This window comes from Paenibacillus solanacearum (assembly GCF_910593845.1).
Lineage (GTDB): Bacteria > Bacillota > Bacilli > Paenibacillales > NBRC-103111 > Paenibacillus_G > Paenibacillus_G solanacearum.
On sequence record NZ_CAJVAS010000031.1, the window covers coordinates 1 to 57483 of the forward strand.

The window sequence follows — 57483 nt, forward strand, 5'->3', positions numbered from 1 at the left end:
ATGAACATTTGGAGCAGATGGCCTTCCAAGAGACGCAATACTTTAAGGAAAAGTCCAAGGAGCGGTACAAAATTGAAGCAAAGAACAGCGAACTTAAACATGGACACGGGTATGATGTCGCCACATCCTCGGGTCTGCTTGGCATGGAAATGCAAGGTGCAACGACAATATTCGCTGTAAATCTTAAGCGAATATTGAAGCTGATAGATTAAAAGACACTGCGAGTAGACCGATTTAGAGACTCCAAAAAAAGACATCCGCCCCTAAAAAATGGAGGTAGATGTCTTTTTGCAACTTATGAGGGACGCTAGTAGAAAAAACGGAAGTTCTTCAGTGGCCTCCTAATGGCCGGCCTCATCTTATTTTGCGGTGCCGCCGCGCCCTTCCTGGTGCATACCTCCCCTGTAACGCGATTTCTGGGAGCTGTGTTTCTGTTGTTCAGCTTCATCGGTCTGCTCGACGATATGAAGAAAGCGGTGTTCCAGAATCCGTCCGGAATATCCGCCCGCACGAAGCTCGTCTTCCAGTTCCTGTTCACCGGCGTGCTGCTGTATGCGCTGTATTCGTATTTCGAGCGGGGCACGGCCATCCCGGTAACTGCATCGACGGAGCTGGTGCTGCCGGTCGTTGTATATTACGCGATTGCGGCCCTGTTCATCGTCGGCTCTGCCAACGCCATCAACTTTACGGACGGAATGGACGGGCTGCTGATCGTCGTATCGCTGCCAACGTACTTGTTCTTTTTTGCCATAAGCGAGCGGCCGGAGGTGCAGTTGTTTTGCCTCACGATGATCGCCAGCCTGATCGGGCTGCTGCTGTACAACCTTTATCCGGCCAAAGCGTTCATGGGCGACACCGGGTCGCTGGCCATCGGCGGCTCGCTTGCGTTCCTGTGCGTGCTCGAACGAACGGAAGTGCTGGCACCGCTATTGTTTTTCATATACTTCGCGGAGCAAGGGTCCGTCATTCTACAGGTATGGTATTACAAAAAAACGAAGCTGCGTATATTCAAAATGGCGCCGATTCATTACCATTTCCGGTTAAAATACGGATGGAGCGAAAACAAGATCGTGCTCGTCTTCGGCTCCGTGTCGTGGGGCTGCGCGCTGCTGTGCTACATCCTGTGGCGGCTTGTTTTGAACCCGTGAGCGATATTATACATAAGGAGGGAACGCCGATGAACATTCAGGATGCCATACAGGACCGGTTCAAATGCGTCAAGTGCAGCGGCACTCAGTGCCGGATCAAGGAGGTCGCGATGACGGGGACCGGACTGAGCAAGCTGCTGGATATTCAGCACAATCATTTTCTGTTCGTATCATGCGAGAACTGCGGGTATGTGGAAGTGTACAATCCGAATATTTTGGAAGGCAAGACGCGCGGTCAACTGGGGACTGTCCTCGATATTTTGTTCGGATAAAACGCGAAAAGCTCACTCCGGTGGGCTTTGTTCCATTATGATGATCGTTGCATTGCAAGCACATCCCGCATGGGCGCCATCGGCTACCCCTCATGCTCCATTTCACTTGCAAGACCATCCCAGCCGTAGGCGATTTGCGTCAGCAGGACTCCTCTTTCGATCGTCTGCCTCATCACTTCCTTGCCGCCCATGGACCGGTAAAACATGGTTGCCGGATTGTCTTCCAGCACCCAGATCAACATGGAGTGCAGCCCTTCATGAGACAGCGTCTTCATGACTTCCCGGACAAGCAAGGAGCCGATGCCTTGCCGCTGGTACGCCTTCAAAATATACAGGGCATACAGCTCGCCGGTATACAGCGGATGACTGGAACGTTCCTTGCCTCCGTTCGCAAATCCGACGACCGCGCCTTCCTCGTTCTCGGCCACAACAACAAGCTGACCCGACTTCAAAGCCGTCTCCCATTGGTTCAGCCGGTCGTCGAACGACAGCTTGTCAATATAAGCATCCGGCACGATGCCCCGGTACGTCGTTTTCCAGCTGTCGATGTGAACCTTGGCAATGTCCGCCGCATCCGAGTAAACCGCTCTTCGAATCCGCATAGGCAATCCGCTCCCTTGGCAACGATTTTACTTCCAACGATCATACCATAGGAATCCTTTCCTTACGAGGTATAACATAGAACCCGATTATACGCATTGAACGCGCCAGGAAACATTTCGCGGCACAAACAATATTGCTTATCAACTTTCGGGATGCCGCCGGCCGACGCCAGACTTACGGTTCTTCCGCAAAATAAAAAATAGCGGAGATTCGGCCTCTAGCCGAACATCCGCTGTATAGGTGCTGCTTTACTGAATGACGCCGCAAGCGATGCGCGCGCCGGAGTTGCCGCTCGGGTCTGTCTTGTAGTCGTCGGCGTTCTCATGAATGACGAGCGCAGTTCCGCCCGGCTTCAGCAGCGAGTTCGGCTTGTCCTTCTCGAGTGTCACCAGCTTGCTGATGAAACTCGCCTGCGCTTTGCCGTCGGCTGCAACCATCAAATTCGGAAGATCGCCTGCATGCGGTCCTTCCGGGTTCAATTCACCGTGCTTTTTGTGCTGCGGATTGAAATGCGCCCCGGCCGATTCGAATTTCGGCGCCTCGCATTTGCCGTTCTCATGCACGTGGAAGCCATGTTCTCCGCGCGGCAAGTAGGCTGCTTCGATATCGAATTGCACGCCGCCGTCAACCGGCGTCAGCTTGGCCTTCCCAATGGACGTCCCTTTCGATCCGATCAGATCGACGGTGACCGGAGATGCTTGGCCCTCGGAAGCTGCCGCTGTGTGGCCTTCCGGATGCGCCGATACCGCATGGGCGTCTTGTCCAGGCGGCTTCGCTTGTTTATTCGCGCCGGATCCGAACCAGGAAAAGGGCTGACCCTGGCATGCGCCGAGCACAAGCACGAACGCCGCAACCAACGCTGCTTTCATAAGTCGCATCTTCATGTTAACCCTCCATTACCCCTGCAATCAGGGCAAGTTGTCAATGTACAGTAGACCATTGTTGCCATAATGGGGAAGGTTAAACATGCGTATGCAACTTTTTTAGCCGTGTCGTCCCGGCTCGGACGGACTGCCGAGGAACGGGTTGCGCCACTCCATCAGCATCGCGTAGTGATGCGATTCTTCGTCATCCAAATAATTCGGCACAAGCTTCACCGGCGTACGACCGCAGCGAAGCAGAAACGTCATGACCGGATCGTTCAATTCGCCAGCAAGCACCGCTTCTACATATGCGTCCGCCGACATCTCGCCGGCAACCCGGTGATATCCGGGAAGGCGTCCTCCGCCGAGCAGGCGTTCCAGCCGGAGCTGGACAACCACCTCGTACATGGAGAGCAGCAGCCATTTCCCAAGGCCGAGCTTCCGGTAAGCAGGGCGTGCGCTAATATCGACGATGTACAGCGAATTGCCGCGCGGATTATGGTTGCGGATGTAGCCGGCATCCGTCACTTCTTCCCATGTATGCTCGGCATGTGCCGGGTCGAAGTCGACGATCAGTCCCGTAATCGAAGCGGCTGGTTCCCCGTCGATCTCCACACACAGCGCCCCCTCCGGAAAGAGCCGGACATGATTGGCGAGCTGCTCCTTGTTCCACCACAGCTCCGAAGGAAACGGAGGAGGGAAGCTTTCCTGCTGAATCCGGATCAAGCCGTCGAAATCTTGTTCCGTATAGTTTCGGATAACCGTGTGCACGTTCCGGTCCCGCCCGCGATCATGAACGTACAGCTCCTTGCGATACGAAGCCATCAGCCAGCCGCCCCCTTCTTTAGCTCCAATCCGTGTAAAGATCTGTCCGGCGGTCGCGCCATGTCGTGACGGAGCCTTTCTCCCGCACCTGATGCAGCAGCGACAAATCCAGATCGCCCGTAATGACCATATCCCCGTTAATTTCCCCAACGGTCATCAAGCCGCCCGGCGGAAACGGCACGTCGTTCGGCGTAATAATCGCCGCCTGCCCGTAGTTGCCGCGCATGAAATCGACCGTAGGCAGCGACCCGACTGTCCCCGTTGTCACCACGTACACCTGATTCTCGATCGTCCGCGCATGGCATGTGTAGCGTACCCGATGAAAGCCGTGCCGGTCGTCGGTGCAGGATGGACAGAACAACACATCCGCCCCTCTCGCCCTCGCCATCCGTACAATTTCCGGAAACTCCATGTCATAGCAGATGAGGATCGCAATCCGGCCTTTGTCCGTATCGAAGACGTGCAGCCCGTCGCCGGCGGCCATGTTCCATTCCTTCACTTCCGTCGGCGTAATGTGCAGCTTTCGCTGCTGGCCGATTCGGCCGTCCGGATAAAATAAATAGGCGGTATTGTACAAGCGGCCCTTCTCTTCAATGATATGCGTACCCCCGATGAGATGCATGCCGGTTTGCCGGGCCAGCGTGCCGAACAGCTCCATGTAGCGGTCCGTGAACTGCGGGAGTTCATTGATGGACAACGCTGTCCCGCTCCCATCCCCTTGGCCGATCGACATCAGCTGCGTCGTGAACAATTCGGGAAACAAGACGAAATCCGATTCAAACTCCTCCGCCGTCTTCACGTAATGCGTTACCTGCTGAGCGAACTGCTCGAATGAGGAAATGGTGTGCAAATGATATTGTACCGCAGAAACTCTAAGCTTCATGATGATTCCTCCGTCTTCCTTGTTCTTTATAAATTCCAGCTTCGTTTATGAAGTTTTTGTGTGTCATTATATCACCTTGTGCCAAAGAACACCATTTGCATGGGATAGCCCTCGGTTGCGTCGTTGCGCTTCTGTTCCGTCCTCCGGGCAGCTGCCGTCCCCAGTTCGGGACCTCCATGCAAGTGTTTCCGTTACCTGCTCTCGCCGCGATTTTCAATGCACCGGTTTAAAAGAGAAGGCCAACAACCTATCGTTCCGTTGACGAATTGCCGCCGCTGCCTTCGGTTCCGCGCTTCGCTCCGCATCCGTACGCTTCATAGAGCCCGATCGCCATGGTCCGAATATAATCAACCATCTCCTGCGGTTCCTGCACAACCGCGTCGGCGCCCAAATTTATGAAATAGCCGCTGAAAAATTCGACTTCGTCCGGTTGAATATAAAGCGTCAATATCCCTTCACCCGACGGCTCTTCCTTCAACTCATCGGGAAACCAGGCTTCCCAGCGGCAGCGGCGCACACCTTCGGCAGTCAGCCGCACTCTCACTTGCAGCTTCCGTACCGTTTCCTTCCCGCGTTCGGTCTCCTTGGGCGGCTGGAACCAGTCCGAAATTGTAATCTCCCCTGCCTCGGCCTTCGGCTGCACCGATTCCGTCCAATCCGCCTGCAGCACGCGGTCTACGCGAAACGACAAGTGCGTCTCCTTCAAAAAGCAATACGACGGGCAATACCAGAATCCGTTGTAAGAATACACACCGATCGGTTGAATCGTTCGTTCCTTTACTCCGTTTTTGGAATCGTACACAATGCGCAGCAGCCGCTGCTGCAACGCCGCATCGAGCAGCAGCTTCAGATGAGGAACCGCGGCCGAACGTTTCGGCGTCCAAAAGACAACGCGCTGCTTCATCTTATCAATCTTGAGCTTCGTGTCGTCAGGGAGATAATAGTAAAACTTGTTCAGCGCCGAGACGGACTCCTCGTTAAACGGGAGCGCGCCGTAATGCTGAAGGGACTGGTACGCGAAAAACATCGCCACCGCCTCCTGCTCCGAGAACATAATCGGCGGCAGCATCCGTTCGTTCAATACGCGGTACCCGCCGTGAGGCCCGTATTCCGCATACAGCGGAAGGCCGAGATCGCCCAGCACCTGCAAGTCCCGCATGATCGTTCGGGCGGACACATGGAATTCTTCCGCCAGCTCCCGCACGGTAAACCGCCTCCGTTTATTGACGGCAATCATCAATTCCATAAGACGCTTTGACTTGGACATGAATGCTTCCTCTCCATCTCATTAGCAGTTGCCATCAGTATATCATAAGACTATGTCACTTATTGTCATAGTTACTCTTTATTCATCACCTTGCCGCCAAACATAAAAGCACCTCCCGCCGCATCTTGTTTATGCAGCGGGAAGTGCTTAGCTCGTGGCTATTGCAATTTAAGGGAATCGGTACTCTTCCTGTCTTACTCCGTCATCCTGGTCAGCGAAGCGGAATTACTCCACGTGCTCCAGCCAGTTCAGCTCGTCGCGTGTGAGCACGATTTCCGCCCCTTGACGGCATGATTCCAGCTCCTCCGGCGATTGCGCGCCGATCAGCGCGCACGTCGGGAACGGCTGGTTCAGCACGTACGCAAGTGCAATCTGGATCGTGCTGACGCCTTTCTCCTTGCCCAGCTGTTCCGCGCGGCGCAGCCGCTCCCAGTTCGCATCGCTGTAGAAGACGCGCACCATGTCGGCGTTGTCCTGCACCTCCGGCGAGAAACGGCCGGTGAAAAACCCGCGCGCCTGCGAAGACCACGACAGCAGAGGGAATTGCTGCTGCTCATGCCAAGCGCAATCTGCGGCGTCGACCGAGACGCATCCGGCCCAGAATGCTTCCTTCGCTTTAGCCAAGCTCAAGTTCGGGCTGCTGAATGTAAACCCGACCTGCCCGCTTGCGGCAGCGTAATCGTTGGCTTCCTGCAGCCGCTGCACGGTCCAGTTCGATCCGCCGATCGCCTTGATCCGGCCGGCGCGAATGTGCTCGTTCAGCGCGTCGACAATGATGCTTACCGGCACATTCGGATCGTCGCGGTGCAGCGCATACAGATCGATATAGTCCGTCCCGAGCCGCTCCAGGCTGATCCCTAGATCGTGGGCGATCGCCTCGGGGTTGACGCGCGGGCCGTTCTTGTCATGATGCGCGCCCTTGGTCAAAATGACGACATCCGACCGGTTGCCGCGGTCTTTCATCCATTGGCCGATCGCCTGCTCGCTCTCGCCGCCGCAGTATCCGTAAGCGGTATCGATCGTGTTCCCGCCGATGGCAAAATACGAATCGAGCACCGAGCATACTTTATCATACACGCTGGGCCGGAAGTAGTCCGAGCCTTGAATCAAGCACGCTACCGGTTTGTCCAAACCTTCAATTTGAATCGTTCTCATGGAGTCTGTTCTCCTTTGTATTTGGAATGTATACGTTCAACTGTCGCCCTGCGTCTTATATGCGCCGCGAAGGACGCTTCAGCCAGCTGCGATTACAGTTCTACACGCCGGCGCTCTCTTGCAGAGGTAAGGCATGCATCGACGACGCGCATGCCCGCGATCGCGTCCGCCGGCGAGTATGGCAGCGGCTCTCCATTCAACACGCAGCGGGCGAATGCGTCCGCTTGCAGCGCGTATTGATTGACGCGCGGCACTTCCACTTCGCGGCGGCCGCTCTTCGTCGTTACGAAGAAATTGTCTCCCGCATCCTGCCCGGCAGTATATGCGCGCGGCAGCTCGATGCGACCGTCCGTGCCGAGAATCTCCAGGTTGTTGCGGCCGAATGCCCACATGCCGCAATCGAACGTAAGCGCCACGCCGCCGGAAAACTCGACCAAACCCGATGCCATCATATCGACGTTGTCATGCTGCGGCGAGAACAGCGCGTGCATCGTCGCGGCTTCCGGCTCGCAATCCAAGATCATGCGCGCGGCGGTAAGCGGATACACGCCGACGTCATATAGCGAGCCGCCGCCCATGGACTGCTTGAAGCGCACGTTGTTTGAATTGCCGGCGCTGTTGAACGTAAACGTGCCGTGAAAGCCGCGAAGCTCCCCGATTTCCCCGGAGGCGATAATTTCCTTAATCATGGCGTAACGCGGGTGATAGCGGTACATGAACGCTTCGGCGAACGTCACGCCGGCCCGTTCGCAAGCAGCCGCCATCTCCTCCATCTCCGCCGCTGTCAGCGCAGCCGGCTTCTCACAAAGCACATGCTTGCCTGCTTCCGCGGCGCGGATCGTCCATTCCTTGTGCAGATGATTCGGCAGCGGTATGTACACGGCGTCGATCTCGCCGTCTGCAAGCAGCTCTTCGTAGCTCCCGTACGCTTTCGGAATGTCCAGCTTGGCGGCGGTTTCCTGCGCCTTCTCGATGCCGCGGCTTGCAATCGCCGCTACTTCCCCCGTTTCGGACAGCTTCGTTCCCGGAATCACCGCGCGAATCGCGATGCCCGCACAGCCAAGTACACCCCAGCGCAGCTTGTTGGCGCTCATGTCAGCAGCACTCCTTTAAGTCTTTATAATGAATGATTTGATACTATATTGTCATTATATTGAACGAGCCTTAAAATGAAAATAAAAGCTTCTTGCAATCGGATAACACAATATTGCACTTGCCGGGAGGAATCGTATGCGGCGCCAGGTCCAGCTGCCTACATTTACGGAAAACGAATACATCATCTTGCCGGAGTCGGTCGGCTGGTACAAGCGTTGGCCCGATCATTCGGTCATCCGGAAGGCCGGCTCGCTCAATAATTTCAGCATTCATCTGGTGCTGGACGGCAAAGGGTATGTTCAAACCGAGAAGCAGCTGTATACGCTGCAGCGCGGGGACGCCTTTTTATATTTTCCGCTGCAGGAGCAGCGGTACTTCGCCGATCCGGACGATCCGTGGGACGTCCGCTGGTTTCATTTTTACGGCGACACGCTTGAGGATTATTTGCTTAATAAAGGTTTCCACCGTTCCCCCGTCTGGACGATGCGCCAATGGAAGCCGCTCGAGGAGGCCATTCTCGCGCTGCTGGAGGAAGCGGAGGCGCATGGATTTTTACGGATGACGCGGCTGTCCACCTTGACTTATGCGGCGCTGACCGAGTTTACGGCGCATGCCGCTTCACGTTCGACCGCCAATAGCCCGGAGACGGAAAACCGGATCCGCGTCCTGCTGCGGAAAATGCAAAGCGAGGCCGCGCAGCCGTTCGATCTCGATTACTGGGCGGGGGTCGCCGGAGTCAGCACGTATTACTTTTGCAGGCTGTTCCGGAAGACGACGCAAATGACGCCGATGACGTTCATTACGTTATGCCGCCTCCAGCTCAGCAAACGGCTGCTCCTCGAGAAGGAGGAGCTGACGGTGCGGGAAATCGCCCAGCAGACAGGCTATCCGAACGTCAGTTATTTCAACAAACGGTTTCTGGAGCAGGAAGGCATGACGCCTACGGAGTACCGGGAGCTTTATCACAAGCGCAGGTAACGCGCTAGGAACGCCTCCGTCCGGAGCGTCCCGCGGGGAAACATTCGCCTCGCCGCCCGTCTATGTTACAATAGCAGGTGGAAATCATTTGCACGATGCTGCTCGCATAGGAAAGGAGTCCTTATGAAATCGCTCGTATTGGCAGAAAAGCCGAGTGTGGCCAAAGAAATCGCCCGCGTGCTCGGCTGCCATCAGAAACATAAATCGTACATCGAGGGGCCGGAATACGTCGTCACTTGGGCGCTCGGTCATCTCGTCACCCTCGCCGAGCCGGAAGATTACGATCCGAAGTTCAAGACCTGGAATATCGAGGATCTTCCGCTGGTGCCCTCCAAGATGAAGCTGAAGCTCATCCGGGAGACAACGCCACAGTTCAAGGCCATCGCTCAGCTTGCGCAGCGCAGCGATCTCGACCAGTTGATTATCGCGACCGACGCGGGGCGGGAAGGAGAGCTTGTCGCCCGCTGGATTATGGAAATGACCCGCTGGCGGAAGCCGTTCAAGCGGCTGTGGATCTCCTCACAGACCGATAAGGCGATCCGGGAAGGGTTCGCGCAGCTCAAGCCGGGGCAAGCGTACGATAACTTGTACCGTTCCGCCGTATGCCGGGCCGAAGCCGACTGGCTGATCGGCCTGAACATCACGAGGGCACTGACCTGCAAGCATCAGGCGCAGCTCGCCGCCGGCCGCGTGCAGACGCCCACGCTGGCGGCGCTGATGGAACGCGAGCGCCAGATCAAGTCGTTCCAGTCCAAAGATTACTGGATGCTGCGGGCACAGCTCGGCTCGTTTCAAGCGGTATGGCGAAGCGCAGCCCAGCCGGACGGCAGACTGTTCGACCGCGAAGCGGCGGAAGCGCTGCTCGCCCGGCTGAATCAGGCGCGCACCGCCAAGATCGCGCAGCTCAAAACAACGGAGAAGAGCGAGCCGCACCCGCTCGCGTACGATTTGACGGAGCTGCAGCGCGACGCGAACCGGCGATTCGGCTTCTCCGCGAAGCAGACCTCGAACGTGCTGCAGCGGCTGTACGAGCAGCACAAGCTTGTGACTTATCCGCGCACCGATTCGCGCTACTTGTCCTCCGACATGGCCGCTACGCTGCCGGGCCGTCTGGAGGCGCTCAACGTCCAGCCTTACGCCGCGCTGGTCAAGCCGCTGCTGCGCAAGCCACTGCCGCTCACCAAACGGATTATCGACGACAGCAAAGTGTCGGATCACCATGCGATCATCCCGACCGACGAACGCCCGCAGCTTGCCTCGCTCAGCGCGGACGAACGGAAGCTGTACGATCTGATCGTCAAACGGTTTATTACGCTGTTCTACCCCGCCTTCCGCTTCAATGAAACGGCGGCGGCCATCGACATCGGCGGAGAGACGTTCCACGCCAAGGGGCGTATCACGGTCGATGCCGGCTGGAAGGCGGTCACCGGCCAGCACGATACGGACGCAGACGACGAGGAAGAAGGAGCTGCCGGCGATGAGCCGTCCAGCGTGCAATCGCTCCCTCCGCTGCAGCAAGGCGAGGAGCTGAAGGGCTTCCGCCTGCAGCTCCATAAGCAGGCGACCAAGCCGCCGGCGCGCTATACCGAAGCCGGGCTGCTCACCGTCATGGAGAAACAGCATCTGGGCACGCCGGCGACCCGCGCCGACATTATCGAGAAGCTGCTGCAAACCGACACGATCGAGCGGAAGATGAACACACTGCAGCCGACCGGCAAGGGCGCGCAGCTGATCGAGCTTGTCGTCCCCGAGCTTCGTTCTTCGGAGCTCACAGCGGCGTGGGAGCAGGAGCTCGAGCGGATTGCCAAAGGAAACGGCGACGCCGCAGACTTCATGCGGCGCATCCGGGAGCAGACCGCCGTCATCGTACGGGAGGTCAAATCCAGCGAGGCGGAATACAAGCCGCATAATTTGACCCACTCCCGCTGCCCCGAATGCAGCAATCCGCTGCAGGAGATCAAGAGCAAGCGGGGCAAGCGGCTCGTATGCAGCAGCCGCGAGTGCAGCTACTCGCGCGCGGCGGAGCCGGCGCTGTCGGGCAGACGATGCCCGCAATGCCACAAAAAGATGGAACTGCATACCGGCAAAGCTGGAAAATACGTGCAGTGCCGCTCATGCAACGTCGTGGAGACGCTGAATGAGGGCGGCGGCGGACGCGCCTCCAAGCGGCAGCAGTCGCATATGGCCAAGCAATTCAGCGACAATGTACAGCTGTCGTCCAGCCTCGGCGATGCGCTCAAGGCTGCGCTCGGACAGAAGGATGAATAATCGCTTCCTAAGTCCAGGCTAAAGTTGTTCGAGGAATGACATAAGGGTACGGTCCACCGGCACAACTGCTTCAGCCCCGGCGGACGAATCGATGTTCGTCCGCGAGCCGCCCTTATCCTATATTCGAGACACCCGAATTCTACGTCCTTGCTTGAGTTTACAAAACAAACGAGCACCTCCGCCATCATATGGCGCAAGGTGCTCGTTGTTTTATCATTTTCCCCCGTTACCGCTTACCGGTTTTCTCTCCTGCAAGAGCCTTCCCGTCAGTGTAGCGAGGCGCTCATTCGAGCGTGTCCTCCACTACCGTAACAGCTCGGCGAGCCTCGGCAGCACGCCGCGTTCATAGAATGAACGCAGCTGCTCCTTCTCCAGCTCCGTGAACTGGAATTCGCAATCTCTGCCTTCATCCTGCGGGACGATCTGCACGACGGCTCCCTCCTGCGTGCAGATGAGCAGCGCCGTCAGTTCCTCCAGCTGCTCGGGCAGTTCGCTGTCCTCGATTAGGTCAAAGCGGATTTCGACATCGAGCCATTGGCCTCTGCGTTCCGCCGTCGCCCGCATATGGGCAAAGCGAAGCTCATGCAGCTCGCTCGAACCGTATTGTATCATTTGCGTACCACCTTGTTCCCCCCGACCAAATCTCTCAGCGCAAGGTCGATGCTCGGAAATCGATACTGAAACTGGTTGTTGATCGCCACCAGCGGGATGACCCGCTGCCCTTTGAGCAGCAGCTCGGACAATTCGCCGAACATCAGCTTCATAACAAAGGCCGGCACCGGGAACAAGTACGGCCGGCGCATTGCTTTGGCCAGCGCCCGCCCGAACTCATCATTGGTCACCGCGTGCGGGGCCGTCGCATTGACCGGACCTTCGATGTCTTCATTCTCGATGCACCAATCGATCAGGCGGCATATGTCGTTAATATGAATCCATGACAGCACCTGCTTGCCGCTGCCGACGCGGCCGCCGACCCCCAGCTTGAATGGCAGCGCCATCTTCGGAAAGGCGCCGCCGTCGTTGCCGAGCACGATACCTACGCGCAGCAGGACGACCCGCGTATCGGGGATATGCTCGGCCGCCATCTCCCATTGGTCCACAACCTTGGACAAGAAGTCGTTAACCTGCAGCTCGCTTTCTTCGGTAAATATGTCTGCTTCCGACGTGCCGTATATCGAAATGCCGGAGGCGTTAATGAGCACCGGCTTTTTTTCCAGCCGTTCGATGATGCTGCTTACGCGCTCGACCGCGTCGAGACGCGATTTCAATATTCGTTCCTTCGCCTCGTCCGTCCACCGCTGATTGATCGATTCGCCCGCCAAATTGATGATCGCATCCACGCCGACGAGCGGCAAAATATTCGTCTCGAGCTCCGACCACGTCGTGTGCCGGATCAACGGATTATCCGAACGTTTTTTTTGGCGGGAGATCACAACGATCGACGCCTTTTTCTTCAAATAATAGTCTGTCAAATGCTTGCCGACAAAGCCGGTGCCGCCAGCAATGGCCACTTTCATGCGCTGTCCTCCACTTGTCGAATGCCGTCACCGCCTGAGCGCGTGCCGGACGCAACCTGTAATATATAAGTGCCTTACCCGTTATTATATAACAAAATCGGTTTTATACAAAAAATGAAACCCATTTTTATTATGACCGTAAATGAAAATGATTTACAACCTCATTTGCAACCGATTATAATCTAGTTGATTTCTATGTGCAAACCGCGCTTTTCCCAATGAAAGTAATATAGATTGCCGGACGCCTTGACAGTCGATTCCCCGCTCAACACGTTACGACAGCTTATCCAAGCGCGCACCGTCTTCCAATTGTCATTGTGTTGAGTCGCACGATATAATAGGGGTCATGGAGGTTTTTTTATGGAAACAAGAGAAATGCTGGAGCATTTTGTGACCTATTTGCAAACGATTAACCGTCACATGCGATCGAAAGCTTTCGATCAGCAGGAAAGTCCGCTAACCCGGGTACAGTGGCTTCTCCTCCGGCATCTTTACCGCAAAGGCCCTTGCACGATCGGCCAGCTCGCCGTCCATCTGGACGTTCGTTCCAGCACGATGACGCAAATGATCGACAGGCTCGAGAAGGCGAATTTCGTATACCGCGTCAGCAGCCAGCCCGATGCGCGCGTGCGGATGGTAGGACTTACGGAAGAAGGCAACTCCATCATCCACCGGACGGAATCGGAATGGGCGGAGACGCTTTCCGATGCGTTCGACCAATTCGATGCCGAGGAACGGCAGCAATTTTTGCAATATATGCAGCGCCTGTCCGAAGGACTGCCGAAGAGAGGTTCATAAGGAAGCACGCCGCTGACTCCGCAAGGGGTCTTTTTTCATTTAATGCAGCTGCTTTCCAGTACTGGAACACTTTTCAAAATATTAGGTTGCCTCCACCCCCCTGAGAAAGTACAATAAGTGGACAACGACGCGTACGGAGGACATTCCCTTGAACTGGAACTTAGAAACAGGGTTTATGGAGCGAATTCACGAACATGCTCAATCCATCATTTACCGTGTGCCGCAGCATGATACGGGGAACGTGCATATCATCAAACAAAGCAAAGCTCCCGCTTACGATGCGCTTCTTGAGCTGGAATATGCGAACAGCCGGCTGTTCAAGCATGAAGAACTGTTGGTTCCCGCAAGACGGCTGACGTTTAACGGCCGCCCGGCGCTGGATCTGGGCGATACGATTGCCGTACCGCTGCCTGTTTATTTGCCGGCGAAGCCGCTGGACCTTACCGAGCTACTGCAGCTGGCCATGGCCGCAACCCGCGCGATCGGCAAGCTGCACCGGCTGAAATATGTGCATCAAGCGATTTCGCCCGCCGCTTTCTTCATTGAACCGGGGCGAAACAAGCTGCTGCTGACGCAGCTCCATCACGTCAGCTCCCTCGTATCGTTCGGCGACGCCCTTCTCGCCCGCGAGGAAAGCGCCAGCGCTCGCGGCGAATACGCGATGTGCGAAGAACATTTGCCTTATATGGCGCCGGAGCGATGGAGCCGCGCCGGATTTTCCCTCGACGAACGGGCGGATGTGTATTCGCTCGGTGCGTTCATGTACCGGATGGCGACGGGCAAGCCGCCCTTCCCCGCTGCAAGTGCGACGGACCGGCTTCAGGCCGCTGTCATGCAGCTTGAAGCGGACGGCCGCCTGCCGCAGGCGCTGGCCGACATCCTCACGCGCTGCATGGCTGTTCAGCCGGAGCACCGCTACCAAAGCGCGCAGGCGCTGGAGCGCGATCTGGAGCTTTGCTTTTTGCGCTCGCGCGCCGGTCAGGACAGCCGCGACCTTCCGGCCGCTTCGGCCAAATCGACGATGGAGCTGCGCATCTCGGAATTGATATACGGCCGCGAAGCGGAGATGCACACGCTGCTTCAAGCGTATCAGCGCGCGCTGCTGGGCGGCATCGAGACCGTCTTCGTGAGCGGCTTGTCCGGCATCGGCAAATCGTTCCTGATTCACGAATTCCGGCAAACGCTGCTACGCGGTAAAGGACTGTTCGTCCACGGCAAATTCGATCAGTACAAGAAGGAAATCCCATACCACGCCGTGAGTCAGATCGGCCGGCAGCTGTTCCATCACCTGCTTGCGCTGGACAAAACCCAGTATGAGGAGAAAAAGCGGCAAATTCTCGAAGCGGTCGGACCGAACGGTCAAGTGCTGATTGACATGATTCCGGACATGGAGCGCATTCTCGGCAAGCAGCCGCCGCTGGCCAAGCTGCCGCCGACGGAAATGTACAACCGTTTTTTGATGACGCTTCATCAATACATATCTGTATTTGCTACGAAGGATCAGCCGCTCGTTTGCTTTTTGGATGATTTGCAATGGGCCGATCCCGCTTCCATTCAGGTGATAACCGACTTGCTGCACAGCTTCGAAGGCAAATACTTGATGTTTATCGGCGCTTACCGCTGCCAGGAAATTGCCGACAATCATCCGCTGCAGCGAATGCTCGCCAAGCTGTCGCGCATCCGGCGCATCCAGATGTCGCACATCGCGCTCGAGCCGATGAACGTCGAGCATATGAGCAAGCTGCTCGCCGATTCGCTGCATCCGGCCAGACAGCCGATCGATTCGCTCGCTGCGCTGCTGATGCGCAAAACGAAAGGGAACGCTTTTTTTGCAAAGCAGTTTTTCCGGTCGCTCTACGACCTCCGGCTGCTCCGGTTCAATGTATCGGACTACTGCTGGGAATGGGATAATGAGCAGATTGACGAGCTGTACATTACGGACAATGTCGTCGACTTCATGATGACGAAAATTCGCCGTTTGCCGGAGCCGGTGCAGCGTATTCTTATGGATGCCGCCTGCATCGGAAACGAATTTTCGCCGGAAACGCTCTCGCTTATAACCCGCCTTCCCGACGAAGAAGCTGCCGCGCTGCTCACGAAGGCGATTGACGAAGGGATGCTGCTGCGCATCGCGCATGCCCGTTCCCCTGCCCGTTCTTCCCCCATGCTGTATAAGTTTATGCATGATCGCGTTCATCAAGCGGTGTATTCCCTCGTGACGCATGCGGATAAGAAGCGGATTCATCTTCGAATCGGACAAGCGCTGCAGCGGGAGCTGAACGGTGAACAGCAGGAAGAGCGTCTATTCGATATCGTCAACCAGCTGAATCTCGGCGCGGAGCTGCTGGATTCGTCCGAAGAGAAGAATCAGCTGCTGCTGCTTAATTTGAAGGCATGCCGCAAAGCGAAATCCAGCTCGGCTTACGATATCGCGTTTCATTACGCTTCCCATGCCATGAACTTGCTGCAGCCGGCCGAGGCGTGGGATACGGCGTATGCTACGGCATTCGGGGTCCATATGGAGCTGGCGGAGCTGAATTATTTGTGTGGACATTTCGACGAGGCGAAGCGGATCTTCGCTACGCTGATGCAGCATGTGAGGACGAAGCTGGAAAAAGCCGAAATTTATACTTTGATGATGGTGTTATACACAAACCTCGGACAGCATGATGAAGCGCTCCGGGTCGGACTGGACGGGCTGCGCCTGTTCGGTATCAAATTTCCTTCCCGGGTCGGCACGCCGCGGATGATGTGGGAGCTGTTGAAGGCCCGCTATTATATCGGGCTGAAGCATCCGGAAGACCTGATTGATCATCCGCATATGACGAATCCGAATCATAAAGCCATTATGCGCCTGATGGTCAATCTTATTCCGCCGTCCTACTTTGTCGATTCCGGCTTGTACATTTGCCTGATGCTGCGCACGTTCAGTTATTCGCTGCACTACGGCCATACCGAAGGATCGGCTTACGCTTACTCGGCATACGGCGTCATCGCAAGCTCGGTGCTCGGCAACCTGAAATCCGGCAGAGCGTTCGGCATGCTGGGCCTCCAGCTGGCGGATATGTTCGACCACCTGCCGACCAAGAGCAAAGTATATTTTGCGTACGGGGGCTTTACGAGCACGCTCAGTGGGCATATCGGCGCCAACGTCGGCTATTTGCAAAAGGCATACCAGTTCGGCGTCGAATCGGGCGATTTCGTCTACGCCGGGTATTCGATTACGTTCAGCTTTTTTTTGCGGCTGTTTCGCGGCGACCCGTTGTCTGACGTGCTCAAAGAATCGGACGCTTACCACAGCTTTATTCATAAAGCGCATGATCAGGATGCGATTTGGATTTTCACCGTGCTCCAGCGATACATGCTGTATATGAAGGAAGCGCCGCTGGCGTTTCAACCGGAGGAGCCGGAGACCGGACAGGACGACGACTTCATGTCGGCCGAGGAAGTCGCGCAGCTCGAGCGGCTGACCAATAAAGCGACCATCCATACCTATTATGCTCTTCGGGCGCAAAGCTGCTTGATGAAGAACCAGCTCGAAGCCGCGGAACGCATATGCGAGCAGACGGAATCCTCCATTACAACCGTATTCGGCTTGCCGCATGTGCATCTGCATCATTTCCATCGGGGGATGGTATTCGCCGGGTTATACGAAGCTCGGCCGGAAGCGCTGCGGAAGCGGTACAAGCGCATGATGCGCAAAAGCTTGCGTTTTCTGAACAAATGGGCTCGGCATACGCCGGATAATTTTTTACACTTGAAGCTTCTGCTCGAGGCGGAGTGGAACCGGATCTTCGCCAAACCGGAGCAGGCCGCCGAGCTATACGAGCAGGCGATCCATCATGCGGCAATGCAGCGATTCGTTCAATATGAAGCGATGGCATGCGAGTGCGCGGCGAAGTTTTACGAGAAAACCGGTAAACCGGTCGAGGCGGCGGCGCATTACGCAAAGGCGCTGGCCTTATATAAAAAATGGGGAGCCGTGAGGAAAGCGGCTTATATGGAGGAACACTCGCATTTGTTCTGATCGATTTGGAAGCCGCCCAGACCGCCCCGAGGTTACCGTGCATCGTGAACAGCGGCTTGCAGTCCGCCTCGCCGCAGCAGATGCAGTGCGCATAAAAAAACGTCTCGGCCGTCTTGATACGGCTGGAGACGTTTTTCTTATGAAATCGAAAGCTTTCTTCTGCTCGCATGAGATTCTAGGCTCAAGCGCCGCCGTGAACATGCAGTCCTCATGATGTGAATCCCGCTTGCAGCGGCGGCAGCCCGTTCAAGCCTGCGCGAAATATTGCTCGATAAACCGAAGCGCCTCTTTCAAATGCGTCCCGAAGTAGTCCCAGTTATGTTCCCCTTCGAATTCGAAATATTCGTGCGCGTACCCCAGCTGGTCCAGCAGCACTTTGTACGCCGTGTTCAGCGGATACAAGTAATCGCTCGTTCCGCAGTTGAAATGAAGCGCCGGCCGCTGCGCTTCCCTCACTCTCCGGGAAGCGAGCACGTGCAGGTCATGCTCTCGCACGTAAGGCCCCTGCAGCGGCCCAATCATGCGGGAAATTTCCGTTCGCAGCAAATCCTCGGTCATGAGCGCCGTCGACATCAGCGCGCCGGAAATGCTCGCCGCCGCGCCGAACAGCTCCGGGTTGCGCAGCGCAAGCATGAACGCTCCGTAGCCGCCCATCGATAGTCCGCTGACCGCGCGGCCGGACCGGTCGGCCACCGTACGAAATTCCCGGTCGATCGCCGGAATCAGATCGTACAGCAGGTAGTCCTCGAACCGCCCGCCGCCGTTATACCAATTAATGTAAAACGTCCCTTGCCCATATCCCCCGTCGCTGGGCATCACGACGATGCTCTCCCGGAGTTGGCCTGATGCGATCATCGCGTCAAGCGTCGCCTCGGCATTGCCTTTCATGAGCCAGCTGGCTTCATGCCCGTATAACCCATGCAGTAAATAAATGACCGGATAACGCCGGTCCGGCGAGGCGTCATAGCTTGGCGGCAAATACACGTTGCAGAGCTTGCGCTGATACAATGCGCCGGAAAAAAACGGAAACGGCTGTACGCTCATGCGGCAACCCCCCTTCTGCCGATCGGTCGGCTTAATTGAGTACGGCGGTTATATGCGCTCTGGTCACGGACCAATGGGACGTATTCCATACGGTTTCCTTATTCTTAATATATAAAATTTGCGGAGAAGCATGCTTCACGCCGGTATCTTCGGCAATCTGGTTCGACACGGGACGTGATTCGATCACTTTGACCATCACATATTCCACGTCGGCATTCGGCTCTTTTGCCAAATACGATTCATATTCATCCAGCGCGTTCGAGCTTACCGGGCAAGCCGTGCTATGCTTCAACACAACGACCGGCTTGTCGGCCGATCCTTCATATAGCCGGTTCCACTGTTCGATCGTCGTAATTTCTTTCCATTGTGTCATATTGGTCCCTCCGTCTTGTTTTCCAAAAATGATCGTCACATTATTTGCGTTCGTAATAAAACAACTCGGCCTCCGGCTGCGAGCCCAGCGTCACAATCCCGTACGAGTAACGGGCCTGCCTACGCTTGTCAGTCGGGGAGCCGGGATTGAAGAGCAGCATCCCGCTGCGTCTTTCCATAAACGGAATATGGGAGTGGCCGAACAGCACGACATCGACCGTCCCTTGCCCGTCGCTGTCGAGAAATGCGCGATGCGCCGTGTCCGGGGTAGAGCGTCCACCGTCGCCGTGCACGATGCCGATGCGGTATCCGGCGAGCTTCAACACCTTGCGCCGGCCGAAGCGCCTTACGATCTCCAGGCCGTCGTTATTGCCGGCCACCCCGTCCACGGGAGCGATCGAAGCGAACAGCCCGACGACGCTTTCGTCCATCCAATCGCCGGCGTGCAAGATCATGTCGACGCCTTGGAGGCCCTCGACGAGCACATCCGGCAGACGAACGGCTGTGCCGGACAGATGGGTGTCGGATACAACGCCTATACGCATGGGAGCCGAGTCCTTTCGCATCAGAATTATTATTATTTTACCATAACCATCCTGAAAAGAAAAAAGCACCGCAGGCAGCGCCTCCTTCAAGTAACCGCACGGATCCGTCCGAATCCGGCATACTTGCAGCGGCACTACCGCGCAGTGCTTGTTCTTGCTTTCTAATCGACCGTAATGAACCAGTCCAGGTTTTGCGTGGCGAGAAGCTTGCGCTTTCCCTGAAATTCGGAGAATACCGAAACATTGTACTTTTTCATGAACACGAGTTTATAAATAAGGTCGGCATCGGATTTCGTTATTTTGTATTCATGCAGTCCCAGATCGACCTTCTTATCGTCGTCGCCCGGCTTGGATTCAAGATAGAGCACTTCTTCGATCGTCACGTTCCGGGCCGCGTCCTGGAACTGGATGATGAGACGCTGGCCATCGTTGGCGGTCTCATAGTACGTGTCTTTTTCCAGATTGTAATCGAAATTGATGCGAAGCGCTTTGTTATCGAGCTGGGTTTGCAGTTTGGAGATGGTGAGCTTATACGGGAAAAACTCGATATTTTTCAAATTCGTCTTCGGTCCCGGCTGTTCCTCGGGAAGCTCCATCTCCACCGCGTTCAAATAGGCGTCCGCCTTCTCGTCCAAGCCGGTCCAATGCGTGTCGGTCACCGCTTCGCCAACAATTAGCTTAAGCCCGGCACGATCCATATCTTTCGGCAGCTTGGCCGTGAGCGACTGTACGGCTTGGCCGGAAGGGTTCAGCTTCTGCTTGACTTCGCGGATTTTCATCGGGAACAGCCGTTCATCCGGCGTTTTCAGAAAAGCCGCGACCTTCGGCAGCGCAGATGACCGCTTCTCCAAATTCGTCGTCTCCAGCTGCACCTCGAACCATTGGGACGAATCATCCGCGTAGGAATTGACCGCTCTCGGCGCGTACATCGCACTGCGGCCGGCCCCGGTAATCGGCTGCTTGCTGCCGAGTGCAACCGCCTTCAGTCCCGTTCCCGTCAAGGGCATGTCAAACTGGGCCATTTCTTCCACAGTCTGCTCATTGACCTTCTCCTGCACAACGAGACGGGCCGCCGAATACGGGTAAGCATACGGAATTTTGGCCGCGAACTGCACATGCATCGGAACGCCCGGAGGCAAGCCGGCCGCGCGGTCCGTACGGATCGCCTTCGCCTCAATCTTGACCCCGTCGTCGAGCAAATAATACCCCTTCATCTCTGGGAATGGCAGCGAAGCGGCCTCCTGGTGCGTCAATGTCAAATCGGCGCTCAAGATATCCTGATCTTCCCAGGGCATCCGCTGAAGCTTCTCCACCTGCAGCCGGTACGTTCCGGTCAAATTCGTATAGTCGACCGGGCTGCCGAGCGGAATCGTCTCCAGCGCCGCCGCAGGCACGGTGAGCGACGCGATCGGATAATTCAGCTTCTGATCGCTCGTGATCGAGACGGGCTGGGAGATGACGACCTCCCATTCGCCTGTGGCCGCCGACTTCGGAAGCAGCGTCCCTTTCAGTTGAATCTCAACCGATACCTCCGGCGTTAGTTGCTGCTTATCCGCAGGCACGACCGCTTCCAGCGGGTAAGACGCCCCGCCGGCCGTCCGCAGCGCGTATTGCAGTCCCGGAAGCTTCAAGCTGGACCCGCCGCGATTCGTCAGCTTGAGCATCAGCCTCGGGCTCAAATGCGCTTCCTTCTCCTGCACGTAATTTTTCGTAACCTGCGCTTCCACCGGGAAGCTGCCGAAATTGAGCGTACGGCTGTCGCTCGGCGCGGAAAGCACCGAGTCCGCATCGTTGGGGAAAGCAATCGAACCGACCGTCTCTTCGAGCGCAGCCAAGTTGTAGTTCCAATGGGTAACCCGGAATTGCAAGTCGCCGAGCGTGACGCTGTCGTTCACTGGGGCGTAGAACGAATAGTCGACCCGCTGGCCCGCGGGAATGTCTTTCTTGGCCTTGTCCTGGGGCAGCAGCTGCGCTTCGAATTCGGTTCCGCTCTTGCTGCCCACGCGCACCCAATAGTCGAGAAACGACAGCGCCGCTGATTCCCCATTATCGACCGTCATCGTAAAAAACAACATGTTTCCGGTTTCGGAAGGCAGGATGACCGCATTTTTCAACTCAAAGTAGGCGTTCTTCGTCACATATACCAAAGGGAGCTGCTGCGCTGCGGACAATACGTCGCGCTGATATGCCGCGCTTTGGGCGTTCACAGCCGTCGCAGGTCCCGCACCAGCAGCCGGGACGGCGGCGAGGAGGCAGATCAGCGCCCATTTCACCTTGTTCGATCGGTACAATTTAGCGTTCCTCCTTCTGTTCCGGAGGCAGCAGCACGATGCGGCCGTCCTCCACCTGCACTCTCACTTTGTTCGACTGCTTCAGGCCGATCGTCTGCAGCATATCCGACGGAATTTGCAGCCGTCCCGCTTTGTCGATGACGGCATATTCCACGTGGGATTCTTCCTCCTCCGACTGCTGAGCGCCCTGCTCCAGCTCGGCCAGCTCGTCGGCGTATGATTTCCTCCGTATGATTTCCGACGACGTTTTGCCGTCGCGGATCGCCACGACGCGATCGACCTTTTTGGCAAGTAACGGGTCATGCGTTACGATCACGACCGTCAGCCCGAGATTCCGGTTCAATTCGCGGAACAGGTCGAGAATCTGATTGGCCATCTTCGTATCGACCGAACCGGTCGGCTCGTCGGCCAGCAGCAGCTTCGGCTGATTGGCCAGCGCAATGGCGATCGCCACCCGCTGCTGCTCGCCGCCCGACAGCTGGTTCAGCTTGTTGCCCCGGCGATGGCTCAGCCCTACCGCATCCAGCAGCTCGATCGCCCGTTCCCGCTTCCTCCTGCCCTTCAGCAGAATCGGCAGCTCGACATTTTCCTGCGCCGTCAAATACGGAATCAGGTTGCGCGCATTGTTCTGCCAGACGAAGCCGACCGTTTCCCGCTTGTATTTCACAAGATCCTTCTCGGTAAACTTGAGCAAATCTTTCCCGTCCACGAGCAGCTGCCCCGCCGAAGGGCGGTCGAGGCCGCCCAGCATGTTGAGCAGCGTCGACTTGCCGCTGCCGCTGTTGCCGATAATCGCCATCAGCTCGCCCGGGTCGACGTGCAGATCGAGCCCTTGCAGCGCGACGACTTCAAGGTCGGCGATTTTATATATTTTCACGAGGTTGTCACAATGTATCAACGCATAGCCTCCCTTAATCCTCGCCAAGCTTGACGGCTTGATGGATTTTGATCCGGGACAGCATGGACCCGAGAATGAACAGCCCGATCGCCAGCATGATGCCGACGATCATATACAGCTGCATTTGATCGCGCGGATCGAAGGTAACCTGGAACGGCGGCACTTGCGACGACGATTGCAGCGACAGCTGGAACATCGGCACGAACAGCCGGCTCGTCACGTTTCCGAGCAAAATGCCGATGGCAATGGCCGCGCCGGACGTCATCAACTGTTCGCCGACCAGCATGACCATCAGCTGCCGGAACGAGATCCCCATCGCCCGCAATATGCCAAGCTGCAGCACGCGCCCCGACAAGGACAGCACCCAATACAGCAGGAAGCCGCAGAAGCTGATAATGATCGATATGAGGAAGCCGAGCGTCATGACTCCGTTGATCGCGAGCTGGAACGGATCGTTCTTCACGCGGATCAGCATTTGCTTCGAATCGGTAAGCTCCGAAACCGGAATGTCCTTATCCTCCATCGCCTGATACAGCTGCTGGCTGCTCGCCTCCAACTTCATCTTCAGCCACACTTCGTAAGGCTCCAGCGCCATGTTATTTTGAATATACGAGAGATGGCCGACGACGAGCATCGGGTACTTGATCTTCGGCGCTGCTTTGGCATTGCCCGCTGCAGAGCCGGACGACGGCGTCTTATCGTTAAAATTCGGGTTCGGATTCCAGGACGGCCAGTAATCGATAATGCCGTATATGTTGAACATGGCGCTCTCCACGCCGTTCCAGCCCGCATACAGCGTATCGCCCGGTTTCAGGTGGAACCGGTCCGCAATCGACCGGGAGATCAAGACGGCGGAAGGCGAAGAAGCCATCAAATTCAAATAATCGTAAAAATGATGATCGAGCAGGCCGTTGCGCAGCCAGGAGGTGTATCCGAAATCATCCGTATCGATGCCCATCATCGTGATCGTTTCTTTCTCTTTGCCGACGGTCACCGACGCATCCTTCTTCACGAACACTTTGGCCGCGTGCTCCACGCCTGGAAGCTGCGTCATCGGCAGGAACGGAGGCTCGGAATACTGCACCTTCTTCTTCACGACCGGAATCGGCACGGTCGGCGTCACCGGTGCGGCGGGAGCTTCTTCGTCGCCGCTGTCCGCTTCGTCCATGTCTTCGCCGGCTCCCGCGATCGGTGCGTCGTCCTCCCATTTGATCTTCACCGCGATGTCGGCGCCGTTGGCGTACAATATTTTTTCGCTTGCATTTTTGTTGATCGTCCTTGCCGCGCTGGCGCTGAACATGCCTGTCGCGAGCGTGACGCTGAGGAACACCATAATCGCCTGGTACTGCGTCGTCGAGCGTCCGACCTGGAGCAGCGTCGAATACAGCGAAGGCGGCCACCATTTACGTCCCGCGGCGTACAGCAGCCGGATCAGGAACGGATAAATCCGCAGCAGCAAAAAGGCGGATCCTAAAATAAACAGCGCCGGAACGAGAAACAGCAGCGGGTCGATTTGCAGGTCCGAAGCGTCCAGCCCGAGCGCCTGCAAGTCGCCCATCCGCCGCCTGAACGATTGCAGCCCGTACAGCGCGACGCCGACAAGCGCGATGTCGATAAAATATTTGTGCCAGAACGAATGCTTGTGCTGGCGCGCCATCTGCTGCTTGTGGCCGACGATCGTCGCCCGCGTCGCGAACAGCACCGGCAATATCGTCATGACGATGGAGCAAAGCACGGCAACCAGGCCGTATTGATACGCGTCCTCCGTCAGCTTCACCTTCAGCGCCGCCCGTTGAACAAATTCGAGGAAGCCGTTGGAGGCGCCCAGCATCTTCGTCAGCTGCAGACCGAGCAGCGGCCCGATCGCCAGCGCCAGCGCACCTAGCAGCAGCCCTTCGACGAAGTAGCTTGCGACGATTTGCAGTCTGCTCGCCCCACGGCTGCGCAGAACGGCGATTTCGGTCTTTTGGCGGTCGGTAATCAGGTTGGACACCATGAACAAGTAATAGGCCAGCATGATCATGACCGGAACGTTAAGCGACCAGAGCATGACGCGGAGCTTTTCTTCTTTGGCGTAATACCCTGCCATCGTTTGCAATGCAGGCGCCTTCATCGATACGTTGTCAAAGCGTTCGTCCAGGAACGCCTCGGCACCGTTATACGCGAAAGCGAATTTGCCGATGGAGCTGAGCTCCATTGCATTGTAATCGACCGCCGTATACCAGATGGACGAACGGACGAAAGCCAGCTTCTCTTCCATGAACGATTGCTCGAACGTTTCGAACGGCAGCAGGAAGCTTCCCCGATAGCTGGACAAATAATTGTACCAGTACAGGTCGTCATACGCTTTGCGGTCGATGACGCCGACGACTTTGAAGCGCAGCGGGTTGGCCCCTTCGTCGGAAATGACGAACTCGTTGCCGACGACCATTTTGAAATTGGTCAGCGCTTCTTCCACGACCAGCACCTCGTATGTCCCGTTCACCGGCTCCTTCTTCGGCCACTGTCCGTCCTTCAGCACCGCATGCGCCTCCAGATCGCTCATGCCGACAATATCGGCGACCCGGTTGACTTCGGGGTCCACCCGGTCCGGATCGACCGGGCTCATCTTGAAGCGGTCCGTCGCCCGCTCGATCATATAGCTTTTGATCGGCAGATCGAGGCGCGGGAGCATCGTCTCCTTCATATACCGGTCGGCCTCGCGCATCCGTTTCACCGTTTCCTCGGCTCCCAGCTCGCTCGTCGAGTATACCGATGTCCACATCACGCCCGGATATTGCTCCGAATCGGTCTGCAGCAGCTCCAAATCTTTAATCAACAAGCGATGCAGGATGGCGTTCGTGTAGATCGGCATGCTGCTCGCCAGTCCCACGGAAATGACAAGCCCGAGCAGCAAGCTCAGCTCCAGCCATTTGTTCTTCACCATCTTGCGCAACATCATGACCAATAACGCCACGAAGCGTCACCTCAATTGTTTAAAATCACCTTCTGGCCTTCCTTGAGCCCCTTGCGGATCTCCACTTCGGTAGAAGAGACGACGCCTTTCTCGACATCGATTTCTTTGCGGCTGTCACCTTCCAGCACTTGTACGTAATCTCTGCCGAGGTAGGAACGAAGCCCGACCTTCGGTATGATCAGTATGTTTTCCCTTTGCTCCGTGACGATCGTAATATCGGCATTGTTGCCGATAGATACTTCGGGCGGCAGATCGGCGACGGAGATGACGACGGTTTTGGCATTTTTGTCATTGACCGCCTTCACGTCGGATTGCGGCGCCGTGGCGGGAATTTGCACGACCTGGCCTTGGAACGGCTTGCCCTTGATTTTCACGTCCGCCTGCATGCCGATTTGTATGCCCGTCAAGTCGGCCAAATTGGAAAACTCGTATACGAGCTTCATTCGTTTCGGATCCGATACCGTAACCAGCGTCTTGTACGCCGTCACCGGGTCGCCCTGCTTGATCGGATCGACGAAGGTGACAATGCCGTCGACGCTTGAGACGAGCTTGGCCCGCTGCAGCTGGCCGTTCAGCAGATCGAGCTGAATTTGCTCCTTCTGCACGTCTAGCAGCTTCAGCCGAATCGACGCCGCGTCGCCGCGCTGCTCTTCTTTCGCCTGCTCCAGCAAAATCTTGGCTTTTTCCACGACGAGCTCCTGCTGCTTGACCTTGCTGGCCAGATCGCCGGTTTCCAGCTGCGCAATGACGTCGCCTACCGCTACTTTCGTACCAAGCGATACGTTCATGGCATTAAGCCGTCCGCCCGATTCGGGAAAATACAAATATTGCAGCCGGTCCGAAGCAAACGTACCGACACCGGTCACCTGCTTCGTAATGTTGCCCCGCCTCACTTCGTACAGCTCGAAATTTTCTTTCACCGGCTTGACCAGCGGCGGCTTCAGCGCCTCTTCCTCTCTCGGAAGCAGACTGCAGCCGGATAAAACGGCGGACAGCGCCACCGTCAAGGCCAGCGGAGTCCATAGCCGCCGCCCGCCGGCAGCGTTAACCTTGTTCCACAATGTGCCCATCCTCCAATGCATATACTTGATCGACGATCTCCATGATGGCCGGGTCATGCGTTGTCAAAATGATCGTCATGCGCTCCTGCTGCACCAAATCTTTGAACACCTTCATCACCTGCAGCCCCATGCGGCTGTCGAGCTCCGCCGTCGGCTCATCGGCGAGCAGCAGCGAAGGCCGGTGCGCAATGGCCCGCGCAATCGCCACGCGCTGCTGCTCGCCCCCGGACAATTCAAACGGACGATGCTTCATCCTCGGCTTGAGGCCGACAAAATCGAGCGCCTGCTCGGCATATTCCCGCCGCTTGGAAGCGGCAATACCCGCGATCCGCAGCCCGAACTCGACATTCTCGTAAGCGGACATGTAAGGCACGAGCGCGAACGACTGGAAGATCAGACCGAGCTCTGTTCGGCGCAGCTCGTTGCGCTGCTTGTCGGACCACCCGGTAATGTCCTTCCCTTTGAAATAAATCGCGCCGTCCGTCGGCCGGTCGAGCGATCCGAGCATGTTAAGCAGCGTCGTTTTGCCCGAGCCGGACCGGCCCCTGAGCGCGACAAGGCGCCCGGGCGCGATGCTCAGATTCGCTCCGCGCAGCGCATGGACCGCCGCCGATCCTTTGCCGAACGTGCGCGTGACGCCGACGGCCTCGATAATCGGCTCGGTTTCAGGTAGACGATACGGAACATTCAAGATGCTTGCCCCCTTCCGATGTAAGCGTTCTCTATCTATTAGAGTAATGTTTGGAACGGCATAAAAAAAGACACCTTTTTGTTCGAAAAGGTGTCTTTTTGTTGGATGAGCATTCGGGAGCCCGCCAGCATGCCGGATAAGCCCGGGACAGAGCGGACGGCATGCGGAGGATATTACCGTCAAGCCGTGCATAAAATGGACTTCCAGCTCTGTTGAAATAAATCCGGCCAATGACCCGAGCGTGATGCCGCGTTCGTTCCTTCTGCCGGCCTACAGCTGGTCCACATATTCCTTCGGCGTACAGCCAACCATTCGCTTGAACGTTTTGGCGAACGCCTTCGCATCGTTGAAGCCGACTTCCTCGGCGATTTCGTACACTTTGCGGTCCCCGCTCTTCAGCAGCTTCTTCGCCGCGTCCATGCGGATGCGGGTCAATGCCTCGGATAAAGATTGTCCCGTCTCCTTGCCGTACAGATCGCTGATATAGCTGCGGCTTAGCCTGACATGGTCGGCAATATCCGTCGTGCTGATCGGTAAATGGTAATGGGCCTGCATATATTCGTAAGCTTTGCGGATAAAAGGGTTGCGCGATTCCATCCATTCATATCCCGATCCGCTCAGCAGCTCAAGCAGACCGGTCATCGCGGTCTCCGTCTCCCGAAGCAGCGTCTCAATCCGCAGATGCCGCCGCGGCGCTTCCGGCGACAAGTGCGCTCTGGCGAACTCGTTCAGATCGAGTCCTTCGTTATGCTGACGCGCAAAAGCGGCGGAGAGGCTGAGCAGCTCCTGAAAATAATCGTACACGAGCTCGGAGGCCGGCCGGCGCGTCCGGATTCGGCTGCCGATTTCCGCCAACGCATGCATCACCGCTTCGCCGTTGCCTCCGGAGAGTGCCCGCAAGAGGTTATGCTTTTCCGCATGCGGAAGCAGTCCCTCCTCTTCCGCTCTCCCGTTCTCCTCCGTTATCCACCCGTCTCCATAAAAGAAATGCTCCCGCTCGCTGCGGTGCCGCATCAGGGCGCCCCGCAATCCCCCGATGCCGCGAATTCCCGGGACGACGCTTATATGACTGGACGTAACCAGCGACGCCGCCCGCTGCTCCGCCAGCCGCTGCAGCGCGGCAACCGCCTGCTCTGGCCGAAGCCTCTCATCCGGCGTTTCCGAGGCCGTGTGCTCCGCGAAGATAAACATTGCTTGGCGCTCGCTCCATGGAATGACTGCGATGGCGTCGGAAGATGACCAGTCCGCTGCTGTCCAGGGCACGCCGGCAGCCAAATAAACCATGCAGCTGGTATATGTACCGGAGACGGCCTCCAGCTGCCGAACCAGACGTCCGAACGACGCCTCGTCCGGCGGCGTGTCCGCTTCCAGCATACGGCGCAGCTCCGCTCCGGCCTGCGATTGCCGGGATCGCTCCAGTTGGCTGCGGAAGCGGATCAGCTCCTCCGCTTCCGCACGTTCGCGCGCCAGCGCTTCCTTCGCTTCGCGCAGCACGGCGGCCAGACTCTCCGGCTCCATCGTCGGCTTCAATATATAGTCCCGCGCACCGAGCTTCATCGCTTCCTTTACGCATTGAAAATCGTCCAAGCAGCTCAGGACGACGATCGCAACGCGCGGTGTCCCGCCGCTGAGCTTCCGTACGAGCTCCAGCCCGTCCATACGGGGCATGAGGATGTCGGTCACGACGATATCGACCTCACCGGCCTGCACCGCTTCCCACGCCTCCATGCCGTCCTCCGCTTCTCCATACCACCGGAGCCCTTCCGATTCCCAATCGACCATCGTCCGAAGCACCTGGCGAATAATCGGCTCGTCATCCACAACCAACACGTTCATGCGCTATCCCCCGATTTGATGGATCGGCAGCGTCAGCCGGCATACGGTCCCTTCGCCGGGCTTCCCGATCATATGCAGATGATATCCGCTGCCGTAGTAGAGCCTGATTTTCTCCCGAATATGCCGCACGCCGATACCGCTCATCCGCTCGCGGACCCCGGCAGCGCCAAGCGCATCCGCCTTCTCCGGCTTAGCCTCGATCAGGCCGATCCCGTTGTCTTCGACCTCGCAAATCAGCAGGCTGCGCTTCAGGTCCAGGCTGACGCTCACCCGGATCCAGCCTTCCCGCTTGGCCGGCTCGATGCCGTGAACGATCGCGTTCTCCACGAGCGGCTGAAGCAGCATGCACGGCAGCAAGCAGTCATTCGCTCCCGCTTCGACCGTGCATGCCAGCCGTATTTTATCGCCGTAACGAAATCGCTGAATTTCCATATAATCTTGAAGCAAGCCGATTTCTTCTTTAATGGTAATGAAATCGCCTTTTTTTCCGAGACTCGCCTGCAGCAGCCGTACAAGCGCGGTGACTGCCTCAGAAATTTGCGGCGTCTTATGAAGCTTGGCCACCCACTTGATCGTGTTGAGCGTATTGTACAAAAAGTGCGGATTGAGCTGGTATTGCAGCGCTTCCATTTCCGCCTCTTTCTTGAGCGCTTCTTCCCGCTTCACCTGGCGGATCAGCTCCTCCAGCCGGTTCAGCATCTGGTTGTAACTGCCGCCGAGATCCTGCAGGGTACTGCTTTTCCCGACCCAATACGCCTTCCAATCGCCGCGTTCCGCCCGCTTCATCAATTGTCTCAGATGCTCGACCGGTGCTTGATAATAACGCCTGTACAAGAAGGCACTTGCTGCGCAGGCGGCCAGCAGCGTCAGCGTAAAGACAAGCGCCAGCGGCACGGCGCCGCGGCTGCCCGTCAGCAAGCCCGGAGGCGTCATCTCCGCGCGCGAATACCAGACCGCTTGCGGAAGCTCCAGCAGCTTCTGGGACACGAAACGGCCGCGGTCCCAGTAGTCGAAGCTGCCCCGCTCCGTGCCCGGACCTGGCCGGGCTATCGCCGGTTGTTCCGCCGCTTGGTACCGGTACAGCAGCTGACCGCGCTCGTTAAATACGGCCATGCCGCTGAGCAGCTGCTCTCCCGCCGCATCCTTCAACAGACGCGCGGTATTCAGCGACAGCGAGACCGTCCCTTTCACCACGCCGGTTCCTCTCTCCGTAATCGGCATGACATACATCAGTTCCTTGACCGGTTCCGACTCGCGTCCGGTCGTATTCGAGACGGCATACAGCAGCCTTTCATTGCGAGCGATCGCAGGAATCATGCGCGTGCCGAGCGCCGAACCTTCACTTCCCGCTTGATTGCACAGCGAGAGGCCCGCCTCGTCCTGCGTCACGCACAATTCCGAAATATAAGGAAACTGGGCTGCCTGGCGGCGAATCAGCGCGTCCAGCGCGTCCCTGTCTCCCGGCTCCTCCGATTCCCGGCTGAATCCGCTTTCGGCAAATCGCCGAACGGCACCGTCGGCGGCGAGCAGCCGGATCGTGCGGTCCAGCTCCAATACCGTCTGCTGCAGCCGCTGCGCGATTTGTTCATGCGTCCAGCGCATCTGCCGCTCCGTCTGTTCGCGGACCAGGGAAGCCGCCTGCATGTACACCAGAACTGCGGCGCCGGTCAATAGGAGCGTGCATACCGCTCCGATGTAAATAAGCAAACGAAGCATGTCGTTCCGTCTCCCGTGATGCGACTTAAGAAAACTTTCTGATCAAAGCCAAGGCCTAAACGATGGAGCGCCATTCGCTCTGCACCGGTGCTTCTCCCCCAAGCTCCGGGTCATCCAACTCCGATGAAATCGTATTCATCCGTTGTACAACAAAGCCCGTGGGGCTAGATGCCCACGGGCTTTGTTGACCGGGTGGTCGGCGGCACATTCATCCGAGCGGAAAGAACGCCTCGCCTCGGCCGAAACGACGGCCGTGACCCGACCCGCACCGGTATCGACCGATTAAGGGGTTCCCGCCATCTCCAGTGCCTGAGACGAGATTTCCTCTTTGAATTTGGTCATGCAGTTGCAAAGGAAGTCTTTGCGGCAAATCGGGCACGGTTCTTTTAACAGTCGGTTAATATGCGTCGGCACGGTTGCGCCTTCCACATCTTTACCGTAAATTAGACGGCAAACCGTACGATCTTTCAATTGCGCTACAATTTCAAACAATCCGGTTTTCGGATTGTTGCTTACGATTTTGGCATCGACGACCTGGGGTTGATATGCCAAGTTGAGCACCTCTTTCGAATATGTATTGGCATCTTGGGTTAGGTTGTACTAAGAATGATATCGCTTTTTATTACTTGCCGTCAAGCAAATTGCCGAGGCCTCCCAGGATGCTGCCTTCTTCCTTGCGTCCGCCCGGCCCCGCCGCGCTGATGACACGGTCGGCCAAACGGCTGAACGGAAGCGATTGAATCCATACGCGTCCCGGTCCGCGCAATGTTGCAAAGAACAGTCCTTCACCGCCAAACAGCGCGGTCTTGATTCCTTTGACGAACTCGATATCATAATCGATATCCTGCGTCATGGCGACGAGACACCCGGTGTCGACGCGAATCATTTCGCCCGGCTGCAGTACGCGCTCGCAAATCGCGCCCCCTGCATGAACGAACGCGAGGCCGTCTCCTTCGATCTTTTGCATAATAAAGCCTTCGCCGCCGAAAAAGCCCGCTCCGAGCTTGCGCTGGAAGTCGATGCCGATCGATACGCCTTTGGCCGCGCACAAAAAGGAATCTTTCTGGCAAATCAGCTTGCCGTCAAGCGTCGTCAAATCCATCGGCAAAATGCGCCCCGGATACGGGGAAGCGAAGCTGACGCTTTCCTTGCCGCGGCCCCGGTTCGTGAACAGCGTCATGAACAAGCTTTCGCCGGTCAGCAGACGCTTGCCTGCGCCGAACAGCTTGCCCATCAGCCCCGACCCTTGATTGCTGCCGTCGCCGAAGATCGTTTCCATTTGAATGTTTTGATCCATCATCATCATGCTGCCCGCTTCGGCGACTACGCTTTCTCCGGGATCCAGTTCAATCTCCACGTACTGCATTTCGGTTCCGCTAATGCGGTAATCAATTTCATGAGCGTTCATGATCCCACTCCTTCAAGTTCGTTGATTCGATCCGTTCAAATTCGATCGTTCTGGCCGTCCATTCGATGGAAGCTGCGGGATTTCGTTGAAGCTTCCGCGTAATCCATACGTTATGCAATCCAGCGCGGTTTCATTCTGGAGCAGTCTCCGCGCTGGACGCATTCATTCATTATTCCGTGTATTCGATCCGCAAGCAGGACGCCACTTCTTTCGCTTGCTTCCGCGCCTGCTCGACATCGTCGGAGGAGCTCAGCGCAACCGCCATCCGGCGTCCGACTTTCGTCTCCGGCTTACCGAACACGCGCACCTGCGAATTCGGCACGGCGAGCGCCTCTTCCAATCCGCCGATACGGAACTTTGCGGACTCGCGGTCCGCCTTCAGCGTATACGAAGCGCCCGGCGTCAGCAGCCGGATCGATGGAATCGGGAACCCTAGAATCGCCCGCACATGCAGCGCGAATTCAGACAAGTCCTGCGTAGCCATCGTCACCATCCCCGTATCGTGGGGCCGCGGGCTCACTTCGCTGAAATATACTTTGTCCGGCGCGAGGAATAATTCGACGCCATAAATCCCGGTGCCGCCCAGCGCCTCGGTAATTGCGCCGGCGATGTGTTCCGCCTCGCGGATTTGCGCTTCGCTCATGTCATGGGGCTGCCACGATTCGATATAATCCCCGTCCTTCTGAATATGGCCGATCGGCGCGCAGTATGTCGTACCGGACACAGAGCGGACGGTGAGCAGCGTAATTTCCGAATCGAAGCGAATGAACTCTTCCACGATGACACGCGTCATTTTCGCGCGCCCGCCTTCCATCGCGTAGTTCCACGAATGCTCCACGTCGTCCGGCGTACGGCATACGCTCTGCCCTTTGCCGGAGGAGCTCATGATCGGCTTAATAACGCATGGCGTACCGATCTCGGCGACAGCGGCCTTCAGCTCTTCCAGGCTGTCGGCAAACGCATATTTCGCCGTCGGCAAGCCCAGCGTCTCCGATGCAAGACGGCGGATGCCTTCGCGGTCCATGGTCAGCCGGGCGGCGTTGGCCGTGGGAACGACCCGGTAGCCTTCCCGTTCGAGTTCGACAAGCGTTTGCGTCGCGATGGCTTCGATCTCCGGCACGATCAAATCAGGCCGCTCCTGCTCAATGATCCGGCGCAGTTCCTCCCCGTCGAGCATATGTATGACATAAGAGCGATGAGCAACTTGCATGGCAGGTGCCGAGGCGTACCGGTCGACTGCGATCGTCTCGACACCCAGCCGCTGCGCTTCGATGATGACTTCTTTTCCAAGTTCGCCCGAGCCGAGCAGCATCATTTTTTTAGCTTGTCCCGATAAGGGAGCTCCGTACATAAAGATATTCCTCCTAGTAGGTCCATTGAATGAGTGCGAGCAAATCGTTCCATTTTTTTGCCTAACGCTTTTATACTGTAAAAGACAGCTTTTTTCAACCCAAATTTATGCAATGTACGCCGGACGCCCCAAATTTGGAGCAAATATGTGATAGCAGGGCCCAGCTCCCCGCTCCGCAAGTCGAATCGTTAGGGAATTCGCCGTTTTTGTGTTAAAATAATAGTAGATTACTATTAGTTAGTGTGTTGTTACAAAAAAGCTTACATTTGTCAAGTAGCTTATGCTAAAATGTAATGTAAAGAGGTGAAAGGCAATGGCAGATCAACTGCATTCCATGTGTCCCAAATTTGAAGCCGCCTTCGAAATTCTCGGCAAACGCTGGACCGGACTGATCATCCGCGTGCTGCTGCAAGGGCCATGCCGGTTCAAAGATATATCCGAAATGATTCCCGGAATGAGCGACCGGATGCTGGCCGAGCGATTTAAAGAATTGGAAGCGGCCGGTCTGATCTCCCGTCATGTATATCCCGAAACGCCGGTACGAATCGAATACGAGCTTACGGAAAAAGGAAAAGCGCTTCGTCCCGTGATGGACGAAGTGCAGCAATGGGGAGAGACGTGGGTATAGTTCCCGCGTCCCTTTTTTCCTTCAAGGACGCGCCCGGCCTTTAATGATACGTCGGCTCCGCGATATTCGTGACCGGGTAATAGTGCAGCGGCTGCCCGCAAACGGGACATGTCTCTGCGCCTTCCCGGTCGCCGAGCGCGTTCATGAACATGGAAAAAGAAAAAGACGATTCATGATTGATCGTCTGAATAATATCGATATGATCCGTATATGCGCAGCCGGCGGTATTGCAGCAAGCGCGCACTTTATAACAGCTGTTCACGAGATCCACGCCTCCTTCCAAGATACAGTGCCGCGGCCTACCGCGGTTGCTCTTCTTGGTATTTCCATCGGCTCGGATCGTCATGCATCTATGTTTTCATGTATGATTTCAATGCATTATGGCGTCTTCCCGTTTCCGGAGAGGACACGAGCGGTTCATGGCTTGAACGATCAGCTTGTCCAGCTCCATGCTCTTCTCCAGCACGTTCGCGTCCGTGAGAGCGAAGCCTTGCCCGTTGACAAGCGAGTCCAGATCGTCGATACAACTGCGAATTTGCCGTTCCAAATGTTCACAGATTAACATATGCTTGTCCCCCTTCATACATACTTGAATTTGAAAGACGCGATGTCTCGGATGGCGGATGTTCTTTATAAAGGATAACTCAGGCTGCTCCTGCCCGTCCCTGTGCGAGCAAGTCGTCCTTCCTTCAATCGGCTTTCTAATGCTTATTATGAACGGCAAACGTTTAATAAGTTGTAACCCGCTGTTTTCCGGCAATGAATTTTTTTAACATTTTCCTAACAATTCGAGGTGAAACGGATGACTGTCGTTTTGCTGATAGAGGATGATCAAAGTATTGCGGATATGATATCCATCTATTTAAGCGAAGACCAATATACGGTTTATTGCGCGAACGACGGGATGCAGGCGAAACAGCTGTTTCAAGAGCATGATCCTGACGTCGTTATTCTTGATCTGATGCTGCCGGACGCAAACGGAATCGATCTGTGCCGGTATTTTCGCGAAAGCTCCTCCGTTCCGATTCTGATCGTCTCCGCCAAGAACGAGGTGTCCGAACGGGTCCATGCGCTGCAAACCGGTGCCGACGATTACTTGTGCAAGCCGTTCAGCATGCGGGAGCTGGCTGCACGGACAAGCGCGCTCCTTCGCCGCTCGGCCATGCCGGTCCACTCCCAACGTAATGCCCCTGCCGTTGTGATCAAAAGCGTCCCGATGAAAGATATCGTCGTCGATCTGGAAAAACGCTGCATTTTTCTTCACAACCATCCGGTCGACACGACATTTTCCGAGTTTGAAATTATGAAAAACTTTTGGCTGAATCCCGGCAAAGTGTTTTCCCGCGAAGAGCTGCTGAATAAAATACGCGGCATCGATTCGTTCGTAACGGAACGGTCGGTCGACGTCCATATTACGAATCTGCGAAAAAAAGTCGAAATCGATCCGAAAGAACCGAAGCATATCAAAACAGTGTGGGGCGTCGGCTATAAATTTGAAATTTAAACTTTCCTTTCCACAATAAACGCCGCTTACCCGGTTGCTCCGGGAGCGGCGTTCGTCGTGATTCCGATGCTCATTTGCGCGTATTCGTATCGATTGGGAATACGTGCTGCACCATCGTGTTGAACTCATTCAAATAGTCGTACAGATTCCCTTTTTCCTTCTCTTCTTTGCCATAAAACCGAACGCGCTGCACAAAATTCGGGTTCGCCGACACGAAAATTTGTTTGAATGATTTTTGGGACAAGGCTTGCGTCTGCTTGCGGATTTCGGTAGCCGTCTCAGTCGAGAGCCCTCCGTGCTCCGTCCACGAAATACGCTCCGGCTTCAATCCTGTTCCGAACAATCCCACGCCGCCTTTGGAATGAACCGGGTTGCTCGTCACTTCGGGAGACGCTTCCGCATCCGGGTTATGTCCGTCAAGCACGACGGCGACAAAGGCATTCGCTTCCGTCACCAGTACCTGGGCGGATTGAATGCCCGGCAAGCTCATCAGCTTCTGCGCCACTTGCGGATCGAATTGGATCGACTTCGACAAGAGCGGATTGTTCGGGTCGAGCGGATACCGGTTGCCCGCCTCGTTCGTTTGTTTCTGGTTTTGTTCGTTCACCCAGCGTTCCTTGACGCCTAATGAAGGATTCTCATTATTGCGGGAATCGCGGTCAAACATTGCCTGCTGCCGCCCATCTTCCAGACCGCCTCCCGGTCTGCTCTGTTGCGGCCGGTTGCCTCCGCAGCCTGCCGCCGTTAACGTGCAGGCGATGCATAATGCCAGCAGCAGCCGGCGGTTGCGGCGTTGTGCCATATTCATCCTGTAGAGTCCTCCCTGTTTGCAGCCTCGCGCAAGTTCACGCTTTCTCCTTTAGGATGAATCAACCTCGGGAAAATATGCGGCAGCAAGAAAAAAGGAGCTTCCTCGCGTAACCGAGGAAACCCCTTAGACTTCGATTGCTTATTCTTGCCGGTCCAGCCGTTCGAGCAGCTTGCGGACTTCTTCCTGAGACAGCTCCCCCGCTTGCTTGAACAAGCGCAGCTGTTCTTCGATTTCTTTGCCGATCGCTTCATGCCGTGCCTCTTCATCCGTGTAAGTCGGATCGAACCATACGTAATCGCCTTCCGGCCCGTTACGCAGAAACGGCTTGCTCCAGTGCTCCGGATAAGCATACGGCGCACCGCTGAACAGAATGCCGAGCACATCGTCGCTGCCGAGCGGCATCAGATGATGAAATATTTCTTCTTGCCCAGATCCGGGACCCGCCGCGGCCAAATTGCGGTGCAGGTAAGCGTAATGAAGATAATGCTCCCCTGTCGCCTTGTCCTTGGCAATCTCATACAGCTCCAGCTCATCTTCCTTCAACGGTTTGACGGTCTCCAGCCTATCGGCAATGGAGGCCGAAGCTACGCGCTTGCTGTCCTGCCATGATTCACTCACCTCTAGCCGCCTCCTTAGTGTCGGGAATACCGGATGCTCGCGCTGCTGCGGCCGATGAAACTTGCGCCGGCAGCTCGTCCTGCAGGCGCAGCGACCGCCTCGGAAGCCGCCATTTGAGCTGTACGGACAACATGCGCAGGGCAACGACCGCGAAGAACAGAGACAATACCGGCACAGGGCCTTCCAAGACGCCAAGACCGATGACAAGACCTGCCACCAGCCCCCACACGGCATAAATTTCATCGCGCAGCACAAGCGGCTTGCGGCCTGCGAGCACATCGCGAATCATGCCGCCCCCGATGCCGGTCAGCATCGCGGCTACCATGATGGCGCTGAGCGGCACGTTCATTTGCGCCGCATACATCGCTCCCTGAATGGAGAAAGCGGACAGACCAATGGCATCGAAGAACGTCTCCCATGTTTTCCATTTACGTATCCAGCCGACCGGAACGATAAACACGAGAAATGCGGCAATGACGGCGGTTCGCAAATACAGCCCCTGTTCCCATAAGGTCGTCACCGGGATGCCGATCAGCAAGTTTCGGACGACACCGCCGCCGAATGCCGTTACGAGCGCGAGAACGAATACGCCAAGGATGTCGTATTCTTCTTCCATGGCGACGACCGCCCCCGATACCGCGAAGGCGATCGTGCCGATGATGCTGAATAATAATTGCAAATTGATTTCTAGCAGCGCTTCCATGTCAAGCTTACAGACTCCAATCCAGGTCGACCTTATTGCCCGTGCGGGAAGATTCGTAGATCGCTTCAAGCACAAGGCTATTCGCGAGACCCGACATCGCCGAAGTCAGCGGCTCCTGGCCGGTGCGGACGCATTCGATGAAATGGCGGCTCATCCGTGCGCGCGGTCCTTCATCCGCTGTCGGAGCTGTCAGCTCAACATCCGCGGTACGGTCGAAGAGCTCGGTATGCAAGCGTCCCTTGCCGTCGCCGAGCGATGCACCGCCTTCCGTTCCCATCAAGTGCACGTATGCGCCATTGTTCTGGAAGCTCGTGTGCGCCGCCCAGCTGACGTCCAGCGTAAGCGTGCCCCCGTTATCCAGCTTGATCAGCGCCGTAGCCAGATCTTCCACATCGTAGAAGCCGTTCCAATCCGGCTTGCCCCAGGTGCCGATGCCGCGCTTGTGCGGACCGAATTCGGCATACGTCGTGCCGAATACCGAGACCGGCTTGGCGCCGCCCATGAAATGGAGCGACAGGTCAAGCATATGTACGCCGATGTCAATCAGCGGGCCGCCGCCCGATTTGCTCATTTGCGTGAACCAGGTGCCCCAGCCCGGAATGCCTTTACGGCGCATCCATCCGGTTTTGACGTTATACACTTGCCCGAGGGCGCCTTTATCGATCTGTTCCTTCACTTGCAGGTTGATCCATTCCCAGCGTCTTTGATGGGACATCATGAGCGTTTTGCCGGACTGCCGATGCGCTTTGACAATTTCCTTGGCCGCCGCCGCATTGACCGCCATCGGCTTTTCGAGCAGCACATGCTTGCCGGCTTTCAGTGCGTTGATCGCTACCGGCGCATGCGCTTCATTCGGCACGCAAACGATGACGGCATCGATGCTCGGGTCCTGCACCAGCTCCTGATACGATTCGTACACTTTCGGAATCCCGTACTTGCTCGCTCTCTCCACCGCCAGCGGCTGGTACACGTCGGTTACGGCCGCCACATCGACATCCGCCAATTTCTTGAATTCCTGGATATGCACGTTGCCGATGTTGCCGGCGCCAATGATGCCGATTTGAATGTTATCGTTCGCACTCATGCTCCCTCTCATGCCTCCAATTGAAATAAGATCAATACGTCATATCAAACAGTACCTACTATACCACCAAAAGGAAATTTATAAAATCCCCATATCTTTCGCTTTTTGCGCTGCCTCTTTGCTGCTTTTTCCGCCGAGCTTTTTCAAAATATGGCCGACATGCACTTTGATCGTCCGGATAGAGACGACGAACTTGTCGGCGATTTGCGTCTGCGTATGGCCCTTTTCAATCAAATCCAGCACTTGGATTTCGGTCGGGGTCAGCAAATTTTTGAGCTCCTTCAACCGTACCTCGTGCTCCAGCTGCTTCAGCCGGCGAAACTCCTCCCTCATCTGGGCGGCCACGCTCGGGTGAATCGCGCTGCGGCTCTGGTACGCGCTGCGGATCGCCTGCGGAATCTCGGTGAAGTTCGACTTCACCATATAATCGACGGCGCCAGCCTTGAACGCCTCGAAGATCATTTCCTTCTCCTCCATCGACGAGAGCATGATGACCCGCGCGCCGCTGCATTTGACGATCTCCGCGGCAGCCCACAAGCCTTCCGGGTTATCGGACATCATGATGTCCATGAGCACGACGTCCGCTTCCGTTTGCTCCAGAAACGCTACGCCCGCTTCACCGGTCGACGCTTCGCCGATGATCTCGATATCGGGCTCCTTCTGCAGATAGCTCTTCAGTCCTCTGAGCCAGTCCGGGTCGTCCTCGCAAATGAATACGCGAATTTTCGGAGCATTCGTTTCCATCTCGGTCCCACTCCTTTCAGGCCGGCAGCCGCTTGTTTTTCGGGAACTGCATGAATACGCTCGTTCCTTGTCCGGGCTTGCTGTGAATATTCATCGTGCCTTTATGCTTATGAACAATATTATAACAGTACGACAAGCCTAAGCCGAAGTTTAATTTTTTCCCGCTCTTCGTCGTATAGAACGGATCGAATGCGCGTTTCAGCTGCGCTTTGTCCATCCCGCTTCCGCTGTCTTTGATCTCAACGACGATTTTACGCTTCGTTTCCGTCAGCCGGACCGTCAGGCTTCCGCCCTGCGGCATCGCTTCGAGCGCATTGGTCATCACGTTGGTCCACACTTCCGTCAGCTGCGCCCTGTCGCCGATCAGTGCTCCCTTGTAGACGTACTGTTCTTTCACTTCGACGGAGGACAGCTGCGGCGCCAGCATGCGGAGGCATTCGCTGAGCAGCTCTGCCGGGCGAAGCTTCTCCAGACGAAGCTCCACTTCCTGCGTCTGCCCCTGGATCCGGTACAGCATATCGTAAATATGCTGCGAGGCAGCCATAATGACTTCGACGTCCTGCACGACCTGCTCAGGAGAGGCGTTGCCTTCCTCCGCTTCGGATTTGATTTTTTCGCCGAACAACCGGATTTTGCCGACATCGTTTTTGATCGCGTGATTCAGAATCGACGTTCCTGATGTAATGGCGCGCAGCGTATAATCGAGCTTCTGGTTTTGGATCGAAATTTGCAGGCCCATAAACCCGTAGCGCAAGCTGGAACCGATAATCACCGCGAGCGTAAACGCAATCACCCACGCGTTATACCGCCACAGCTCATACATTTGAAAAAACGCAGGCAGCACGTATAACGTAAACATGGCAAAACATAGCGGCGGCGCAGCGGCCGTTGTCGTCAGCAGCCGATTACGGCGCAAAAATGAATTGCGCTCGCGTAAGATCGAATGAATGAGCATGACCGTTCCGGCGATAATATACGGCGTTGCCCAAAAAATGACATAGCGGTACGGAATCGGGTCCCCCCGCATCGGTTCAAAGGCGAAGGATACCGCAGGCGGGACGATCAGCAGCCATGGAAGGAGCCGTTTGGCGCGCCGATCCCATAATGGGTAATCCGGATAATAATGAATCGCAAACATAAGGAACGTATACGGCAGCCCGTAATAGCACAGCAGCGAGCTCGCCAGTTCCGCCTTGGCCAGCACCAGCGCTACCGGCGCCGTCAGCCATTGCCGTTCGAACGCATACGGAATAACGTGATCCCCCATGACTGCCGACAGCCCGCCGCTGCCGCCCGTAAAGGCGATGGCGCTAAGCCAGCGGGTGATCGGCCGCTTCGGATCCGTTGCCAGCAGGAGCACGCCCACTGTCCACAAACCGATAAGCACAAACAGCATCGCTGTCACTCCCGACCGTCATTCTAATATTCTTTCTTCAGCTGCTCCAGCTCGGCCAGGCACTTCTCTGCGAACCGAATCGTTCGCCGCATCTCTTCCATATCGGCCTCCAGCGCCTGCTGCAGCGATTGATGATAATCGGGAACGCTGCCTTGATACGGCCGGATCGTCTCGATCGGCATCAGCGCGATTTCCTGGTAGCTGAGCGCGCGCCGCTGATGGAAGAACGCGACGTCCGGGTTATCCGGATGATGTAAATTTCCTTGCTTCGGATGCTTGACAACCGCCAAAATTTTGACGGCCGCTTTCGCCGGCGACGATTGTTCGACCACTTCTCCGATATACTCTCCTGTTTTGTATGACGCCCGGACCAGGCTGCCGGCGGTGAATCCTGCATGGTTCATTAGGGGTTCCTCCCGTTGCTTCGTTTAGGATGATGATTCTTCTTGTTTCATAAAACGGTACAGCTCGTCGACCGATCCCATGCGATACGTTCGCTCTCCGGCCCTTCCTCCGTTCAGCCGCAGCAGGCAGGGCACGCTTTCGATCTGCCATTCGAACGGCAGTGTACGGCACGCGTTCACGTTGCATTTGCCCAGCGGCAGCCGCGAGTCCAGCTCGAGCACAACCTCCAGCATCCGCTCGCCGACCTTGCATGTGCCGCAAAGCGGCGTGTAAAAATACACATACCGCGTTTCGGTCCCGCTCCCGGCCGCAGGGTCTTCCATCCATTGCAGCAGCTGTGCTTCCGACCATTCCTGCAGCCTCATCCGCTCTCCTCCGAACTCTTTGAATAGTAAAGTATTGCTTCCGGGCACTTCTATCCGGTAGAATGAAACTATATTGGACAGGGAAGGTGTATACGATGTCGGACTCCACGAATACGAATGATACGTCGGCTGCTCCCGACGCGCCGCGCAAAGTAAGCTTGGCGGACGCGATTAAAAACAAGCTCGCTCAAAAAAAGCAGCAGCAAGACGGTAAAGGCAGCGGACCGCTGCGCGCAGGCAATGAAGCCACCATGCGCAGCCAAAACAACAAAAAGCCGAATAACCAACGGCGCCGTACCGGCGGAAGCTGATCGGCCTTATGGTAAAGAAGGATGAGCGCTCGTCTTCGAATGAAGGCAGCGGCTCATCCTTTTTTTAATGCCAGCCCGTCTTACGCGTAAAGCGCTTCGCGCTGCTTCTGAATATCCGCGTTAGCGAGATATTCGTCGTACGTGATCATTTTATCGATCATGCCGTTCGGCGTAATTTCGATAATGCGGTTCGCGACCGTCTGTACGAACTGATGGTCATGAGAGACGAACAGCATCGTGCCGTCAAAGTCGATCAATCCGTTATTCAGCGCCGTAATCGATTCAAGGTCCAAATGGTTCGTAGGCTCGTCGAGAATGAGAACATTGCCGCCGCTCATCATCATTTTGGACAGCATGCAGCGCACCTTCTCGCCACCGGACAACACGCTTGCTTTCTTCAGCGCTTCTTCGCCGGAGAACAGCATGCGGCCGAGGAAGCCGCGAAGATACGACTCGTCTTGATCCTTCGAATATTGGCGGAGCCAATCGACCAGGCTCATGTCCGTTTGGAAATATTCGGAGTTGTCTTTCGGGAAATACGCCTGAGTCGTCGTAACGCCCCACGTATATTCGCCGGAATCCGCCTCGATTTCGCCCATCAGGACTTGGAACAACGTCGACTTCGCGATGCCGTTCGGGCCGACGAGGGCGATTTTATCTCCTTTGTTGACGGTAAAGCTAATGTTGTTCAGCACAGGCTGGCCGTCAATCGACTTGCTGATGCGGTCAACGGTAAGCAGTTGTTTGCCCGCTTCGCGCTCCGGCGTGAATTTGATGAACGGATACTTCCGCGTGGACGGTCTGATATCCTCCAGCGTAAGCTTCTCCAGCGTCTTCTTCCGGGACGTCGCCTGCTTGGACTTGGAGGCGTTCGCACTGAAACGGCGAATGAACTCTTCCAGCTCCTTGCGCTTCTCTTCGACTTTCTTGTTCTGTTCGCGCACCAGCTTCAGCGCGAGCTGACTGGACTCGTACCAGAAGTCGTAGTTGCCGACGTACAGCTGAAGTTTGCCGAAATCGATATCCGCAATGTGCGTACATACCTGGTTCAAGAAGTGACGGTCATGGGATACGACGATAACGGTGCCTTCATACTTCGCAAGGAAGTTTTCCAGCCAGTTGATCGATTCGATATTCAAATGGTTCGTCGGCTCGTCAAGCAGCAGAATGTTCGGATTGCCGAACAGCGCCTGCGCCAACAGCACCCGTACTTTCTGATTGCCGTCGAGCTCCTTCATCTGCACCTCGTGCAGCTCTTTCGGAATGCCAAGGCCGATCAAGAGCTCCGCCGCATCCGATTCCGCCTGCCAGCCTTCGAGATCCTGGAATTCGCCTTCCAGCTCCGCTGCGCGCATGCCGTCCTCTTCGGAGAAATCGGGCTTGGCGTACAGCGCATTCTTCTCTTCCATAATTTCGAACAAACGGGAATGGCCCATCATGACCGTGCGAAGCACTTCCACGTCGTCGTATTCGAAATGGTTCTGTTTCAGCACCGCCATCCGTTCGCCGGGCGTGATGCTGACCTCCCCTTTATTCGGCTCCAATTCACCGGACAAAATTTTAAGGAAGGTAGACTTCCCTGCGCCGTTCGCTCCGATTAAGCCGTAGCAGTTGCCGGGCGTAAACTTAATGTTTACGTCTTCGAACAGCGCTCTTTTGCCGTATCTCAAGGTGACATTCGTGACCGTTATCATGAAAAAACAACCTACTTTCCGTTGGTAGACTGAGCATACCGTATGATTATCGCTTCCAAACGCTTATTATAGCATAAAAATCGGCTGTTCCCAACCGTATTGGACTTATTCGCCAATTTTTATACGGCGATCGTGCCGACGCACAAACCCGCCGTCAAGGAAACGGGAAAAACGCCTCCCCGTAGGGACCCGTAGGGAGGCTCCTATCGCGCGGTTCGACCGCCGCCTGGTGAAGCCGCAGCGCGCGCAATGCCCGTGATCCCCGTTACTTGTTCTTGGCAATGCTCTCGACGAGCTCCGACAGCTCCGCCCAGCGGTCCATCGCCTGCTCCAGCTGCGCCGTCAGCTCCTGCTCCTCCTGGAACAGCTGCTGCACCTTACCGTAATCGCTGCCCGCCTGGCCGATCTCTGCTTTTACATGCTCCAGCCGCTCTTCGAGTCCAGCGATTTTCGCTTCGATGCCGTCCCATTCCTTCTGCTCGTTGTACGACAGCTTCTTCGGCCGGTTCGCATCGCGTCTGGCTTCGCTCGCCGTACTCGCGGAAGCCGGCTCCGGCTTGATCTCCCGCTTCAACTGTTCTTCCGCCTGGCGCTCCTGTTTGACCGCGTCCATGTACTCCGTGTAGTTGCCGTAGAAGCGGCGAATGCGGCCGTCGCCTTCAAAGACGAACAGATGATCAGCCGTACGGTCAAGAAAATACCGATCGTGAGACACCGTAATGACGACGCCGGGGAAGTCGTCCAAATATTCTTCGAGTACAGTCAGCGTCTGGATGTCCAGATCGTTTGTCGGTTCGTCCAGCAGCAGCACGTTCGGTTCCCCCATCAAGGTGCGCAGCAAGTACAGCCTGCGCTTCTCCCCGCCGGACAGCTTACCGATCGGCGTCCACTGCTGCGACGGCGCGAACAGAAACCGCTCCATCATTTGCGCCGCCGTAATCGTGTCGCCGGACACCGTGCGCACCACTTCTGCCGCTTCCTTGATGTAATCGATCGCCCGCATTTTCTCGTTCATCTCGACGGTTTCCTGCGTGTAGTAAGCAAGCTTCACGGTCGGACCGACATCGATCATGCCGTCGTCGGGCTGAAGATGCCCGGCGAGCAGGTTCAGAAACGTCGACTTCCCGGTCCCGTTCGGACCGATAATGCCGATGCGGTCTTCCGGCAGCACGATGTAGCTGAAGCTGTCGACAATAGAGCGCGATCCGAACGATTTGGACACATGCTCCAGCTCCATGATTTTTTTGCCGAGGCGGCTGCCGCCTAGGGAAATGTCAAGCTGCGCGTTAGGTCCGTCGACCTTCTTGTCACGCAGCGCAACGACGCGTTCGATTCGCGCCTTTTGTTTGGTCGTGCGCGCTTTGGCGCCCCGGCGCAGCCAAGCCAGCTCGCGGCGCAGCAGATTTTGCCGTTTATCTTCCTCCGCAGCTTCCCGTTCGAGACGATCGGCCTTCTTCTCCAAAAATGCCGCATAGTTGCCTTCGTAGGCATACAGCTTCCCGCGATCCAGCTCGAAGATGCGGTTCGTGACCCGGTCCAGAAAATAGCGATCATGCGTGACAAGCAGCAATGCGCCCTTCCACTTGCTCAGAAACTCCTCCAGCCATTCCACTGTCTCGTGATCGATATGGTTCGTCGGCTCGTCCAGGATGAGCAAATCCGCCGGCTGAATCAGCACGCGCGCCATGGCGACCCGCTTGCGCTGCCCGCCGGACAGCGTGCCGACCTTTTGCCCGAAATCGCGGATGCCAAGCTGGGTCAGCACGGTCTTGGCGATCGTCCCAGCCTCCCAAGCCCCTGTCGCGTCCATGCGCTGCTGGGCGGCGAACAGCTTCGTCTGCTTCTTCTCATCCTCAGGCGACAGCTGCAGCTCGGACAGCGCCGTCTCGTATTCCCGCAGCGCCTGCATGAGCGGCGTATCGCCGTAGAACACTTGCTCCAGCACCGTCGACTCAGCATCGAACTCGGGATTTTGCGGCAAATATTCCACGCGGAAATGGTTGGCGTGCGTCAGCTTGCCTTTCTCGACGGACTCGATTCCCGCCATCACTTTCAGCAGCGTCGACTTTCCCGTTCCGTTGACCCCGACTAGCCCAATCCGTTCCTTCTCGTTGATTTGAAAATTAATATGATCAAACAGCACTTTCTCGCCATAGCTTACGTACAGATTGTCTACCGTCAATATATTCATCAGCGATTCGTCCTTTCCGGCTGCGCGGCCGTTTATTGCGTGCCATAGCTCTCCGCCGGCTCCATCACGTAAGCGGCCAACAGCGCGGCCGTATGGCGGATGCCGTCCAGATGCGTACGCTCCATCGCGTGCGATGCATGCACGCCGGGGCCGATCAGCGCCGCGCGAATATTGTTGCCGCCGCGCAGCGCAGCGGAAGCGTCCGAGCCGTATTGCGGATAAATGTCTACGGCGTAAGACAGCTGCTCGCGCTCCGCCAGCTCAATCAATTTGGATGTCATGGCGTAATCGTACGGCCCGGACGAATCCTTCGCGCAGATCGATACGTCAAATTCCGTGCAGCTCAGGTCGTCGCCCATCGCGCCCATATCGACTGCGATCATTTCGGTGATCTCGCCGGGAATCCATGCAGCGCCGTGGCCTACTTCTTCGTAGGTGCTGATCAAGATGTTCAGCGCATAGGCCGGCTGCAGCTTCTCCCGCTTCAGCCATTCGAGCAGCCCGAATATGGCGGCGACGCCGGCCTTATCGTCCAGATGTCGAGACTTGACGAAGCCATTCGCCTTGAACTCCGTCCGCGGTTGAAACGAGACGATATCGCCAATGCGAATGCCGAGCGCCTTCACATCGTCTGCCTGGCGCACTCGTTCATCGAGCCTGATTTCCATAACGGCCTCTTCCCGCTTCATCTCGCGCGCATCGGGGTATACATGCACCGAAGGCTTCGTGGTCATGATCGTTCCGTCGTATACGTTACCGTCCCGCGTATGTACCTGGCAATATTCGTTCTCCACGGAGCCGAGCATGTAGCCGCCGACGAGCGTGAAGCGCAGCGCACCGTTCGCTTTAATCGATCGCACCATCGCGCCCAGCGTATCGACGTGCCCCGAAATCCCGATGACGCGCTCGCTGCTTTTTCCCGGCACGGTGATGATTCCGCAGCCTTTCGGGGTCAAGCGCATGTCGTATCCAAGCTTGGCCGCTTCGGCCGCCACTGCGTTCATCACGTCGCGGCAGTAGCCGCTCGGGCTTGGCGTGGACAGAAGCAGCTGCAGCACGTTTTTCACATATTCCATTTGAATCCGTTCGTTCATCGTGATTCCCGCCTCCTTCATTTGATTCTCGTGTTATTTTCGTGTAAGCTACGTTAGGATTCCACTCTAGGAGGTTATTACTTACGATGTCTGAAACATTGCCACCAAAAACCTGTAGTATCGATCGTCTTGTTACCAAAGAAGACGACATCGCCAAAGTGCTGAGCGGCGAGAAAACTGCAACCCGTCGCAACGGACGCTATGCCGATCCGGGCGAAATTATGGAGCTGAACGGCCGCCAATTCGAGGTGACTCAAGTGTATCAGCAGTCGCTTGGCGAGCTGACCGACGAGGCGGTACAAACCGAAGGCTTCTCTACCGTCGAGGATTACAAAAGCTATATTTTGTCGATGCACGCCGGCATGCCCTGGCTTCCGCAGATGAAAGTATGGGTGCATGAATTTCGTGCGATTTAGTCCGTTGTAACGATACAAAACCAGTGCAGCGGGCAGCCCGGCGCACGCATCCGTGCGAACGGGCTGCGGGTCGCCGCGGGCATGTGCCTGCTGCACTGGTTCCGTTTTTCATTAAGGCTTGGAGGCTTCCCACCATGTATCCTTGGCTCGTATTCATTCATTCCGTCAGCGCGATGGTTTCGATTGGACCGTTCTTCGTGCTGATCCCCATGCTTCGAAAGCTGCAGACCGCGGAAGGCGAGCTGCAAGCTTCCTACCTGGACTCATTTCATTTTGTCGTTCGTTTATCCAAGCATGCCGGTCACGTTCTCGTCGCCTCGGGGCTGCTGCTAATGTGGCTTGGCAAGTGGCACTGGTCGGAGCCGTGGATTGCTGGCACATTTGCCGTCCTCTTCGCCTCGCTCTTGTTCATGGCGCGCGCGTTCTCCCCAACCATCCGTAAGCTGCGGCAGCCGGTCAGCGATCGCGCAGCCCTGCTGCGAAAGCTGAGCCGCTCGCTCTACCTGTATTTGTTCGTGCTGTTCGTCATGCTGTGGCTCATGATCATGAAGCCTCAGCTGTGGTAATCTTTTTTGCGTAGCAGATCAGCTTTCAAAATCGACGCAAACGCTCGTTCCGTCGAGCACCTGCTTCATATGCGCTTTGACATCCATATGAAGCGGGTGTACGTCGTATTGCTGCAAATCTTCGAGCGAATCGAACTTCGTAATCAGCGCGATGTCATACGACCGCTCCTGATGAAGCACGTCCATGCCGACTTCGATATGACGGAGGTACGGAATTTTCCCTTCCATGTTCTTCAGTACATCATAAGTGACCTTCACCGATTCCGGGGAACGGTCCTTCAATTTAAAAAATACGACATGTGTGATCATTCTCGTTTCGACTCCTCTATCTGATTAGTTCCCGACGTCAAATTCGGCGCCCTAACTTCATGCTCAAAATAAGCTAGGTGCAAAAAGTCGCCGAGATACGAACAATACGCTGCCACCAAAGCTGTGGCTTAACTCTTCAACCGTTAACAATCTCATTAAAAATTGACTTCTTCGGTCTTTGAAAAAAAGTAACTTGTATAGTATAACATCTGATGCACCCGATTATCTAGGATAAACTGCTTCAGATGTTTCAAGGAAATGTACCCCTGAGCCGCAGCCGCTCTTCTATGCGTTGCTTCGATTCGCCCTGAGAAAAGCCAGTATCGGTTTCACTTCGCGATGCTCGGCCATTTCTTCCAAAGGAAACCATCGCAGGTCTGTCAGCTCCTGCTCGTGCTCGCCCAGCTCCGGATCGCTGCCCAGTTGTGCCGTGCCGCGGACCATTTTCCCGATATAGCAGTAATAGATACCCTCTATTCTCGCACTATAAGATTCGATCGCTTGACCCGCGATTTCGATATCTAGCCCTGTCTCTTCCTTCGTCTCGCGGATTGCGCATTGCGGCGGCGTTTCACCGTTTTCTATTTTTCCGCCCGGGAATGTCCAGAACGTCTCCCCCTTATACGTCTGCTTCACCATCAAAATCATGCCGTCCTTGACGATCGCGGCGCAGCTTCGATTAGCCATTGTTCGATTCTCCTTGATCCCAATATGAACTCCGGTATGCCATATGAAAATGGATACAACAAAAGGATCCGTCTGCTTGGCATGGATCCTTCATTTCAATATTGCGTATGCGCCAAAAAAGATGGCATGCTTCAAGAACGGAGCTACAGCTTGTATTTGCCGGCCAACGCTTGCGCGCGCATGCACCATCGATGCCAGAGCAACCGAATGCGAAGCGCCGCTTCATGCCCAGCCTGCTTCCGCCCCAACGGTTTGATCAGCAGCAGACTAATATTGTCACGCGGACGCCGCTCCATCGCCTTGAACATGAGCGTATCGCAAATGCGCTGCGGCTCTTCGCCGCTTGAGGAGGCCCGCTGAAGCAGCAGCGCGATCGCTCCGTCGGAGAAGCAATCGTGGAACCCATCGCTTGTCAGCATAAATAACGATTCGGGATCATAATAGCCGGAACGAATATACAGCTTCGGTTCCCCTCGCATTCCGAGCGATTGCAGCAGCACATGCCGTTTGGGATGCGATCTTGCTTTTTTGCTCGTCATCAGCCCTTTGCGAACTTGGGCATTCACCCATGTATGATCCCGCGTCAACCGCCGGAGCCGGTTCGAATCCGAATCATATCGATATACCCGGCAGTCGCCGACGTGAATGATCGTATACACGGAGTCCGAGAGTACAAGCATAGAAAGCGTAGTCCCGAGATGCTGGCGCCGTTCCACGGCTTGTTCGCGCAGCTTCCGGTGGATCGCGTGGAACAAATCGGCCGCATCTCGCTCGATCGCTTTATAGGGACGGGTGCCGGCCATGATCCCGGGCAGCCTTCGTTCAAGCCAATCCTTGACCAGCTCAACGGCCAGCTCGCTCGCCAGCTCCCCGTCCCCGCTGCCGCCAATGCCGTCGGCTATGACAGCGGCAGCATAAGGCACCCGGCCTTCGGTCGTGCTCAAGCGCAGAAGCGAACGGTCTTCATTGATGGTATGGAACCAGCCGGAGCGCGTATCGGCTCCGTACTGCCAATGCACGGCGATCGTTTTTCTCAACAATCATAACCCCATTTATAACCCCATTTTAAATACAAGCTCTTTGGTCACGATCTTAACTATATCACCTTCTTTCAACGGATGCACCCGGTACGGCACTAATATTTCGCCATTCAGCAGCGTGCCGTTTTTGGAACCGAGATCTTTGATGCCGTATCCGGCGTCTTCCTTTACAATTTCCGCGTGCATTCGGGAAACGCCCGCCTCTTCCTGCACCCAATCCGTGCCATCCCCCGCTCTACCGATTACAAAACTGCTCTTGTCAAGCGGCACCTTCTCATAAGCGCCATTGTTGCTATATTCCAGGTAAGGGATTTGCGCCGTCTCCAAGGCTTGTGCCGTTTTGCCCAAAAAAACAGTCGCATCGTTACGCTGCAGCAGCGTTGTATGCATCTCGGCAGGGGGCTCTTTGGGCGGTACGAAGGCTTCGGGCTCTGCTGGATCGCTTAACCCGATTTCGTTAAAGAACCGGCTGTCGCCCTGTTCCGGAATATCATATACAGGCTCCTCCGCACGCACTTGCGGCTGTTTCGGACGGGTTTTACGCAGCAGCAGTACGGTAGCCGCGCCTACGGCGGCGGTTGCGGCGGCACATCCGTACAGCAGCGACGTTTCCATCGATTCCGCGTACCACTTCCAGATGAAACAAACAACGAGCACAGCCATCAGCACGAGAAGCAGTCGTTTTCTGCCGATGTCCTTCACCGCGCGTTCATGCGAGTCCGGTATGGATTCGGAGCTTATGGGAGCACCTGGCACCGCCGATGCGGAAAAGCCGGTTTCGATCCGCAGCAAATCTGCCGCATCGTTTCGAACGGAATCGGCAGCATGCCGGTCGAGAGCGATTGCGGGCTTCTCGCGGGCAGCAGGCGGAGCCGTTCCGATCGAAGTCCATTCCCTTGGCTCATCCCTTGGATGCGGATCGGAGAGAGCAGCTGGAGGCTGTGCCGCAGAAGACGACGTAAGCCGCATATGCTTCAGAAGCAGTTGCTTCAGCTCCGGCAAATTGAAATTTTCTTCGAACAGGCAGTTCATCAATTCTTGATAGCCGGTACCGTGAAGCTCGGTTACGCGATGAATCCATTTGGACGCAAGCTGCTGCAAATCGGAAGAGAGCGCCTCTTTACCTTCCAGCTGCTCCTTCGGCACATACGTCAAATGCAGATCCTCCAAGCCGCTGCCGCAATAGATGAACTCTTCCTTCAAAATGTACCGATCCGGCAGCAGCATGTACACTTTACTGTCGCATAGCACTTCCACAATACGGTGCAGCAGCGAGAAGTACCGGTGCATCGTCAATTTTTCCATTCGCAAAAAATGAGCAAGCATCCGTTTACCCGTAATCCGATAATACAGCTGAACATCCCCTTCCTTCGCTTCCAGCTGCAGCTCAAGCAGATGAGGAATGCGGTTGGCGGCCAGCATGTTCAGCTGAAAATCGGAAAGCTCGTTTTGCTGCAATCCGTGAGCCGAAGACAGCACCATAAAATGCCCGTGATCGTTCAAATAATCTACAGTCAATCCATATATCGATTGTGTCATCGCTGCCTCCCCTTTATCTACTGGACATAAAGTTCTATAAACGCATAAGCCGTACCGGGCAGCACAGCCCACATGAACGGGAACCGAAGCGGCGATTGCGGCTTGGCGAAGGCGGTTTTCAATGCGGCATGATCGCGTAAAACAAGCAGATTCATAAGCCGGAATACGACGCCTCTCAACCGCTGGAGCCCCTCCATCCGGCACAACAAAAAGACAAGCCCCCCAGCTCCGGCGAGCAGAAGCGACGCCGTCATCGCATAGATCGAAAAGCCCGCTCCCGTGATGGCGCCAAGCGCTGCAAACAGCTTCACGTCCCCTGCCCCAACAGCCCCGATGGCATATAGTACGAGCATGGGCACCATCCCGCAAAACAGGCCGGCAGCGGAAAAGGCAGCACCGTCCCAGCCGCTTGTTGCCGTATGGAGAACCAATCCCGAGACGGTTCCAACCACATTGAGAACATTCGGTATTTTTTGCTTTCTCGTATCGGTGACAAAGGCGACCAGCAGCAATGCCCCGGCTAACCCATATGCGATCATCCGGCACCCCCAATCCACGCGCGTTCTACGGCTTTCTTTTTCAATATGACAGTTTTATGGAAAAAAGGGACAGCAAATTGATATTTGTATTCGGCTTCTATGGACAGAAAGGCCTCGTTTTTGTTATCAAAATTCGGAAATTGAACAGCCGTTACTTTAAATCGCTCCCGGTCCAGCTTTGGTATGCCGGAAAGCGAAGCTACAAGCGGCGTTGCCGCTCTTGCCAGCTGCTCATTCAGCATTTGCTTTGCGTCTTCGCCGACCGAGCCGCCCCATGCTTCCAGCTGTTCACGCCGCTCTTTTTCCAAACGGACAAGCTGCAGCAGCGGATCGGGGATCCAACGCTCATAATCGTCGGCCAACGTCTCGGCATCCAGCGCCTTTTGTCGCGCCGCCTCCGTCACGCTGATCACACTGCCAAGCCACTTGCTAGGAGCGCTTGAAGCCCATTGGGCCTGTCCCGCCCGGTACAGCTGCTCGACAGGATACATGTTGGCCGCTGCAATCTTCGCCGTTTGCGAAACAGCGGATTGCAGTGCCATGTCCGCTTGAGCCATACGGATAAACCCAAGCAGCACCATAAGAAACGCGGCAAAAAAAGGAAGCGCTAACGCGGCCTCCAGCACAATGCTGCCTTGTTGTTCTTTCATTAGGCTAATGAACGGCCGCATTCCGCGCATGCGCGTTCGTTTGTACAGCGTCATTCCCCAATCTCCTCCTGCGGCAAATCGTCAATATGTAAAAGATGTTCAAAGAAAGTTCATGATTTCCAATTACAAATCATTAACAAATTGATTGAAATGTGATATATTTCGTACAGTAACATTTCGCATACGAAGTGTTTTATAGAGACAAAGGGAGAGAAACCAAATGAACAAAACAAAAAAACGTTTCAAAAGCAGCTCTTTGCAAAAGAAATTAATTTCCGGCGGGCTGGCTTGTACTTTACTGTTCGGCGGAGCCATTCCAGCGGCTTTCGCGGATGGGGAAACCGTCGCGGTTGAAGCCACTGTCGACCAACAGCAGGTTGACTTGGTTGATCTTTTTGTTCAACAGCGCCTTCAATCTGCTGCTACGGAAGTCGCAGTCATCGCGGGTAAAGATTTTGCAAGCGTGCAGCTAAGCCTGAACAACGGATTATCGATCGCGGAAGCCGCCAATATGTCTGCTACCGCACTGGTGATCTCCATGCTCCCTGCATTTAACCAATATATTGTTGAAACTACGAACGGCTTGTTGTCCGGTGATCAAACCGCGCAGCTGCAAAAAGAAGGACAATCCAAGCTGGTCGAAGCGATTACCACACCGGGATACGTGACAAATAACGATGTTGTAACCAAAATAGAGAACAGCCTGTCTGCAAAAATCGATACTTTTCTGAAAGCAAGCGGTTATACGGCAGCGGAAGAGAATACCTCCGGTCTTCAACAAACGGTTGCAAATCGAATCGCAACGATCATCGAGGACGCCGTCGATGCATCCGATCTGACTTTGACCGACGTGCTCGTTCAGCTGGAGCTTGGCAGCACGCTCGCAGATGCCACTGGCATGGATTCGGCCGATCTGTCGATCCAACTGCAGCAGCTCGTGAACGAGGATATCGACACTGCCGCCGCTGTGAACGGAGTGAACGCCTTAACGGTCGAGGAGACAAAAGCCGACGCCGCCAAACTGATCGAGAAGCTCGTCTCCGAAAAAATGTGGGGCGCTTCCGAGCAAGCATAAGCTTCGCAGCTTCCGCCAAGACACAAGGGCCTTCGGTACATACCGAGGGCTCTTATTCGTCTCGGGGCTGCCTACCTCGTCCTAGTAGTTCAGATGTGCCGTCCTCGTCATCAAGCATCGGCTTCCGCTTCCTTCACAGCCCGCAAACACGCTGTTTCCTATCGTCCTCATTACGCCCGGCATAAACCATAAGCGAAACGACGACGTCGCCGTTCCGGCGATATACGTCGGAACCGTGCTTAAATCGGTATCCGTATTGAGTTGCAGCAGCGCTTGCATCCGCGACATCAGCACCGATTCGCGGCTGTGCAGCAGCAAAAATAACCGCAGATGGTCTTTGTATCCCATCGTCAGCATGCTCCCGAAGCTGCGGGACAACGGAATTTGGTCCCCTTGAATCAGCTTCGTCATGTCTTGCATCGCCTGGACAGCCCCTTCGGCGACAGCGGCAAGCAGCACTAGCATCGGCGAGCCTGCCGCAAGCACGCTTTTCGAAGGCTTAAGCAGCGCTTCCGTCGTGCCGATCGCCAAGCGAAGCGCGAACATTTCCGCATAGGCCATCGAGTAGTTGCCCGCGCAAGAATGAGATCCGTACAGCAAATACTCCACTTCCTGGTTCGTAAGAGGATGACTGTCCGGCCTGGAAAGCTCCTTCGAGTTTTTCACTACGCCGGATACATCTTTTTCCAGTCCTAACGTGCGATAACTGAACTTGCTGACCGCAAATTCATCGATGTAAAACTCGTCCCGCACCTCTAGCGCAAGATCGCCGAGCACGGAAAATAGCTTCATTGCGCTCAAACCGGCGGCATCCGCGCCTTTCAAGTCGACCTCCGGAACCGGCTGCGCGCTTGCAGCTTTATTGTTATGCTGAAGATAGCTTTGATAAAACCCTTGGCTGCCGGCAATCGCCGGGTCGCCTAGCAGCTTGTTATACATCGCTTCGAAGGGATCTACCCCGGAAACGAGGCTGCAGCTGCCAAGCCCTTGCCGCACCTGGTCCAGCACGGGCTGCACTTTTTTGCGCTGCTCTCCTTTTTCCTTGTTGATGGCGCTTCTCGTTTGCTTGCGCTCCGTCTGCAAAGGGTTATACTTCGCATATAACTGCTGGGTTTGCTGCAAAAATCCGTCCAGTGCCTTTGTCGTCTGTTCGTACTTTTGCGACGTAAACAGCAGCCCGTCTTGAATCTGGGCACGCACGCTGGCAAAAAGCGATACCGCTCCCGCAACGCCGCTATCCAGTTCGTCCAGCTCCTGGCGATCGATCAGCTTGATGCTGGCAAACACCGCTTCTGCATCCATGCCGCTGCCAGTCATCCGCCCTAGCTCCTCATTCAGCTCATCGTTCGTCTTTTTTACTTTTTTGATCGATTCCTGAAACGATGTCTTCAAGGACGATAACGCATTATAATCCGTCTCGGATTTGAGCTTCAGCAGAGCGAGCAGCTCGGCATAGCGCAGCAAGTCGCGCAGCAGCCCTTCATATTCGCTGACGATCTGCGCAGCGGTGTCTGCCTGCTTCTGCAGCGCATTGCGCGATTCTATCAGCCCGGCAATCGCATGAGCCGCGCCGGCTCCTGCCTGAGCGAGCGAAACGATGCTCATATCGATGCCGCGAATCGTCTCTCGGAGCGATTTCAGCTGATTTTGTGCAGTTTGCAGCGTGGAGCGCACCTCTTCGACCGTATGAATGCCGATCCGCCCGCTTAGCTCGTTCATATCCCGCAAGTTGGTTTGATAGAACGGATGCAAATTCGCCGCCTTTTCTTTCAATGCGGTAAAATCGTCCCACGCCTCGGCCATCTGCTCGTCCCGATCTTCGAGCAGCTTTTCTACCTTCCCCGCTTTTTCGGCAAACCGGGAGGCGCCTCCCACTTGCTGCGACAAGCCGTTTTTCTTGAATTTATCCAATATTTCAAGTCCGTACGAAATCGGCGCACGGTATTTCATTTCCTCCAATATTTGCCCCTTCATGACTTCGTGGTTGGCGAGAGAATACATCGGAGTTAACCGCGCCGTTCCTTCTTCCAGCTTCATATCGATCAGCCGGAACTGCCCGGCTCCATCGCTTCCCCCGGACAAATTGCCATCGACCGTGCGCTTGAACAACTCCGTTTGACGCGCCGAATCTTGTGCGAGCCCGTACAAACCATAAACTTGCAGCGGGCTGGAATACGCCGATAACGTAGAGCGAACGCCAGCCTTTACCGCATTTTCCGTTTCGCGCTCCGCACTTTTCCATCGCACGATATCGATCAGAAGACCACAAGCGACAAAGAGCGGAACCAAGATCAATAACAAGTATATCGAGACCGCGCCCTGCTGATCCGACCACCACTGTTTCCAGCGACGCAAACACTTCCCTCCGTCCGCATGATTATTCGTGCAGGATGACTACGATTCCACTGCGTTCAAGCTGCTGCTTCAGCCCTTGACTCAACTTAACTTTATCCTGCTTGGACAGCTTGAAAAAATGCCATACGACGCCCTGCACCTGCGTCCCCTGCCATAACAGCTCGATGTCCTTGGGCATTTGGACTTCGCGCAAATTTTTTTCGTTAAATGTATAATACGCTTGATGGGCAATCCCCCTGGCATCGAACGCGTCGATTTCCCGTTTAGTCCCGGGGCTTACCTGCACCTTCTCCTTCGTTCCGCCTACGAGCGTTCGCAAGTAGTTGGCCGCTTGCTCGTGATTTGTAATTTTGACCGGTTCTTTCACGGCGGTTTTCGGCTCGACAAGTGATTGCAGCGCCTCTCGAGGCTTGATGCGGCCTTTGATTTCGGCGAGAAACGTCCGCGCCAAGTCGGTCAGCCGAATCGTCTCCATCGGATCCGTTACATAAGCGTGCGCGTCCGCATCGACTGACGTTTTGTTCCATAGACGGCTCGTTGAAGCCGGCGAAGTAAACGGTCTTTGGAGATCAACGCCGATTTTACGCAGCAGTCCTCCGTTTTCGTATTGAAGCTCTCCACGCCAAGATGGAGGGAACCAGGCCGCGCTTTTCGTCAGCTTCGCTGTGGGCGACGATCCAGTCGGTATCGGCCCGCTAACCGGAAGCGTTACTTTGACTGCGCCGGTCGGAAGCAGGAAGCTGAACAAATTGGACAAGTTGTCGTTCGTCAGCCTCCAATACAACCCGTCGTTCGAACCGGCATCCACCTCACCGGTCTGCAAATCTTTGCCGCTGTTGTCCCACGCGTACGCCGCCCGCTCCGCTGATAAGGCCGCCGCCTGCAGGAGCG

General features: G+C 55.9%; 56 protein-coding genes (1 of these 56 only partly in view). 13 read left to right on the top strand and 43 right to left on the bottom strand.

Features of this window, described 5'->3' with window-relative positions; all coding sequences use genetic code 11:
* The 3 genes from KXG62_RS24350 to KXG62_RS24360 all read left to right on the top strand — a co-directional run.
* The coding region (locus KXG62_RS24350) for a transposase (RefSeq protein ID WP_218094624.1) at nucleotides 1-212 on the top strand (212 nt) is incomplete at its 5' end.
* 222 nt (nucleotides 213-434) lie between these two features.
* Entirely contained in the window at nucleotides 435-1148 is a 714-nt protein-coding gene (locus KXG62_RS24355) for a phospho-N-acetylmuramoyl-pentapeptide-transferase (protein ID WP_246627617.1), read from the top strand.
* 29 nt (nucleotides 1149-1177) lie between these two features.
* Nucleotides 1178-1420: a zinc ribbon domain-containing protein gene (locus tag KXG62_RS24360; RefSeq protein WP_218094626.1), complete on the top strand. Its 243-nt coding sequence runs from the start codon at nucleotides 1178-1180 to the stop codon at nucleotides 1418-1420.
* Nucleotides 1421-1503: 83 nt separating this feature from the next.
* On the opposite strand, the gene KXG62_RS24365 is transcribed toward KXG62_RS24360, so the two are convergent.
* The 7 genes from KXG62_RS24365 to KXG62_RS24395 form a co-directional block, all read right to left on the bottom strand.
* Nucleotides 1504-2022: a GNAT family N-acetyltransferase gene (locus KXG62_RS24365; RefSeq protein ID WP_246627618.1), complete on the bottom strand. Its 519-nt coding sequence runs from the start codon at nucleotides 2020-2022 to the stop codon at nucleotides 1504-1506.
* 249 nt (nucleotides 2023-2271) lie between these two features.
* The gene (locus tag KXG62_RS24370) at nucleotides 2272-2907 is read right to left on the bottom strand and encodes a superoxide dismutase family protein (RefSeq protein WP_246627619.1); all 636 of its coding nucleotides are present in this window, start codon (nucleotides 2905-2907) and stop codon (nucleotides 2272-2274) included.
* Between the two features lie 99 nt (nucleotides 2908-3006).
* On the bottom strand, nucleotides 3007-3711 hold the full coding sequence (locus KXG62_RS24375; RefSeq protein WP_218094628.1) for a GNAT family N-acetyltransferase: 705 nt from the start codon (nucleotides 3709-3711) through the stop codon (nucleotides 3007-3009).
* 19 nt (nucleotides 3712-3730) lie between these two features.
* A complete protein-coding gene (locus KXG62_RS24380) occupies nucleotides 3731-4594 on the bottom strand; it encodes a carbon-nitrogen hydrolase family protein (protein ID WP_218094629.1) in 864 nt (287 codons plus the stop codon).
* 247 nt (nucleotides 4595-4841) lie between these two features.
* The gene (locus KXG62_RS24385) at nucleotides 4842-5861 is read right to left on the bottom strand and encodes a helix-turn-helix transcriptional regulator (RefSeq protein WP_218094630.1); all 1020 of its coding nucleotides are present in this window, start codon (nucleotides 5859-5861) and stop codon (nucleotides 4842-4844) included.
* Between the two features lie 225 nt (nucleotides 5862-6086).
* Nucleotides 6087-7016: an aldo/keto reductase gene (locus tag KXG62_RS24390; RefSeq protein ID WP_218094631.1), complete on the bottom strand. Its 930-nt coding sequence runs from the start codon at nucleotides 7014-7016 to the stop codon at nucleotides 6087-6089.
* A 92-nt stretch (nucleotides 7017-7108) separates the two neighbouring features.
* Nucleotides 7109-8110: a Gfo/Idh/MocA family protein gene (locus tag KXG62_RS24395; RefSeq protein ID WP_218094632.1), complete on the bottom strand. Its 1002-nt coding sequence runs from the start codon at nucleotides 8108-8110 to the stop codon at nucleotides 7109-7111.
* Nucleotides 8111-8246: 136 nt separating this feature from the next.
* On the opposite strand from KXG62_RS24395, the gene KXG62_RS24400 reads away from it, so the two are divergent.
* Both KXG62_RS24400 and KXG62_RS24405 read left to right on the top strand, forming a co-directional pair.
* Complete coding sequence (locus KXG62_RS24400; protein WP_218094633.1) at nucleotides 8247-9089, top strand: AraC family transcriptional regulator; 843 nt, start codon at nucleotides 8247-8249, stop codon at nucleotides 9087-9089.
* Nucleotides 9090-9212: 123 nt separating this feature from the next.
* The gene (locus KXG62_RS24405; protein ID WP_218094634.1) at nucleotides 9213-11357 is read left to right on the top strand and encodes a DNA topoisomerase III; all 2145 of its coding nucleotides are present in this window, start codon (nucleotides 9213-9215) and stop codon (nucleotides 11355-11357) included.
* A gap of 303 nt (nucleotides 11358-11660) precedes the next feature.
* Here the strand turns inward: KXG62_RS24405 and KXG62_RS24410 are convergent, their stop codons facing one another.
* Together KXG62_RS24410 and KXG62_RS24415 are read right to left on the bottom strand one after the other, a co-directional pair.
* Entirely contained in the window at nucleotides 11661-11969 is a 309-nt protein-coding gene (locus tag KXG62_RS24410; protein WP_218094635.1) for a hypothetical protein, read from the bottom strand.
* Complete coding sequence (locus KXG62_RS24415; protein ID WP_218094636.1) at nucleotides 11966-12874, bottom strand: TIGR01777 family oxidoreductase; 909 nt, start codon at nucleotides 12872-12874, stop codon at nucleotides 11966-11968. The genes KXG62_RS24410 and KXG62_RS24415 overlap by 4 nt, the downstream gene beginning before the upstream one ends.
* A gap of 360 nt (nucleotides 12875-13234) precedes the next feature.
* On the opposite strand from KXG62_RS24415, the gene KXG62_RS24420 reads away from it, so the two are divergent.
* Together KXG62_RS24420 and KXG62_RS24425 are read left to right on the top strand one after the other, a co-directional pair.
* Nucleotides 13235-13672, top strand: coding sequence for a MarR family winged helix-turn-helix transcriptional regulator (locus tag KXG62_RS24420; protein ID WP_218094637.1), 438 nt, complete (start codon nucleotides 13235-13237; stop codon nucleotides 13670-13672).
* A 148-nt stretch (nucleotides 13673-13820) separates the two neighbouring features.
* Complete coding sequence (locus KXG62_RS24425) at nucleotides 13821-17699, top strand: ATP-binding protein (RefSeq protein WP_218094638.1); 3879 nt, start codon at nucleotides 13821-13823, stop codon at nucleotides 17697-17699.
* Nucleotides 17700-17945: 246 nt separating this feature from the next.
* On the opposite strand, the gene KXG62_RS24430 is transcribed toward KXG62_RS24425, so the two are convergent.
* From KXG62_RS24430 to purT, 13 genes are all read right to left on the bottom strand, one after another.
* Nucleotides 17946-18743, bottom strand: a complete 798-nt coding sequence (locus tag KXG62_RS24430) for an alpha/beta hydrolase (RefSeq protein ID WP_218094639.1) — start codon at nucleotides 18741-18743, stop codon at nucleotides 17946-17948.
* 31 nt (nucleotides 18744-18774) lie between these two features.
* Nucleotides 18775-19116, bottom strand: a complete 342-nt coding sequence (gene ytxJ / locus KXG62_RS24435) for a bacillithiol system redox-active protein YtxJ (RefSeq protein WP_218094640.1) — start codon at nucleotides 19114-19116, stop codon at nucleotides 18775-18777.
* A gap of 40 nt (nucleotides 19117-19156) precedes the next feature.
* Nucleotides 19157-19660, bottom strand: coding sequence for a metallophosphoesterase family protein (locus tag KXG62_RS24440; protein ID WP_218094641.1), 504 nt, complete (start codon nucleotides 19658-19660; stop codon nucleotides 19157-19159).
* 161 nt (nucleotides 19661-19821) lie between these two features.
* A complete protein-coding gene (locus KXG62_RS24445) occupies nucleotides 19822-21951 on the bottom strand; it encodes a hypothetical protein (RefSeq protein ID WP_218094642.1) in 2130 nt (709 codons plus the stop codon).
* A 1-nt stretch (nucleotide 21952) separates the two neighbouring features.
* Entirely contained in the window at nucleotides 21953-22849 is an 897-nt protein-coding gene (locus KXG62_RS24450) for an ATP-binding cassette domain-containing protein (RefSeq protein ID WP_218094643.1), read from the bottom strand.
* A gap of 13 nt (nucleotides 22850-22862) precedes the next feature.
* Complete coding sequence (locus KXG62_RS24455; protein ID WP_218094644.1) at nucleotides 22863-25805, bottom strand: ABC transporter permease; 2943 nt, start codon at nucleotides 25803-25805, stop codon at nucleotides 22863-22865.
* An 11-nt stretch (nucleotides 25806-25816) separates the two neighbouring features.
* Nucleotides 25817-26866 carry an efflux RND transporter periplasmic adaptor subunit gene (locus KXG62_RS24460; protein ID WP_425517375.1) on the bottom strand — a complete coding sequence of 350 codons (1050 nt, stop codon included), beginning with the start codon at nucleotides 26864-26866 and terminating at the stop codon, nucleotides 25817-25819.
* The gene (locus tag KXG62_RS24465; RefSeq protein WP_218094646.1) at nucleotides 26850-27557 is read right to left on the bottom strand and encodes an ABC transporter ATP-binding protein; all 708 of its coding nucleotides are present in this window, start codon (nucleotides 27555-27557) and stop codon (nucleotides 26850-26852) included. The genes KXG62_RS24460 and KXG62_RS24465 overlap by 17 nt, the downstream gene beginning before the upstream one ends.
* Before the next feature lie 270 nt (nucleotides 27558-27827).
* Complete coding sequence (locus tag KXG62_RS24470; protein ID WP_218094647.1) at nucleotides 27828-29393, bottom strand: response regulator; 1566 nt, start codon at nucleotides 29391-29393, stop codon at nucleotides 27828-27830.
* A gap of 3 nt (nucleotides 29394-29396) precedes the next feature.
* Entirely contained in the window at nucleotides 29397-31109 is a 1713-nt protein-coding gene (locus tag KXG62_RS24475) for a sensor histidine kinase (protein ID WP_218094648.1), read from the bottom strand.
* Nucleotides 31110-31391: 282 nt separating this feature from the next.
* Nucleotides 31392-31670, bottom strand: a complete 279-nt coding sequence (locus KXG62_RS24480; protein WP_246627620.1) for a hypothetical protein — start codon at nucleotides 31668-31670, stop codon at nucleotides 31392-31394.
* Between the two features lie 61 nt (nucleotides 31671-31731).
* Nucleotides 31732-32517, bottom strand: coding sequence for a TIGR00266 family protein (locus KXG62_RS24485; protein ID WP_218094650.1), 786 nt, complete (start codon nucleotides 32515-32517; stop codon nucleotides 31732-31734).
* Nucleotides 32518-32686: 169 nt separating this feature from the next.
* Nucleotides 32687-33868: a formate-dependent phosphoribosylglycinamide formyltransferase gene (gene purT / locus KXG62_RS24490; RefSeq protein WP_218094651.1), complete on the bottom strand. Its 1182-nt coding sequence runs from the start codon at nucleotides 33866-33868 to the stop codon at nucleotides 32687-32689.
* Nucleotides 33869-34181: 313 nt separating this feature from the next.
* Between purT and KXG62_RS24495 the strand changes: the two genes are divergently transcribed.
* Nucleotides 34182-34496, top strand: a complete 315-nt coding sequence (locus tag KXG62_RS24495) for a winged helix-turn-helix transcriptional regulator (protein WP_218094652.1) — start codon at nucleotides 34182-34184, stop codon at nucleotides 34494-34496.
* Between the two features lie 40 nt (nucleotides 34497-34536).
* On the opposite strand, the gene KXG62_RS24500 is transcribed toward KXG62_RS24495, so the two are convergent.
* Together KXG62_RS24500 and KXG62_RS24505 are read right to left on the bottom strand one after the other, a co-directional pair.
* Nucleotides 34537-34758: a hypothetical protein gene (locus tag KXG62_RS24500; protein ID WP_218094653.1), complete on the bottom strand. Its 222-nt coding sequence runs from the start codon at nucleotides 34756-34758 to the stop codon at nucleotides 34537-34539.
* A 108-nt stretch (nucleotides 34759-34866) separates the two neighbouring features.
* Nucleotides 34867-35061, bottom strand: a complete 195-nt coding sequence (locus tag KXG62_RS24505) for an aspartyl-phosphate phosphatase Spo0E family protein (RefSeq protein WP_218094654.1) — start codon at nucleotides 35059-35061, stop codon at nucleotides 34867-34869.
* Nucleotides 35062-35298: 237 nt separating this feature from the next.
* On the opposite strand from KXG62_RS24505, the gene KXG62_RS24510 reads away from it, so the two are divergent.
* The gene (locus KXG62_RS24510; RefSeq protein WP_218094655.1) at nucleotides 35299-36000 is read left to right on the top strand and encodes a response regulator transcription factor; all 702 of its coding nucleotides are present in this window, start codon (nucleotides 35299-35301) and stop codon (nucleotides 35998-36000) included.
* Between the two features lie 70 nt (nucleotides 36001-36070).
* Here the strand turns inward: KXG62_RS24510 and KXG62_RS24515 are convergent, their stop codons facing one another.
* The 8 genes from KXG62_RS24515 to KXG62_RS24550 all read right to left on the bottom strand — a co-directional run bounded on the left by KXG62_RS24515 (nucleotide 36071) and on the right by KXG62_RS24550 (nucleotide 42126).
* A complete protein-coding gene (locus KXG62_RS24515) occupies nucleotides 36071-36808 on the bottom strand; it encodes a YhcN/YlaJ family sporulation lipoprotein (protein ID WP_246627621.1) in 738 nt (245 codons plus the stop codon).
* Between the two features lie 141 nt (nucleotides 36809-36949).
* On the bottom strand, nucleotides 36950-37429 hold the full coding sequence (locus KXG62_RS24520; RefSeq protein WP_218094656.1) for a hypothetical protein: 480 nt from the start codon (nucleotides 37427-37429) through the stop codon (nucleotides 36950-36952).
* The gene (locus KXG62_RS24525; protein WP_218094657.1) at nucleotides 37422-38132 is read right to left on the bottom strand and encodes a trimeric intracellular cation channel family protein; all 711 of its coding nucleotides are present in this window, start codon (nucleotides 38130-38132) and stop codon (nucleotides 37422-37424) included. Before KXG62_RS24525 ends, KXG62_RS24520 begins: the two co-directional genes overlap by 8 nt.
* A 7-nt stretch (nucleotides 38133-38139) precedes the next feature.
* Nucleotides 38140-39216 (bottom strand): Gfo/Idh/MocA family protein, encoded by a 1077-nt coding sequence (locus KXG62_RS24530; protein ID WP_218094658.1) that lies wholly within the window; start codon nucleotides 39214-39216, stop codon nucleotides 38140-38142.
* A gap of 78 nt (nucleotides 39217-39294) precedes the next feature.
* Nucleotides 39295-39960 carry a response regulator gene (locus KXG62_RS24535; protein WP_218094659.1) on the bottom strand — a complete coding sequence of 222 codons (666 nt, stop codon included), beginning with the start codon at nucleotides 39958-39960 and terminating at the stop codon, nucleotides 39295-39297.
* A gap of 16 nt (nucleotides 39961-39976) precedes the next feature.
* Complete coding sequence (locus KXG62_RS24540) at nucleotides 39977-41356, bottom strand: sensor histidine kinase (RefSeq protein ID WP_218094660.1); 1380 nt, start codon at nucleotides 41354-41356, stop codon at nucleotides 39977-39979.
* A 23-nt stretch (nucleotides 41357-41379) separates the two neighbouring features.
* Complete coding sequence (gene kapB / locus KXG62_RS24545; RefSeq protein ID WP_218094661.1) at nucleotides 41380-41760, bottom strand: kinase-associated lipoprotein KapB; 381 nt, start codon at nucleotides 41758-41760, stop codon at nucleotides 41380-41382.
* Nucleotides 41761-41784: 24 nt separating this feature from the next.
* The gene (locus KXG62_RS24550; RefSeq protein WP_218094662.1) at nucleotides 41785-42126 is read right to left on the bottom strand and encodes a thioredoxin family protein; all 342 of its coding nucleotides are present in this window, start codon (nucleotides 42124-42126) and stop codon (nucleotides 41785-41787) included.
* A 95-nt stretch (nucleotides 42127-42221) separates the two neighbouring features.
* On the opposite strand from KXG62_RS24550, the gene KXG62_RS24555 reads away from it, so the two are divergent.
* Nucleotides 42222-42437, top strand: a complete 216-nt coding sequence (locus tag KXG62_RS24555) for a hypothetical protein (protein ID WP_218094663.1) — start codon at nucleotides 42222-42224, stop codon at nucleotides 42435-42437.
* Nucleotides 42438-42517: 80 nt separating this feature from the next.
* Here the strand turns inward: KXG62_RS24555 and KXG62_RS24560 are convergent, their stop codons facing one another.
* The 3 genes from KXG62_RS24560 to KXG62_RS24570 form a co-directional block, all read right to left on the bottom strand.
* Entirely contained in the window at nucleotides 42518-44131 is a 1614-nt protein-coding gene (locus KXG62_RS24560) for an ABC-F family ATP-binding cassette domain-containing protein (protein ID WP_218094664.1), read from the bottom strand.
* 265 nt (nucleotides 44132-44396) lie between these two features.
* Nucleotides 44397-46322, bottom strand: coding sequence for an ABC-F family ATP-binding cassette domain-containing protein (locus KXG62_RS24565; RefSeq protein ID WP_218094665.1), 1926 nt, complete (start codon nucleotides 46320-46322; stop codon nucleotides 44397-44399).
* A 32-nt stretch (nucleotides 46323-46354) separates the two neighbouring features.
* Nucleotides 46355-47416: a M42 family metallopeptidase gene (locus tag KXG62_RS24570; protein ID WP_218094666.1), complete on the bottom strand. Its 1062-nt coding sequence runs from the start codon at nucleotides 47414-47416 to the stop codon at nucleotides 46355-46357.
* Nucleotides 47417-47502: 86 nt separating this feature from the next.
* On the opposite strand from KXG62_RS24570, the gene KXG62_RS24575 reads away from it, so the two are divergent.
* On the top strand, nucleotides 47503-47832 hold the full coding sequence (locus KXG62_RS24575; RefSeq protein ID WP_218094667.1) for an ASCH domain-containing protein: 330 nt from the start codon (nucleotides 47503-47505) through the stop codon (nucleotides 47830-47832).
* 134 nt (nucleotides 47833-47966) lie between these two features.
* Nucleotides 47967-48398, top strand: coding sequence for a DUF2269 domain-containing protein (locus tag KXG62_RS24580; RefSeq protein WP_218094668.1), 432 nt, complete (start codon nucleotides 47967-47969; stop codon nucleotides 48396-48398).
* An 18-nt stretch (nucleotides 48399-48416) separates the two neighbouring features.
* Here KXG62_RS24580 and KXG62_RS24585 read toward each other — a convergent pair whose 3' ends face one another.
* From KXG62_RS24585 to KXG62_RS24610, 6 genes are all read right to left on the bottom strand, one after another.
* Complete coding sequence (locus tag KXG62_RS24585) at nucleotides 48417-48707, bottom strand: Dabb family protein (protein WP_218094669.1); 291 nt, start codon at nucleotides 48705-48707, stop codon at nucleotides 48417-48419.
* Between the two features lie 285 nt (nucleotides 48708-48992).
* A complete protein-coding gene (locus KXG62_RS24590; RefSeq protein ID WP_218094670.1) occupies nucleotides 48993-49394 on the bottom strand; it encodes an NUDIX hydrolase in 402 nt (133 codons plus the stop codon).
* Between the two features lie 143 nt (nucleotides 49395-49537).
* The gene (locus KXG62_RS24595) at nucleotides 49538-50431 is read right to left on the bottom strand and encodes a PP2C family protein-serine/threonine phosphatase (protein WP_218094671.1); all 894 of its coding nucleotides are present in this window, start codon (nucleotides 50429-50431) and stop codon (nucleotides 49538-49540) included.
* 15 nt (nucleotides 50432-50446) lie between these two features.
* Nucleotides 50447-51973 (bottom strand): DUF6382 domain-containing protein, encoded by a 1527-nt coding sequence (locus KXG62_RS24600; RefSeq protein WP_218094672.1) that lies wholly within the window; start codon nucleotides 51971-51973, stop codon nucleotides 50447-50449.
* A gap of 17 nt (nucleotides 51974-51990) precedes the next feature.
* Nucleotides 51991-52512 carry an A24 family peptidase gene (locus KXG62_RS24605; RefSeq protein WP_218094673.1) on the bottom strand — a complete coding sequence of 174 codons (522 nt, stop codon included), beginning with the start codon at nucleotides 52510-52512 and terminating at the stop codon, nucleotides 51991-51993.
* Complete coding sequence (locus KXG62_RS24610; RefSeq protein WP_246627622.1) at nucleotides 52509-53216, bottom strand: TadE/TadG family type IV pilus assembly protein; 708 nt, start codon at nucleotides 53214-53216, stop codon at nucleotides 52509-52511. The genes KXG62_RS24605 and KXG62_RS24610 overlap by 4 nt, the downstream gene beginning before the upstream one ends.
* A gap of 166 nt (nucleotides 53217-53382) precedes the next feature.
* Here KXG62_RS24610 and KXG62_RS24615 point away from each other — a divergent pair, with 166 nt between their 5' ends.
* Nucleotides 53383-54237 (top strand): hypothetical protein, encoded by an 855-nt coding sequence (locus KXG62_RS24615; protein WP_218094674.1) that lies wholly within the window; start codon nucleotides 53383-53385, stop codon nucleotides 54235-54237.
* A gap of 81 nt (nucleotides 54238-54318) precedes the next feature.
* Here KXG62_RS24615 and KXG62_RS24620 read toward each other — a convergent pair whose 3' ends face one another.
* Both KXG62_RS24620 and KXG62_RS24625 read right to left on the bottom strand, forming a co-directional pair.
* Nucleotides 54319-56592 (bottom strand): hypothetical protein, encoded by a 2274-nt coding sequence (locus tag KXG62_RS24620; RefSeq protein WP_218094675.1) that lies wholly within the window; start codon nucleotides 56590-56592, stop codon nucleotides 54319-54321.
* 22 nt (nucleotides 56593-56614) lie between these two features.
* On the bottom strand, nucleotides 56615-57483 hold the 3' portion of the coding sequence (locus KXG62_RS24625; RefSeq protein ID WP_218094676.1) for a TadE family protein. The gene runs 142 nt beyond the window's last position; 869 of the gene's 1011 nt are visible here — the last part of the coding sequence; its start codon lies off the right edge, out of view; it ends in the stop codon at nucleotides 56615-56617.

Excerpts from the sequence above, each read along its gene's own strand:
- KXG62_RS24540 (WP_218094660.1), bottom strand. The coding sequence starts at position 41,356 with ATGCTGTTTGTGCTTATCGGTTTGTGGACAGTGGGCGTGCTCCTGCTG.
- KXG62_RS24390 (WP_218094631.1), bottom strand. The coding sequence starts at position 7,016 with ATGAGAACGATTCAAATTGAAGGTTTGGACAAACCGGTAGCGTGCTTG.
- KXG62_RS24380 (WP_218094629.1), bottom strand. The coding sequence starts at position 4,594 with ATGAAGCTTAGAGTTTCTGCGGTACAATATCATTTGCACACCATTTCC.
- KXG62_RS24440 (WP_218094641.1), bottom strand. The coding sequence starts at position 19,660 with ATGCGTATAGGCGTTGTATCCGACACCCATCTGTCCGGCACAGCCGTT.
- KXG62_RS24585 (WP_218094669.1), bottom strand. The coding sequence starts at position 48,707 with ATGATCACACATGTCGTATTTTTTAAATTGAAGGACCGTTCCCCGGAA.
- KXG62_RS24375 (WP_218094628.1), bottom strand. The coding sequence starts at position 3,711 with ATGGCTTCGTATCGCAAGGAGCTGTACGTTCATGATCGCGGGCGGGAC.
- KXG62_RS24415 (WP_218094636.1), bottom strand. The coding sequence starts at position 12,874 with ATGAAAGTGGCCATTGCTGGCGGCACCGGCTTTGTCGGCAAGCATTTG.
- KXG62_RS24370 (WP_246627619.1), bottom strand. The coding sequence starts at position 2,907 with ATGAAGATGCGACTTATGAAAGCAGCGTTGGTTGCGGCGTTCGTGCTT.
- KXG62_RS24510 (WP_218094655.1), top strand. The coding sequence starts at position 35,299 with ATGACTGTCGTTTTGCTGATAGAGGATGATCAAAGTATTGCGGATATG.
- KXG62_RS24485 (WP_218094650.1), bottom strand. The coding sequence starts at position 32,517 with ATGAACGCTCATGAAATTGATTACCGCATTAGCGGAACCGAAATGCAG.
- KXG62_RS24470 (WP_218094647.1), bottom strand. The coding sequence starts at position 29,393 with ATGAACGTGTTGGTTGTGGATGACGAGCCGATTATTCGCCAGGTGCTT.
- KXG62_RS24615 (WP_218094674.1), top strand. The coding sequence starts at position 53,383 with ATGAACAAAACAAAAAAACGTTTCAAAAGCAGCTCTTTGCAAAAGAAA.
- KXG62_RS24575 (WP_218094667.1), top strand. The coding sequence starts at position 47,503 with ATGTCTGAAACATTGCCACCAAAAACCTGTAGTATCGATCGTCTTGTT.
- kapB (WP_218094661.1), bottom strand. The coding sequence starts at position 41,760 with ATGAACCATGCAGGATTCACCGCCGGCAGCCTGGTCCGGGCGTCATAC.
- KXG62_RS24395 (WP_218094632.1), bottom strand. The coding sequence starts at position 8,110 with ATGAGCGCCAACAAGCTGCGCTGGGGTGTACTTGGCTGTGCGGGCATC.
- KXG62_RS24505 (WP_218094654.1), bottom strand. The coding sequence starts at position 35,061 with ATGTTAATCTGTGAACATTTGGAACGGCAAATTCGCAGTTGTATCGAC.
- KXG62_RS24360 (WP_218094626.1), top strand. The coding sequence starts at position 1,178 with ATGAACATTCAGGATGCCATACAGGACCGGTTCAAATGCGTCAAGTGC.
- KXG62_RS24555 (WP_218094663.1), top strand. The coding sequence starts at position 42,222 with ATGTCGGACTCCACGAATACGAATGATACGTCGGCTGCTCCCGACGCG.
- KXG62_RS24365 (WP_246627618.1), bottom strand. The coding sequence starts at position 2,022 with ATGCGGATTCGAAGAGCGGTTTACTCGGATGCGGCGGACATTGCCAAG.
- KXG62_RS24430 (WP_218094639.1), bottom strand. The coding sequence starts at position 18,743 with ATGAGCGTACAGCCGTTTCCGTTTTTTTCCGGCGCATTGTATCAGCGC.
- KXG62_RS24560 (WP_218094664.1), bottom strand. The coding sequence starts at position 44,131 with ATGATAACGGTCACGAATGTCACCTTGAGATACGGCAAAAGAGCGCTG.
- KXG62_RS24565 (WP_218094665.1), bottom strand. The coding sequence starts at position 46,322 with ATGAATATATTGACGGTAGACAATCTGTACGTAAGCTATGGCGAGAAA.
- KXG62_RS24410 (WP_218094635.1), bottom strand. The coding sequence starts at position 11,969 with ATGATACAATACGGTTCGAGCGAGCTGCATGAGCTTCGCTTTGCCCAT.
- KXG62_RS24570 (WP_218094666.1), bottom strand. The coding sequence starts at position 47,416 with ATGAACGAACGGATTCAAATGGAATATGTGAAAAACGTGCTGCAGCTG.
- KXG62_RS24535 (WP_218094659.1), bottom strand. The coding sequence starts at position 39,960 with ATGGAAACGAATGCTCCGAAAATTCGCGTATTCATTTGCGAGGACGAC.
- KXG62_RS24590 (WP_218094670.1), bottom strand. The coding sequence starts at position 49,394 with ATGGCTAATCGAAGCTGCGCCGCGATCGTCAAGGACGGCATGATTTTG.
- KXG62_RS24495 (WP_218094652.1), top strand. The coding sequence starts at position 34,182 with ATGGCAGATCAACTGCATTCCATGTGTCCCAAATTTGAAGCCGCCTTC.
- KXG62_RS24515 (WP_246627621.1), bottom strand. The coding sequence starts at position 36,808 with ATGAATATGGCACAACGCCGCAACCGCCGGCTGCTGCTGGCATTATGC.
- KXG62_RS24610 (WP_246627622.1), bottom strand. The coding sequence starts at position 53,216 with ATGACGCTGTACAAACGAACGCGCATGCGCGGAATGCGGCCGTTCATT.
- purT (WP_218094651.1), bottom strand. The coding sequence starts at position 33,868 with ATGTACGGAGCTCCCTTATCGGGACAAGCTAAAAAAATGATGCTGCTC.
- KXG62_RS24420 (WP_218094637.1), top strand. The coding sequence starts at position 13,235 with ATGGAAACAAGAGAAATGCTGGAGCATTTTGTGACCTATTTGCAAACG.
- KXG62_RS24475 (WP_218094648.1), bottom strand. The coding sequence starts at position 31,109 with ATGCTTCGTTTGCTTATTTACATCGGAGCGGTATGCACGCTCCTATTG.
- ytxJ (WP_218094640.1), bottom strand. The coding sequence starts at position 19,116 with ATGACACAATGGAAAGAAATTACGACGATCGAACAGTGGAACCGGCTA.
- KXG62_RS24550 (WP_218094662.1), bottom strand. The coding sequence starts at position 42,126 with ATGAGGCTGCAGGAATGGTCGGAAGCACAGCTGCTGCAATGGATGGAA.
- KXG62_RS24600 (WP_218094672.1), bottom strand. The coding sequence starts at position 51,973 with ATGACACAATCGATATATGGATTGACTGTAGATTATTTGAACGATCAC.
- KXG62_RS24580 (WP_218094668.1), top strand. The coding sequence starts at position 47,967 with ATGTATCCTTGGCTCGTATTCATTCATTCCGTCAGCGCGATGGTTTCG.
- KXG62_RS24400 (WP_218094633.1), top strand. The coding sequence starts at position 8,247 with ATGCGGCGCCAGGTCCAGCTGCCTACATTTACGGAAAACGAATACATC.
- KXG62_RS24530 (WP_218094658.1), bottom strand. The coding sequence starts at position 39,216 with ATGAGTGCGAACGATAACATTCAAATCGGCATCATTGGCGCCGGCAAC.
- KXG62_RS24405 (WP_218094634.1), top strand. The coding sequence starts at position 9,213 with ATGAAATCGCTCGTATTGGCAGAAAAGCCGAGTGTGGCCAAAGAAATC.
- KXG62_RS24525 (WP_218094657.1), bottom strand. The coding sequence starts at position 38,132 with ATGGAAGCGCTGCTAGAAATCAATTTGCAATTATTATTCAGCATCATC.
- KXG62_RS24605 (WP_218094673.1), bottom strand. The coding sequence starts at position 52,512 with ATGATCGCATATGGGTTAGCCGGGGCATTGCTGCTGGTCGCCTTTGTC.
- KXG62_RS24385 (WP_218094630.1), bottom strand. The coding sequence starts at position 5,861 with ATGTCCAAGTCAAAGCGTCTTATGGAATTGATGATTGCCGTCAATAAA.